The following is a 56,720-nucleotide window of genomic DNA, read 5'->3' on the forward strand; positions in this document are numbered from 1 at the left end:
TTACGGATATAGGTCAAATACTTGCCATCCGGTGAAAAACGCGGACTCACATTATAGCTACCCTCAAACGTGACACGGGAAGCCGAACCCCCTGAAGCTGGGACTTTGTAAATCTGCGGGCGACCACCACGGTCTGAGCTGAAATAAATATACTGGCCATCAGGTGAGAACGCTGGCTCGGTATCAATGGAGCTGCTTTTAGTCACTTGCTGCAAATTGGAACCGTCAGCAGAAATTGTATAAATCTGCGAGTTCGCACCGTAAGTCAGCACCACTGCAAGCTTGCTACCATCAGGCGACCAGGCAGGGGCACTGTTATTGCCTTTAAAATTGGCAACGACTTTGCGTTCCCCGGTGTATAGGGACTGCACAAAGACAATTGGTTTCTTTTTCTCAAACGAGACATAAGCCATTTTAGTGCCATCAGGCGACCAGGCAGGAGAAATAATAGGCTCATTAGAAGACACCAGCGTCTGGGAATTAAAGCCATCGTAGTCTGCAATCTGCAAGGTAAAGCGTTTGCCTACCTTGGTCACATAGGCAATACGGGTGGCAAACGCCCCTGGTTGACCGGTGAATTTTTCGTAGATCTGGTCAGCGATCAAATGCGCGACATGGCGATACTGGCTGGGCGAAACAGTATAGGTCAGCTGCAATAAAGCGGTCTGGCGCAACACATCCATGACTTGCACAGAGACTTTGAGGTTGCCGCCAACCTGCTGCACTTCACCAAGGCTCAAGCCTTGTGCTTTCAATGCCGTCCAGTCGGTGTATTTAATCTGCGAGGCATTGGTTGGCAAGGATGGCATGCCACTAGTATTGATGATACGGAACATGCCGCTACCGCGTAGATCGTTGCTGATAATTTCATGCAAGCGGCTTTTTTGTGAATTAGCCGGTTCAGCCATGGGCAGAATCGCGATTGGGATCTGGATAGCGCTACCGCCACTGATCTCGATTTCCAAAGCAGCGTTGGCAGAGCCTGCAAACATGCAGGCCATCAGGCCAGCCAAAAATATGCGCCATACAGCGTATGGCAAATGACCGTAGACAGTTTTCATGATCTCAGTTTTATTCATTAGTGTTATGTACAAGAATTATAACGAAAAGCCCAGGCAGGTCATAATTTAGCCTCTAGGCTTTAATTTCAAACGAATCTGCTCCAGCAATTTTCTGCGTTCTGCAGGATGATCTTCGCCCGGCAAATCAAACGGCTTGGCTGACAGCACAGCCCGCATGACTGCATCATCACACACGGCATCGCCGGACCCTTTAGCCAGTTTGGGCATCCCGGAAATATCCCCGGTCACTGTCAACTGCATGTCTACGGCTAATTCCGGGTTTGAAACCGGGCATAAACCAGGGTTCACATTACTGCGAATCTTGCGCTTCATGAGTTCAGCGTAATATCCCAATACAGAGGGATCCACCGCGGCGGCCGCAGCGGCTTGCTGCGCTTCCATATCCTGCTGCCGCATCGCTTCCTGAATTTTCTTAAGCTTATCTTCTTCCTCTTGTTTACGCAGGGCTTCCTGAATTTTCTTCAGTTTTTCTTCCTGTTTTTTCTGCTCCAGCTCTTTCTTTTTCTCTTCTTCTAGCTGCCTTTTTTTCTCATCTTCCTGCTTTTTGAGTGCAATTTGCGCTTCTTGTTCCGCTTGATTGACTTGAGGGTCAGGTTTAGGCTGCGGTGGAGGCGGCTCTGGCTCAGGGGGTTTAGGCTCTGGCTTGGGTTCCGGCTCAGGCGGTGGCGGCGTTGGTTCAACGGGTTTGGTGACCGGTTTGGCCGGTTGCTTACTGGGTAAACTGTCCCATAATGTGGCTTCCATGACACTGGGATTGACGTGCACTGCTTTCCAGTCAACCATGAAAATCATACCCAGGAACAACAATACATGCATCAGTACAGAAAGTACTGCCGCGCGTTTGCGTATTGCCTGATCTTGGGGGGACAAATCGATTTTCATCTGGATAGGGTCGCGTTAAAAGATTACCACGTAGTTTGAGTCATTGGCTGCTTACTTTTCGTTCTGGAATAGCAAGCCAACCTTATCGACCTGTGCCTGCTTGAGGATATCCATCACCGAGACCACCTCGCCATAAGGAGTGTTTTTGTCCGCCGAAACCACGACCGGCTTTTCGGCTTCGGACAGCCGTTGACGAATCAAGGCCAGCATATCATCGCGCTCCATCTCCTTGCCATCCATCATGACAGTGCCCTCTTTCTTGACAGTGACAACAATCGGATCACCGCTTTGCTTGAGCGCTTGACCGACTTTAGGTAGCTCCACCATGCCAGGATTGGTCATGGGTGCAGTGACCATGAAAATCACCAGCAACACCAGCGTCACGTCGATATAAGGAACGACGTTAATCTGGTTCATCATGCGCCGTTTACGCGTTCTGCTCATACGGACTCCAATCAGGCTCTACGTTGCAAAATATTGGTAAATTCTTCGATAAAGCTTTCGTAACGCACAGAGAGGCGATCAACGCCCGCAGCGAAACGGTTATAGGCAATCACGGCCGGAATCGCCGCAAACAAGCCAATGGCCGTTGCCACCAAGGCTTCTGCAATCCCTGGTGCAACCTGGCTCAGGGTCGCCTGTGCCACATTAGATAGACCACGGAAAGCATTCATAATGCCCCAGACAGTGCCAAACAAACCGATGTATGGACTGACAGAACCGACAGAGGCCAGGAATGGCAAATGGGAGTCCAGGTAGTCGAGCTCACGGTTATAGGCTGCACGCATGGCTCGACGCGTCGCTTCCATCACGTCACTCACTTCGGTATCTTTTTGCTGCTTGTAGCGGATAAATTCCTTCAACCCAGCCTGAAAAATACTGGCCATGCCTTGCGGTGTTTTCCTGCCGGCAGTGATGCGCTCATAGAGCTCGTTCAGGTCACCGCCAGACCAAAACTGGGCTTCAAACTGATCTACATTTTCATTTGCCACCTTCAAGGAAAACACTTTAATGAAGATATACCACCAGGAGACCAGCGAGGTCAGCAGCAGGATCAGCATCACCAGCTGTACTGGCAAACTGGCCCCGCTCACCAGGGTAAAAATCGACATATCGTTTGTTACATTCATGAAGACTCCAGTGCAATTTTGATACGGGCCGGAATACCCGTGGGTTTAAATGAATCTGCATCCACACAGGCCACCTTGACCTGCGCCTCAATTAAAACGGTGTCATCACGCATGATGTGTTGACGGCAACTGAAGCTGCCACGTCCCATTTCCATCAATTGTGAAAACACTTCTAACTCATCATCCAGCCGTGCTGGTTTTTTAAACTGTAGTTGCATGCTGTGCACCACGAACAATACCTGTTCCTGCTGCGTTAACGTGCTCTGCGTGAAGCCTGAAGCGCGCAACCACTCAGTCCGTGCGCGCTCCATAAAATTCAGGTAGCGGCTGTGATATACCACACCACCGGCATCGGTATCCTCGTAATAGACGCGAACCGGGAACACGAACATATTATTGCCCATCTTGCCACAATTCACCTGACACCATACTTGCAGGCGCCTTTAGACCGAAGTGCTGATAGGTTAACATGGTCGCCACACGTCCACGAGGCGTACGCATCAGGTAACCTTGCTGAATCAGGTAAGGCTCCAGAACATCTTCAATCGTATCGCGTTCTTCACCAATGGCCGCAGCCAGATTATCCAATCCCACCGGGCCACCGCCAAATTTTTCAACCACCGCCTGCAATAGTTTGCGGTCCATGACATCGAGGCCTTGCTGGTCGACATCCAGCATTTTCAAGGCAGCGTCAGCAATCACATCGGTCACAATGCCATCGGATTTGACCTGGGCATAGTCGCGCACACGGCGCAACAAACGGTTGGCAATGCGCGGCGTACCACGTGCACGGCGCGCAATCTCAAAAGCGCCCGCCTGCTGCATGTCAACTTCGAGCAAACTGGCTGAGCGGGTCACAATTTTGGCAAGTTCGTCATGGGAGTAAAACTCAAGGCGGGCCACAATGCCGAAACGGTCCCGCAAAGGATTGGTCAGCATGCCTGCACGTGTGGTCGCGCCCACCAGCGTAAACGGCGGCAGATCCAGACGCACGCTACGTGCAGCCGGGCCTTCACCGATCATGATATCCAGCCGGTAATCTTCCATAGCCGGATATAAAATCTCTTCCACCACCGGGCTTAAGCGGTGAATTTCATCAATAAACAACACATCATTGGGTTCAAGATTGGTCAGCAAGGCAGCGAGGTCGCCTGCTCGCTCCAATACAGGGCCAGAAGTCATGCGTAAATTGACACCCATCTCTTTAGCCACGATATGGGCCAAGGTGGTTTTGCCGAGACCAGGCGGGCCAAATAGCAATACATGGTCCAGCGCTTCCTGGCGACCACGGGCGGCATTGATAAAAATCTCGAGCTGTCCACGTGCCTTTTCCTGCCCGACATATTCGTCCAGCAGTTTTGGGCGCAGTGCACGCTCCAGCGCTTCTTCCTGAACGCTGGCAGTGGCAGGCGCTACAAGTCTATCGGTTTCTATCATGAGTGATCGGCGATGAAGTGCAATACAACACTAAACAATATAAGGCCTCATGCCGCGGTTAAAGAAAGTCATTTATTTTTCGTCATCATACCATGCAGCGTTTGACTATTACAGACCATGACAGTGAGTCCACGCTCACAAGCTGCGCCGAGCTACTTAGCCAGATATTTGAGGGCCTGACGGATACCGTCACTGACACTGACACCGGGCTCCAGCATCTTGATGGTCGCCTGCGCCTCCCGCTCGTGGTAACCCAAGGCCACCAATGCATTGAGGATGTCATCCGTCGCGGCTTTCGCTGATGGTTGCGCAGAGGTCGATCCGGTCACCACAAATTTATCCTTGAGCTCCAACAACAAACGCTCGGCGGTTTTTTTACCAATCCCAGGAATACGGGTCAACATGGAAACTTCTTGCTGACTGACCGCCAGCATCAGGTCATTCACACTGACGCCACTTAAAATCGACAGCGCAGATTTGGCGCCTATGCCATTGACTTTGAGCAGCTGCTTAAAGGTGTTTTTTTCCTGTTCACTGCCAAAGCCATAGAGCAATTGCGCGTCTTCACGCACCACCATGTGCGTTAATACCTGCACCGGTTGCCCCAGCTCAGGCAGGTTGTAAAAAGTGCTCATGGGGACTTCGACCTCGTAACCGACACCATTGCAATCGATGACAATCAACGGTGGGGATTTTTCCAGCAACCGGCCATTCAGACGTGCAATCATATCAATCTTCCATTTCTCACTCTGAATCCCGTGGTCGCCAGCGCGCCCAGGCCTTGTCCGCCATGTGCATGGCAGATAGCACACGCCAATGCATCGGCTGAATCGGGGCTAGGATTCGCGGGCAGTTTTAACAGGCGCTTCACCATTTCCTGCACCTGTTCTTTTTGGGCATGGCCATTGCCAACCACGGATTGCTTGACTTGCAAGGCGGTGTATTCGGCAACAGACAACTGGCGGATGACCGCCGCCGAAATGGCTGCCCCACGCGCCTGCCCTAATAAAAGCGTAGATTGAGGATTCACGTTAACGAACACCTTTTCAATCGCCACCTGGGTTGGCTGGTAAGTGTCAATGACTTCAAACAAGCCATCCAGGATCACTTTTAAGCGCTCGGGCAATGCTTCTTTTTCTGACTCGCCATCCTCGCTTTTTTTAGCTGCGGCGGTTTTTATCACGCCACTGGTGACATACGACAGCTTGCCATCTACAGCCTCAATGACACCAAAACCGGTAATCCTGAGCCCGGGATCTATCCCCAAGATGCGTTGCGAGGCCATTAAAAATGATTTACCCAGCCAGCGGCGAAAGTCACTGGTTACTCTTCGATCACGGCAGACGTGTAGACGTCCTGCACATCATCCAGGTCTTCCAGCATATCGAGGATTTTTTGCATTTTAACGGCATCATCACCGGTAAAAACTACCTCATTCAAAGGCTTCATGGTGACTTGCGCCATGACAGCCTTAAGGCCCGCAGCTTCAAGCGCTTCTTTGACAGTCACAAAATCACCGGGTGCAGTAATCACTTCAATGCTGCCATCTTCATCGGTAATCACATCCTCTGCACCTGCTTCGAGCGCCGCTTCCATGACGGCATCTTCAGAAACCCCTGGCTCAAATACCAGTTGGCCACAGTGTTTGAACATAAAAGCCACGCTGCCATCTGTGCCCAGGTTACCACCGTGCTTGGTCAAGGCATGACGTACATCCATCACGGCACGCTGGCGATTATCGGTCAGGCAATCAATAATAATGGCCGCACCATTAATGCCATAACCTTCATAACGGATTTCTTCGTAGTTCACGCCTTCCAATTCACCCGTGCCTTTTTTAATTGCACGCGTGATATTGTCCGAAGGCATGTTTTCTTCCTTGGCCGCTGCCACTGCCGCGCGCAAACGTGGGTTCATGGCCGTATCGCCCCCCCCCATACGGGCGGAAACCGTGATTTCTTTGATCAGCTTGGTGAAGATTTTGCCGCGTTTGGCATCCTGACGGCCTTTACGATGTTGAATATTGGCCCATTTACTATGTCCAGCCATAGTGCTTCCTTGTATTTTTTAGCAATGTTGTTGAGATCATTTAGCTCACCGATTTTACCACAGCCACCTGATCGCCAAGCGACCGTCTCGCACAACAAAAAAGCCTGACATGGTCAGGCCTTTTATGAAAGATTAGCGCTGCATTACTGACTCTTGCCGTAAGCAGGCTGCATCATGAGGAAGGAAATCAGGCTCAGTGAAAAGATTATCAAACCCATCCCCGTCATTTCCATACGATCTGGCACTTCATTTAACTGTATCCATGCCGCAATCACACCAATCACTGGTGCCAGCATGGATGCCATACTGGCGAGACCTGCCGGCAACCGCTGCAAGGCGAACAACCACAGTAACCAGGCCAATGCACCACACAACACCACATTAAACAAAACAGCACCGATCAAGTAGGGAGACCAATCAATCGCTGGGGCAGGCACCAGCCAGGCAATCAGCACCATGGGCAGCGACCCCAGCAACATCGGCCATGCGGTCAGATTAATCAAGTCCAGCGTGGGATGGCGCTGATGCAACTGTTTGGTCATGATGGCAGACAATGCCCAGGACACGCCAGACAATACTGCCAGCAACATGCTAAAACTGTCTGCACGGATATGCAGCGGATCAAAAATAAACAACATCCCCAGCACTGCCGCAATCACCGCCAGCCACTGCCACCCGTGCACACGCTCACCCAGCATCGGCCAGGCAAACAGCAAGGTCCAGAATGGCATGGTGTAGGTCAGCACAGCCGTTTTACCGGCACCGCCTGCTACCAGTGCCCACATCAGCACGCCAGTGAAGCCCACATTCTGCAAAATACCCAACAACAACATCGTAGGGAACTCTGTGAGTCCCATTGGACGGCGCATCACATACAACACTACAAACAGCACCAACGCTCCAAAAAACGTACGCATGGCAGCAAACTGGAACGGTCCTGCATATTGCAGTGCGCTCTTCATCACTACCCAGTTATAGCCCCAGATAATAGTGAGTATCAGCAGCGCAGTCATCGCTTGCGAACGTTGTTTGATCAATTGATCCATAAACCTTGTTCCATGTGAGATGTAAGGTATGTATTAATTCCAGATGTGCGTCACGGCTAACCACTGACCATCTGCCTGCTTTTGGAAAACAACTTGTACGTTGCCGCCAAACTGCTGTTTGACACCATCTTCGCCCACCATGGCTGCTGCCCAATCCCCGGTTTGAGTCGCCATCGTATCGCTCACCACAGCCTCTTTCATAGTGAGTGCATGTTCAATGACACCTGCCTGAATCAAACCACCAAAAAAGTCAGCCACAGCCTGGCGACCTTTCACCACCTGGCCAGCAGGTGCCGGCATCACGATCGCGTCATTGGCGTACAAGGCTGCAATTGCCTGTGTATTTTTGCTGTTAAACGCAGCGTCAAATTGCTGGTTCAATGCGGTTAACGTGTCTACAACTGTTGCCATGGTGAAACTCCTCCATTGAAAAATCGAATTTACTGATTAAAATCCCAAGCTGACATCCCGCGGTCTATCACCCCTAAAATCGCTTGTAAATCATTCCGTTGCTGCTCATTTAAGCCCTGCATGCACAATCGTAACCGCGTGTAGTAATCCGGCATCACGGTGTCCAGCTTGGCTTGGCCCGCAGAGGTGAGTTTTATTTTCACGCTACGCCTGTCTTGCGGCACGGATACCCGCTCTACCAGTCCGCCTTGCTCCAGTCCATCAAGCAAGCCTGTCATGGTCGCGCGAGTCACACCAAGCTTTTCAGCCAGCACCGATGGTGTAGACGTCAGGTCGGTTTCACGCATGAGTAAAATCAACACCCACCAGCGCCCTTGCAATAACTCATGCTTGCTGAGGCAGGCATCGAGCGCGACCGACAAATCAGTCGCCACGCGCAAAAGCATCAAGAAGCTGGCAATGGCGGTGACATCCGCTTCTGGATAGCGCTGGGCGAAGCGTTCAAGCACTTCTTGGGTGGGGAGATCTCTAAGTTGCAACATAATTAGCCTCATTATAGTTAGCCAGCTAACCATGTCAAGTGTAATTTTAGTTTTTCTTATGCAACTGTGATAGAAATGAATAAAGTCTGTTGAAAGTAAATAAGGTCTGTTAATGTATATTTCGCGTTAATTAATACGTAAGTGTTACCAGGCAGCGATTTAATTCATACGTAATTTTGAGGCCCCAGATTTACTGGGGCCTTTCTTTTATCAAAGCAGTTGAGCTAATCAATAGCTTTTCTCTGACTCCATACGCGTTTAAATACAACTTGGAATCTAGCTGAATTCAAGCCGCATACCAGTATTTACACGAAATTTATGACGGCCTCGCAGAATATATACAATTTTTTACGTCATTTAATTAAGAATGTGCCTCTCTAAAGAAATTAAATATGGTGAGGTGTATTCAATGCGTTGTTCAATTTCAAGGTTTCTTGTGGGCTGTGCCACATTCACCTCATGTGGCAGCCATGCTGATGAGATGCCGAGTCTGGCGACAGACAGGTACAAGATTTCCGGTTATCTTGAAGCCTATTACAGCAAGGATTTCAATCAACCAGCATCACAGACACGACCAGGCTTCATCTACAGCTATAACAAGCACGATAGCGCACAGATCAACCTGGCGCTGATCAAGGCCTCGCTGGATATGGACCGCGTCCGTGCCCGTGTAGGCATTGGTTCCGGCACGTACATGCGGGCCAACTATGCAGCAGAAAATGGCTATGTGCGCAATATCTATGAAGCAAATGTAGGCTTTAAACTCCTTGACCGGCATGATGTCTGGCTGGATGTCGGTGTCATGCCTTCGCATATCGGTTTTGAAAGCGCAATCGGTGCAGAAAACTGGACGCTGACCAGGAGCATGATGGCGGATAATTCGCCCTACTTTGAGACCGGGGCCAGGGTGTCCTATACCTCTCCCGATGGCAAATGGTATGTGAGCGGTGTCGCCGTCAATGGCTGGCAGCGTATCAACCGGCCGGGTGGCAATAGCACGCCTTCACTCGGTCACCAGGTGACCTATAAGCCTCACGATAAGCTGACGCTTAACAGCAGCTCATTCATCGGTAACGACAAATCTGACCAGGACCGGCAAATGCGCTATTTCCATAATTTCTACGCCCAACTGGCTCTGGACGACAACTGGGCGGTGACGACGGGGTTTGATATAGGTGCCGAGCAACGCCTGGATGACAGGGGCCGCTACAACGTCTGGTATACGCCAAACGTGATTGTCAGATACCGTTACTCCGATCGCCTCAGTGTGTCCGCCAGGGCCGAGTACTACCGTGATAAACAGGGTGTGATCATCAGCACCAGGACTCCCGACGGATTCAATATGCAGGGGTATTCGGTCAATATGGATTACAAGCTATATCCATCTATCCTGTTGCGCGCAGAGCTTAAACAATTCATCAGCAAAGAGCGGTTCTTTGACACCGATGACAATGACCTCTCCCGTCGCAGTCTGTTGGCAACCACCGCCCTGGCTATTACCTTCTAGGCAGGTTCGTCAACCTCAATATCTCGCATCCTGGCTGGCGTATTTACAGAATTTTTATACGCCGGCATTTGTTCATTACAACTTCTTTATTTCCGGCAGCGTAATCTTGACCATGGAGTCATAGATTGTTTTGACGTTTTTGAAATAGCAGAGGTACGACACATGATCTACATCATCGGCGGAGTCACGGCAGCGTTCCTGTTCGTGTATCTCCTCTACGCCCTTATTAATCCGGAGCGCTTCTAATATGTATACAGATGGATTCATACAAGTGGGTTTGTATATGCTCGTCCTGCTGTTGCTGACCAAGCCGGCAGGACACCTGATATACAAAGTCATGGAGACGCGATGCCTGCAGGATCACGCATGGCTGGGTGCGCCGGAACGATTGATCTATCGCTTGTCCGGTGTGGACCCGAAAAGCGAGATGGGCTGGAAAAGCTATGCAGTGGCCCTCCTGCTATTCAATGCGATAGGCGTGTTTTTCGTTTTTCTGCTGCAATTATGGCAGGCCTGGTTGCCACTCAATCCGGAACAACTGGCCAGCGTGACGTGGGACTCTGCTTTTAATACCGCAGTGAGTTTCGTCACCAACACCAACTGGCAGGGATATGGTGGCGAGACCACCATGAGCTATTTCACGCAGATGACAGGCCTGGCTGTGCAGAATTTCGTATCCGCAGCCACTGGCATTGCGGTCGTGATTGCCCTGATTCGCGGTTTTGCCCGCAGCAACACTGACCGGATTGGGAATTTCTGGGTCGACCTGACCCGCTGTACCTTGTATTTACTGGTGCCGATCTCACTGGTGCTGGCCACGATCTTCATGCAGCAGGGGGTGATCCAGAACTTCAGTCCGTATGTGGATGCACGCACTGTGGAATCCACGCAATATGAGGTGGCTGTGGAAGGCAGCGACACCCCTGAACAGGCCACCACGCAAACCCAGCACATTGCCATGGGGCCTGTGGCTTCTCAGGAAGCCATCAAAATGCTGGGCACCAACGGCGGCGGTTTTTTTAACGTGAACTCGGCACATCCGTTTGAAAACCCAACCCCGCTGACCAACTTCATCCAGATGCTGACCATCTTCCTGATCCCGGCTGGCTTGTGTTATGCCTTTGGCATGATGGTGGGTGACCGCAGACAAGGCTGGGCAATCTTCGCTGCCATGGCCATCCTGTTTGTGGTGATGGCAGGGGTCACCATACGCTCTGAATTAATCGGTAACCCATTGTTGGCCAGCGCTGGAGCGGAAACAACCTCCAGCCTGGAGCAGCCTGGGGGCAATATGGAAGGCAAAGAGACACGTTTCGGCGTCGTGACCTCGGCCTTGTTTGCCACCATTACGACCGCTGCATCGTGTGGTGCAGTGAATGCCATGCATGATTCCTTCACCCCTATCGGCGGCATGATCCCGATGTGGTTGATGCAACTGGGTGAAGTCGTGTTCGGCGGGGTCGGCTCAGGCTTATACACCATGCTGATCTATGCCGTGATCGCCGTGTTTGTGGCCGGGCTGATGATAGGCCGTACCCCGGAATACCAGGGCAAGAAAATTGAAGTGTTCGAGATGAAAATGTCGGCCCTGATCATCCTGGTCACGCCTTTATTGGTGCTATTGGGTACAGCGATCTCCCTGATCGTGCAGCCCGGCCTAGCCGGGATCGCAAACCCTGGCGCACATGGGCTAAGTGAGATTCTGTATGCCTACTCTTCGGCAGCCAACAACAACGGCAGCGCTTTTGCCGGCTTATCGGCCAACACCCCGTTTTATAACCTGATGCTGGCCACTGCCATGTGGTTCGGGCGTTTTGGCATCATCGTACCGGTACTTGCCATCGCGGGCTCGCTCGCCGCCAAGAAACGCATTGCACCAGGCCTGGGCACGTTACCCACCCATGGTCCCCTGTTTATCGGTTTGCTGATAGGCGCAGTGATCCTGGTAGGGGCGCTGACCTATATTCCGGCACTGGCATTGGGCCCAGGGATTGAGCATCTGATGCTGTTTTCACAACAACACTGATGCGAATTGAAGAAATTGAGAGAGTGAGTAGAGTGATGGCTACAAATACTGTTAGCAACTTACCAAAGATGGCGCAACTGAAAACAGCGTTCGCCCAGTCCATCGTCCGTTTGTCGCCACAAGTGCAATGGCGCAACCCGGTGATGTTCGTGGTGTACCTGGGCAGCCTGCTGACCACCGGCCTGTTTTTGAATGGCTTGTTCTCAGCATCAGGCGGACAGTCCGGTTTTGTCGGCCTGATCAGCCTGTGGCTATGGGTCACCGTGATTTTCGCCAATTTTTCCGAAGCCATTGCGGAGGGTAAAAGCAAGGCACAGGCCGCCAGCCTGCGCAGTTCGAAGAAGAATGTACCCGCCAAGAAACTGGCCAGTGCGAGCAAAACGGCCAAAGTCAGCCTGGTCGATAGCCTGTCGCTGCGCAAGGACGATATCGTGCTGGTGGAAGTGGGGGATACGATCCCGGCCGACGGTGAGGTCATTGAGGGCATTGCTTCTGTCAACGAAGCGGCGATCACAGGGGAATCCGCGCCAGTAATCCGTGAATCCGGTGGTGACTTCAGTGCGGTGACGGGCGGTACCCAGGTACTCTCTGACTGGATCATCGTGCGCGTCACCGTGAATCCGGGGGAAGCATTCCTGGACCGTATGATCGCCATGGTAGAGGGCGCCACCCGCCAGAAAACCCCCAATGAAATCGCATTGACCATTCTGCTGGTATCCCTGACCATCATCTTCCTGCTGGCGACCGTGACCCTGTTACCAATGTCGATTTTCAGCGTGCATGCGGCCGGCGCCGGTGAGCCGGTGTCTATTGTGGTCTTGGTGGCTTTGCTGGTCTGCCTGATCCCGACCACCATTGCCGGCCTGCTATCGGCGATTGGCGTGGCGGGGATGAGCCGCATGCTGCAGGCCAATGTGATTGCCGTGTCTGGCAAGGCCGTTGAAGCGGCGGGTGACGTGGATGTGCTGTTGCTGGACAAGACCGGCACCATCACTTTGGGTAACCGTCAGGCGTCGGCATTCTTCCCGATTGCAGGCATCAGCGAAGAGGCGCTGGCTGATGTGGCACAACTGTCATCACTTGCGGATGAAACCCCCGAAGGCCGCAGCATTGTGGTGCTGGCAAAGAACAGATTCTCCATCCGGGAACGCGATATGCAGTCTCTGGGAGCGGTGTTCGTGCCTTTTTCTGCCCATACCAAAATGAGTGGTATCAACCTGGGCAATCGCCAAATCCGCAAAGGGGCTGCGAGTGCCATTAAACAGCATGTCATTGGCCTGGGAGGGCCTTTTCCCGACGAGCTGGTGAAAATTGTGGATGATATTGCCAGGCGGGGCAGCACGCCACTGGTGGTCGCAGACGATGAAAAAGTACTCGGTGCGTTAGAACTGAAAGACATCGTCAAAGGGGGGATCAAGGAGCGTTTCGCCGAATTGCGTAACATGGGCATCAAGACCGTGATGATCACTGGCGACAACCGCCTGACGGCTGCATCAATTGCCGCCGAGGCTGGCGTGGATGATTTTCTGGCGGAAGCGACCCCCGAAGCCAAATTGCAGTTGATCCGGGACCATCAGGCCGAAAGCAAGCTGGTCGCCATGACGGGGGATGGCACCAATGATGCCCCGGCGCTTGCGCAGGCCGATGTGGCGGTGGCGATGAATACGGGTACCCAGGCGGCAAAAGAGGCCGGCAATATGGTGGATCTGGACTCCAATCCTACCAAGCTGATCGAGATTGTCGAAATCGGCAAACAGATGCTGATGACGCGTGGCTCACTCACCACCTTCAGTATTGCCAACGATATCGCCAAGTATTTTGCAATCATTCCGGCTGCCTTTGCCAGCACCTATCCTGCACTGGGTGCCTTGAACATCATGGGGCTGGGCTCGCCCAATTCTGCGATTTTATCTGCGGTTATTTTCAATGCCTTGATTATTGTGGTGCTGATCCCATTGGCCTTGAATGGCGTGGCCTACCGTGCCATCGGGGCGGCGGCGCTATTAAGACGCAATATGCTGATTTATGGCTTGGGCGGCATCATTGTCCCGTTTATCGGGATCAAGGCAATCGACGTCCTATTGGTTGCCATCGGTATCGTTTAATCAGAAGAAAAGGTGAATTTTATGAGTAATTTAATACGTACATCGCTGGTGATGTTTCTGGGTCTGACAATCGTCACCGGGGTCGCTTATCCCATCGTGGTCACCGGCATCGGCCAAACCCTGTTCCCTGAGCAGGTCAATGGTTCGCTGATCAAAAAAGACGGTAAGGTGATAGGTTCAGCATTGATCGGCCAGCATTTCAGTGATGCAAAATACTTCTGGGGCAGACCCTCTGCCACCAGCCCTTATCCCAACAATCCGGCGGCTTCATCCGGATCTAACCTGGGCCCACTCAACCCTGCCTTATCAGAAGCCGTGAATGCACGCGTAAAGGCTCAGCAAACTGCGGCCAACACCAGCGAACCGGTGCCTGTGGATCTGGTGACCACGTCTGGTAGTGGCCTGGATCCCGAGATCAGCCCGGCAGCTGCGCTTTATCAGGTGGAGAGGGTTGCAAAGGCCAGGCAGCTGGACAGTGAAGTGGTAAAAACACTGCTGATGAAGCATGTGATCGGTCGGCAATGGGGCATCCTGGGTGAGCGGCGTGTCAATGTGCTTGAGCTCAACCTGGCTTTGGATGAAATGAGCCACACATAGGAAAACGAGCTACAACTAGAGGAGTGTTGCATGTTTCGGTTTTTCAAAAAACAAGCGCTACAACCGGCGGTGAAAAAGCCTCAAACGTCCATAGCGCTCTACGCACAAAAAGACAGTGTAGAATTGGTGAAGAAAGTGGTTTTTTCAATTTGCGGTGAAAACACCCCTATTTTCACCATCGAGCATGGTCAAGTGAATGGGCTGACGCACATGATGTTTGATGTCCCAACCAGTCTGGCGGATAAAGTCACCGTCCATATTATTTTATCTTTACCGGGTAACCGCCTGCATGGCCTCAATCAACTACAGTGAGCCCCCTGCTCTTCCATGCCAATGATGATTTATGAATAAGTCCCCGGTACGCCCCAACCCAGACCAGTTGCTGAAGCAGCTGGATCTGGAAAACCAGAAAAGCCTGCGAGGCAAACTGAAGATATTTTTTGGTAGCTCGGCTGGCGTGGGGAAAACCTGCGCCATGCTCAATGCCGCACATACCCTGCACAAAGAACATGTCCATGTGTTGGTTGGCGTGATTGAGACCCATGGGCGCTCAGAAACCGCTTCGCGCGCGCAAGGGCTGCCAAGTTTGCCGCTAAAAGAGATTCTATATCGCGGTAAAAAACTCAAAGAGTTTGATATTGATGAGGCGCTACGCAGGCATCCCACGGTCATTCTGGTGGATGAATTAGCCCATTCCAATGTCGAGGGCTCAAGACACAAGAAGCGGTGGCAGGATGTTGAAGAATTGCTTTCTTCGGGCATTGATGTGTATACCACCGTCAATGTGCAACATATCGAAAGTTTGAACGACATCGTTGCCCAGATTACAGGCGTCAAAGTGCAGGAGACCATTCCGGATAGTGTATTTGATCTGGCCGATGAGGTTGTCCTGATTGATTTGCCACCTGAAGAATTACTGCAGCGGCTGGATGAAGGCCGGATTTATATTCCCGAGCAAGCGCAAAAGGCAAGCAAGCATTTTTTTCGCAAAGGCAATTTGATCGCCTTGCGTGAGTTGGCGTTAAGACGCACTGCTGATCGAGTCGATGCACAGATGCAGGAATATCGCCAGGATCAGGCGATCCAGCATGTCTGGCAAGCGAATGAGCGGATACTGGTGGGCATAGGACCCAGCAAAGCATTTGAGAGCTTGATCCGCACTGCGGCCAGACTGGCGCAAAATATGAAAGCCGACTGGCTGGTGGTCTACGTGGAAACACCCGCACTACAAAACATCAGCATGGCGTCACGCAAGCAGATCACCGAACTCTTGAGACTGGCGCAGTCATTGGGGGCAACGACTGCCAATGTAAGTGGGGATTCGGTCACCCATAAACTGGTGGAGTATGCGCAAAGCCATAATGTTTCCCGCATTGTCATCGGTAAGCCCACCCGCAGTATGCTCTCCCGGTTTTTCCATCCCAGTGTCAGTGATGAGCTGGCCAAGGTCGTCAGTGACATTGACGTGCATATTGTGATGCGGGGGCGCGAGAAGGCAGTCAAAGACAGCAAGGCCATGCCGGGGCTGGACATGCGCGCGCATTTCAGTGATGAGAAAAGACAGGGCTATGTCTGGGCACTGATCATCAGTGCCATCACCTCCTTGGTGGCAAGCGTGTTGCTGCCTTACTTCGAACTGGCAAACATCATCATGCTGTACCTGCTTGGTGTGATGCTGATTTCTATCCGTTATGGCAGAGGCCCGGGTATTGCTTCTTCCTTCCTCAGCGTGTCTATCTTTGACTTTTTCTTTGTACCTCCGCGCTTTTCGTTCACAGTCGCAGATACACAATACTTGCTCACCTTTGCCATTATGCTTTCAGTGGCATTGGTGATCAGCAACCTGACTTCCAGCCTGCGAAAGCAGGCCATCGTAGCGAATTATCGTGAGAGGCGTAGCCTGGCACTGTATGAGGTCGGTAAGGAGCTGGCCTCCGCGTTGACGACCGGCCATATCGTGGAAGTCAGTACGCATCATGTGGCCAAGATATTTAATTCCAAAGTGGCCATTCTGACGCCGGATGCAAACGAGCAATTAGAGGTTGCGCAAACCAACGAATCCGGCAATGCTGCCTTGCAGGAGACGACCCTGCTGGATGTCGATTTGGGGATTGCCCAATGGACCTATGATAGACAACAGCAGTCCGGACTGGGCACGGACACCTTGCCTTCCAGCAAAATCTTGTACATCCCGCTCAAAGCGCCCATGCGCACCAGAGGCGTGCTGGCGATCTCCCCGGAAAACAACCACGATATTTATCTGCCTGAGCACAGGCAGTTGCTGGATACCTTTGCTTCCCAAATCGGCTTGGCCCTGGAGCGCAAACACTATGTGGAAATTGCCAGGGATGCAGTGATCTCCATGGAAACCGAGCGGTTGAGAAACTCACTCCTGAGCGCAATCTCTCATGATCTTAGAACACCGCTGACAAGCATCATCGCCACCACCGAGCAGCTCAAAGAAACTATCAGTGCCAGGACAAATGCCTTCAAAATGCTCACAGGGCTGCACGACCAGGCGATCAGGATGCAGAACCTGGTCCTGAATCTGCTCGACATGGCCAGATTGCAATCGGGTACCGTCAAATTAAACAGTGACTGGCATCTTTTGGAAGAGATCGTCGGGTCGGCGATCAATGGCTTGCAGACAACGCTGCAGCAGCATCGTGTGGTTGTCACGCCGATGGAGGATATTCCGTTACTTTATGTAGATGCCATCCTTATCGAAAGAGTGTTGAGCAACCTGCTGGATAATGCTTGCAAATACAGTGATGCCGGTACCACCATCACTATTTCGGCAAAACAACAGGGCGGCCAGGTGTCAGTCACTTTTTCGGATGAAGGACAAGGGTTGCCACCCGGCATGGAGACGAGCATCTTTCAGAAATTCACCAGAGGCAAAAGTGAGTCTACTATTCCTGGCGTAGGCTTGGGGTTGTCCATTTGCAAGGCCATCATTGAGGCACACGGCGGCAAAATTTGGGCTGATAAAAATGAAAAAGTTGGCACCACATTTACGTTCACTTTGCCGGTGAAGACCCCGCCAACGGTCAGCGAAATGGAGATTTAAGTATGTCTGAGAGCCCAAGAGGCAATATCGTTGTTGTAGAAGATGAAGAGCAGATTCGCAGGCTGGTGACCATTATTCTGGAGGGTGAGCAATTTAATGTGTTTGCAGCAGAAAATGGCAAACGTGGTCTGGTAGAGATCGGCACGCGCAAACCTGAAATTGCCATTGTCGATTTAGGGCTGCCAGACATGAGTGGTGTGGAGCTGATTAAAGAAGTGCGCACCTGGAGCTCTATTCCGATTATTGTGCTATCTGCCAGATCTAACGAGCATGACAAAGTCAGTGCGCTGGATGCAGGCGCTGATGATTACATCACTAAACCATTCGGATCAGAAGAGTTGTTGGCCAGAATTCGGGCCCACTTAAGAAGACATAATTCGGTCCAGCAAAATAACAATCAGTCGAGTATCACTTTTGGCAACATTACCGTGGACTTTGTTAAGCGTCAGGTCTATCGCGACGGGCAACCGGTATCCCTCACCCCCATTGAATACAGGCTGATGACTGTATTGCTTCGCTCCGCCGGATGCGTGCTCACACAACGGCATTTGCTGAAAGAGGTCTGGGGGCCATCCTATATCGAACATACCCATTATCTTCGTATTTATATGGGACATTTGCGTAACAAGCTGGAAGAAGATCCAGCCCAACCCAAGCACTTTTTAACAGAAATCGCAGTGGGTTACCGCCTGGTGCTGTAACCCACTTACTTAGGCGGCAGCTTGAGCCAAGGTTGTTTCTAATTGATGAAGTGTTTGAATAAGCTGCTCGCTTAAGCAAGGGGTGGCCGCAGTCAGTGGCAGCCGTAATTCATTGCTGATCAATCCCTGGTAAGCAAGCAAAGCTTTTACTGGCGCGGGATTCGGTTCCTGGAATAGCAAGCGAATCAACGTCTCCAGCTTGGAAAACTGCTCACTGGCTTCATGATGCCGCTTGTGCTTGGCCAGCGCGTAGAGCTTGAGAAACATGTCCGTATGAATGTGTGCAGACGCAGAAATCGCACCAGTGGCACCATGTAATAACCCGTCCACAATCAGACTGTCATCTCCACACATCACAGACAGATTTGATTCTTTGATGGTACGGTGCAACGTTTCCACATCACCGCTGGATTCTTTGATGCCAATAAAAGTTGGATTTTCTGCCAGCCGCTGTAGCGTTTCAAGTGCGAGTGCCACGCCAGCACGGCCGGGAATGTTATACAGCACAATGTTCGAGGAGACGGCATCTGCCAGTGCGGTGAAGTGAGCGAACAGCCCTGCTTGAGATGGCCGGATAAACGGCGGCGGTGCAATGAGGAACCCAAACGGGTTCAAAGTATCCAGTAATTTTGCTTGATGCACCATCGCTCTGGTGTCTGTGCCAAGCAGGCCGATTAGCATGGGTGTTTTTTGATGTGTGAATTGCTGCACCGTTTGAATGACTTGTAGCTGTTCATCCAGGCGCAGGCTACCCATCTCGCCGGTCGTACTGCAGACCACCAGACCATGCACGCCGTGGTTGACCATGCGTTGTGTCAGGTTTTGTAATGCCTCAAGATCCAGCTCGCCATGTTTAAATGGTGTCCCCAAAAGTACCCAGATGCCTTCCAGTACTGGTTTATCCTTTATGTTTTCAAATGCCACTGAGTGACTGACTTTTATCTTTTCAGAGGCATGCGATACCAAACAAGCAGAGTCATCATCCATGATTCAAACTTCCTTCCTGAAATGGCCGAATTCGGCAGATTCAAAAAATTGCATCACCACTGACATGATCTTCTGCTCACAGCCAGCCACAGCTTTGATGGATATTTTGACGCGTTTTGAACGGTCAACGGTTTTGACCGTATAAGAAGGCACCAGGTTTTTGAACTCTGTGGCTAATATGAACCTGAATTGAGACATCAGATGTACATCAATCGTGACCGTCATTCCAATATATTCCAGATGCTGAAATGTATGTCTGTGTATTCGAGAAGAGCGTTTGGAAGGCGTATACGGGATATTTAAAAACGCTTTGGTAAGCGAGTGCTGCCATGGTGTATCAGACGTTAAATAAAACATACCTCACTCTTTCATGTTGTTACGAGGTATTCAGTCTATTAAATCAGGTATTAAAAACCTGTATATTGGAAAAAGCCAAAAATAAAAATTGTATAAATATCAGTAGTGGCTACAGAGCCATGGATAATCTAAATAACGTTAACGGTTAACGACAGACTATGTCACAAAAGTACTTAGAATATAATAGCCGTATCTGGACTCCGACAGCTTGTAGCATCCTTTTTCAAAGAATTATATATTTGTTGAATTAATAAGTTATCGTGATTTAAATCGACAAACTTTATTCACCATCATCAAACATCGGTGTATATTGATTGATCCGTGCCCTATGAAAGGAGGAAGTCATGAAGACGCTTCAACAAGTACTCTCTCATAAAACCCATCAAGGCATTATCAGTATTACGCCTAATCGACCGGTCTATGACGCACTGGTCATTCTGGCGGAATACAAGATCGGCGCCTTAGCCGTGATTAAGGATGGCGAACTGGTGGGCATTTTCTCTGAGCGCGACTATGCGCGCGAAGTGATTCTCAAAGGTCGTTCGTCCAAAACGACGCCTATCAGCGATGTCATGACTGAGAAAGTCATCACCGGCAAGCCTTCAGATCTGGTCGAATCGGCCATGAGTACCATGCTGGAAAAACGTATCCGCCATTTGCCAGTGGTCGAAAATGGCAAGATGCTGGGGATGTTGTCTATCGGTGATATCCTGAAAGAAACCATCAGTTACCAGCAGGAGCTGATTAAACAGCTAGAAAGCTATATACATAGCTAGCGCCTTCCCGTCGCTTAGGATAAAAATAAAGGGGAGCTTAGCTCCCCTTTATTTTAGACACCCTGAAATCAGATAACTATAAATACCTGGCCACCATGGCGTTATTCAGTGCCTCCGCCGTAATCGGCAGCTTCACAAAATGACCACTGCCAGCAGCTTGCTGTACCGGCTCTCCACGCTTATCGAACAACTGCTCCACCACAATATCGCGGTTTCCGCTCGGATGGATCAATTGCAGCTTATCCCCCACTGCAAATTTGTTACGCGCCTGTATCGAAGCTAAGCCGCGCTCAGCATCGTAATCCACCACATCTCCCACATATAAACTGCGGTTAGCACTGGAATGTCCTTGTACGTAATTCTGGTGTTCAGCCGTGTGATGACGCTGGTAAAAGCCATCGGTGTAGCCGCGGTTGGCCAGATTCTCCAACTCACCCAACAAGCGCCAGTCAAACGGGCGCCCAGCCACAGCATCATCAATCGCCTGCCGGTAATTCTGACTGGTACGGGCCACGTAGTAACGTGATTTAGTGCGGCCTTCAATTTTGAGTGAATCCACGCCAATGGCAATCAATTTCTCCACGTGCTCAATCGCGCGCAGGTCCTTGCTATTCATGATATAGGTACCGTGCTCGTCCTCCATGATCGGCAGCAGTTCGCCGGGGCGGCCTTTTTCCTCTATCAGGTAGACGTTATCTGCTGCCGGATGGCGTGGCAACGAACCGCATGAAGACAAATTGGATTTTTCCATTTCCGCCTGAAAATCGAATTCTTTCAGCCGGATCACCCCGGCTGCATCGGGTTGCGCATCGTGCACCTTGTAATCCCAACGGCAGCTGTTAGTACAGGTGCCCTGGTTGGGGTCCCGCGAGTTGAAATAGCCAGATAGCAGGCAGCGCCCTGAGTAGGCAATGCATAACGCGCCGTGGATAAAGACTTCTAGTTCCATCTCCGGGCATTCCTGACGGATTTCTGCAATTTCATCCAGCGACAATTCGCGCGACAGAATCACACGCGTTAAACCCATGCGTTGCCAGAATTTGACGGAAGCATAATTAACCGCATTGGCTTGCACAGACAAATGGATAGGCATATCAGGCCATTGCTCACGCACCATCATAATCAGACCAGGATCGGCCATAATCAAGGCATCTGGCTGCATATCAATCACCGGTGCCATATCACGCATATAGGTTTTCACCTTGGCGTTATGTGGGGAAATATTGCTGGCAACAAAGAATTTTTTGCCGCGCGCATGCGCCTCCTGGATACCGATGGCCAGATTCTGCATGGAAAAATCATTTTCACGCACGCGCAGGCTGTATCTAGGCTGTCCGGCATAGACGGCATCTGCTCCATAATCAAATGCGGTGCGCATGCGATCCAGGTCACCGGCAGGCGCTAATAATTCAGGAGACTTCATACTTATTTTATTCACCAATAATTTTCACCAGCACACGCTTGTTGCGGCGGCCATCAAATTCGCCATAAAAAATTTGTTCCCAAGGGCCAAAATCCAGTTGGCCGTCGGTAATCGCCACCACCACTTCACGGCCCATGATCTGGCGCTTGATATGCGCATCCGCATTGTCCTCGCCGGTATCGTTATGCCGGTAACCGCTCACAGGTTCATGTGGTGCCAGTTTTTCCAGCCAGACTTTGTAGTCATGGTGCAGGCCGCGTTCGTCATCGTTAATAAATACACTGGCAGAAATATGCATGGCATTGATGAGCACCAAGCCTTCTTTCACGCCGCTTTCGCGTACGCAAGCGATGACATCATGGGTAATGTTCTTGAAATCCATACGCGCTGGAATGTTGAACCACAATTCTTTACGAAAACTTTTCATCTGATCCCCTTTCCGAAAGCGGATATTTTAGCACCGTGCCTGAATACAGCATTGCCCTAAAATAAAAAAGGCCTCCAAAGAGGCCTTGTGTAGAACACTCATTAACTATTGACATCCAGACTTTGCGTAAAGGTTTTTCCTTCATTATCGGTTGCCACTACTTCCAGCTTGCCAGGCGCATCCGGAATAAAACTGAATTTCATATAGGGATCTTCACTGGTGCCTACGCCCACATCCACCGTCATGACTTCTTTGCCGTTATAGGTAAAAGTCGCTTTATTGATGTAAAAAGCAGGCACATAGCCTTGGGAAACCAGGTCACGCTGCAAACCGGTGCGCATCACATGTTTGATATTAAACGTGGCTGTCGCCGGTTCACCAAACTTGGGCGCGTCCACATTCATTTTAATTTTACCTGCAGCCGCACGCACTTCAGACTCGTTATTGTCCACCGTGCCCCCACAGCCACCGGCAGCGCGAATCTCGCGCTTGCCCATATACAGCTTGCCATCGGCCGTTTCACCAATCAGGCGCACAAAAGAATCCGTTTCCTGGCGGATACGTGTAGACATCTGGAAACCATTCATCATCTCGGTCAAATGATAGGTCGAGGCTAACTGAATCGGATTGGCATCGACAATCACGTATAACTTTTTCAATTCAACACCATTGGCGGCAGCTTTGTCATAGATCAACGTGACGGGCACTTGCGCACCGCTCTCCGCACGCCGCGGCCCTTCCACCTTGAGAAAATCCACTTCCTGAATATCGCGTTTCGGGAAAAAGGCTTCCTTCACCACTGCCCATAACTTAGGATCAGCTTCTGCATGTGCCAAGGTACTCATGCCCAACGCCATCATCCCCAACATCATCACCCATATTTTTTTCATGATCTTCCCCATCATTTAATTTTAATCTGCGTGAAACAATTGTCTAACGAACACTCTCTGCGATATGTGATACGTATCACACATGGCATTAAGCCAGCTTACTGGGATCCCCCGAAGGCCGCATTTCATAATGGGGATCAGCATACTCGGCAAAATTGAGCTCCACGCCATTGCCTGCCGGATCGCGCATATTAATTTGACGGATACCATTGGCGAGGATACGCGTGGTATAAGCGATGCCGAGTGTTTGCAGGTGCGCTTCCATCCCAGGCATGTCATTGCAGTTAAACGACACATGGTCATAGGTGCCATGTACATGTAATTGTGGGGGCTCGGCTGTTTTGTATTCAGCCAAATGCACAACGGCCTGTTGACCAATATATAACCAGTAGCCATAAGTGGTGCTGGCTACGCGCTTGCCCACGGTTAATCCCAGTACATCGCAATAAAAATCGCGTAACTGATGCATGGTTTCGCGGTCAGTGCGAAAGTTAACGTGGTCAATTCCTGTCAATGGCATGATCTTCCAATCTAATAAGTGCCGTATTAAACGTGTGCGCAAAACATCTGCGCAATATAGTACAAAAACTAATGCCCCTCAAATTGACACAGGGCAAATGTTTGGACGCCAACGCTTTGCAAATGTTGCATCCCACCCAGGTCGGGCAGGTCAATCACAAATGCGGCATGCGCTACCACGCCGCCAAGTTGGCGGATCAGACTCACAGCAGCCAGCGCCGTGCCTCCCGTTGCAATCAGGTCATCAACCAGCAACACCTGGTCGCCAGCGCTAATGGCGTCCGCATGCAACTCAAGTGCGTCTTCACCATATTCCAGTGCATACGCTTGTGTAATCGTTTTTGCCGGTAACTTACCCGGTTTGCGCACCGGCACAAACCCCACGCTCAATTTGCTTGCAAGTGCCGCACCAATAATAAAACCGCGTGATTCTATGCCCACAATCGCATCCAAAGGCATGTCGGCATAATGCAGCGCCAGTTTATCAATGGCTGCATTAAAGGCAGCCGCATCTTTGAGCAAGGTAGTGATATCACGAAACTGGATACCTGCTTTAGGGTAATCAGCAATCGTTCTAATATAAGCGCGAATATCCATCATGCACACTCTCTCCTCAATCCCAATAAAAAACGCGCCCACCCAGGGTAGACGCGTTTCAATGCTTTGCACTGGCCTGTCACACAAGCCTGAACAGCTTAGTTGCCCGCCGCGTTTTGCTGACGTACGCGGATATGCAATTCGCGCAGCTGTTTCTCGTCGACTTCGTTTGGCGCATTAGTCATCAGGCATTGCGCACGCTGGGTTTTCGGGAAAGCGATCACGTCACGGATAGATTCTGCACCAGCCATCAACGTCACCAGGCGGTCGAGGCCAAACGCCAGGCCACCGTGCGGAGGTGCACCGTATTGCAATGCATCCAGCAAGAAGCCGAATTTCTCCTGCGCTTCTTCCTTGCTGATCTTCAATGCATCAAACACTTTGGATTGCACATCCTGTTTGTGGATACGCACGGAACCGCCACCGACTTCCCAGCCGTTGAGCACCATGTCGTAAGCTTTGGATAAACAGGCTCCTGGATTGCTGACCAGCAGGTCTTCGTGACCATCTTTGGGGGAAGTGAAGGGATGATGCAGAGCAACCCAGCGGTCATTTTCCTCATCATGCTCAAACATGGGGAAATCCACTACCCACAATGGCGCCCACTGACGGCCGTCGACATGGCCTTTTTCGTGGCCGACCTTGGTACGCAAGGCACCCAGGGCTTCATTCACAATTTTGGCTTTATCGGCACCGAAGAAGACGATATCGCCATTTTGCGCACCCGTGCGCTCAATAATCGCTTGCAATGCATTGACGTGAATGTTTTTCACAATCGGACTTTGCAGGCCCTCTTCGTTCAGCTTGGTAATGTCATTGACCTTGATATAAGCCAGACCTTTGGCGCCGTAGATTTTGACGAACTCGGTGTAGGCGTCAATTTCCGAACGGCTAATGGCCGCGCCATTAGGTACGCGAATGGCAGCCACGCGGCCACCGGCCATATTGGCAGCGCCAGAGAACACTTTAAAATCCACATCTTTCATCACGTCGCTGAGCTCAGTGATTTCGAGCGTGACGCGCATGTCTGGCTTGTCGGAGCCGTAACGGTTCATCGCTTCAGAGAACGGCATGCGTGGGAACTTGGCTGGCAGCTCGACGTTTTGCACTTTCTTCAGCATCTGGCGGATCATCTCTTCGACGATGTCCATGATGTCATTTTCTTCGAGGAAAGACGTTTCAATGTCGACCTGGGTAAATTCTGGCTGACGGTCCGCGCGCAAATCTTCGTCACGGAAGCACTTGGTAATCTGGAAGTAACGGTCAAAACCGGACACCATCAGCAACTGTTTGAACAACTGTGGCGACTGTGGCAAAGCGAAGAACATGCCATGATGGACACGTGACGGCACCAGGTAGTCACGCGCGCCTTCAGGCGTTGACCGCGTCAACATCGGTGTTTCCACCTCAATAAAGCCATTTTCATCCAGATAGTCACGCAGGTTTTTCGCGACCTTGTAGCGCAACATGAGATTTTTCTGCATAGCTGGGCGACGCAAGTCAATATAGCGGTGCTCCAGACGCACTGTTTCGGTCAGGTTGTCATCATCCAGCATAAAAGGTGGCGTCAGCGAAGCGTTCAATACTTCAATTTCGGTCGCCAGCATCTCGACTTCACCGGTCGGCAAGTTAGGGTTGACCGTGCCTTCAGGACGCGCACGCACTTTACAGACCACGCGCAACACAAACTCGTTACGTACAGTCTCGGCAATGGCAAAAGCGTCTTTGGTATCCGGGTCTATCACAATTTGCGCCAGGCCTTCGCGATCACGCAAATCAATAAAAATCACGCCCCCGTGGTCGCGACGACGGTGGGCCCAGCCACACAGTGTCACGGTTTGTCCGATATGTTCGCGGTTCAGGTGACCGCAATAATGTGTACGCATCATAATAATTTTATAAAGTTAAAGTGGTGTTGCGGTTAATGGTGTTTAGGCAAGGGCGCCACTGTACCCATGCTGATGATGTATTTCAAGGCCTGATCCACACTCATATCGAGTGCAATGACGTCAGATTTTGGCAGCATAAGAAAAAAGCCCGAGGTCGGGTTAGGTGTGGTGGGAACATACACGCTAACATACTCACCCTGCAAATGGTTGGTCACATCGCCCCCCGGCGTGCCGGTCAAAAAGGCGATGGTCCATACGCCCTCACGGGGATACTGGATCAGCAGCGCCTGGCGGAAAGCATTGCCAGAGTCCGAAAACAAGGTATCTGAGACTTGCTTGACGCTGGAATAAATGGATTTCACTACCGGCACACGGATCAGCAAGCTTTCCCACAACTCAATCAGTTGCTGGCCAAAAATATTGGTTGCCACCAAGCCTGTAGCCAGCACAATACCCACGGTCAGAATCACGCCAAAGCCGGGAATATCTACTCCCAGCCACGCTTCGGGGCGCCAGGCCGCAGGCAGCAACAACAGGCTCTGGTCCAGCGTTTGCACTAAAGTTTTAAGCACCCACACCGTAATGAATAATGGGACCAGTACCAGCAAGCCTGTAATGAAATATTTTTTCATGGGGATCGTTTATTAGTGGCAGGCGCAACCGGGATTGCACTTGGCAGACTCACCTGCACTGGCGGATTCAGCAGGTTTACTGCCGGCAGCTGACTGATTGTTTTTGAAATCGGTGGCATACCAGCCGCTACCGCTTAATTGAAAGTTGGGGGCTGACACTTGCTTGCTAAACGTCTGCTGCTGGCACTTAGGGCAAGCCTCGACTGAAGGCGCAGAAACCTTGCGCATCAGCTCTTGCTGGTAACCACACGCAGTACATTGGAAATCGTAGATAGGCATTTGTTAACACAACCCGAAGAACAACTTACTGAAAATTTTTTAGTAAGCGCAAATTATACCTGATTCGCGTTACAAATCATCAAAACGGCTGCGATGTAATTGAATTAAAAAGACTTTAAGGAGTACACCATGCACCAACTCTCGCTCAGAATCTCTTTCATGCTGACTGCACTGTTTTTTCTGGGATTCGCCAGCCGCGACCTGGATATACATCACACACCCCTGTCACTTGATAAACAGAGCCAAACAGGCAAGGCTGTTCCAGCGCAGCTTGCGGATCTCCTTTATGCAGAACCGACACTCAAAATCAAAAAAGTGAAATAGCCTGCACGCTTTATCCGGCACTGCCAACCTCACTCAAAGCTGGGCGTCATAAGCAGCCTGATCCAGCAATGCGTCTGCGCCACTAGCATCGGCCGCCAGTTTAAATATCCAGGTGTTGTAGGGATGATCATTAATCTTTTCGGGCGAAGTCAGCGCTTCTTCATTAATGGCTTGCACCACCCCTGACAGCGGTGCGTAAATGTCAGAACCCGTCTTCACCGACTCAATCAAGCCGCAAACTGTGAATTGCGCGACCGATTGACCCACCTTGGGTGGATCCACAAACACCACATCACCAAGCATATTCTGCGCGTAATCAGTGATGCCCACCATCCATAATCCATCATCGGACAGTGCCGCCCAGGTATGGTCCTTGGAAAAGAAGTATTTCAAGCCTGCTGACATATGATTTAAAAATCAAAAGTTTAGTGGATAATTATTGTGCCACAGTCTGTGAAACGCACCAAAACTTATTGCGCTGTGCCGCTAAATAAGGTTTAATTTTTTACACTAAAAAATTGCGATAAGTGATTGACTCTGAATAATAACTGGGCAATAATGAAACGGGTTTTTGGAAGGTGAATTATGAGTTTTTACAAGCATTGTCTTAAAGTGTTGCTAATGTGTTCCATCGCTTTTGCACCTGCGGGCCAAGCCATCGCTAAGTCACCTGCTAAGAAGCACACCGTTTCCACAAGCAAACAAAAACGGGTTTCCTCACAATACCGCGTCAACCCAGCCAAAACCAAATCGATGCGTCCGGTCAAACTGCATTCTCATGCCAGAAAATCTGCCAGACCCGCCATAGATGCAGAAATGTTTGATTCGCTTGAGGGCAAGTCGGGCAGCCACGGTAATCTTGCCATCGCTTCCACCAAAGCGCTGGTCATGAACCAGAATACGCACGAGATCATTTACTCCAAAAATCTGGATATGCCGACACCGATTGCCTCGGTTACCAAACTGATGACTGCCATGGTAGTCCTGGATGCCAAGCTCAACCTGAATGAGCAGGTGTCTATTACCGAAATGGATGTGGATTACCTTAAAGGCACGTCTTCACGCCTGCCAGTCGGCACAACCATGACACGTGAGGACATGCTGAACCTGGCATTGATTGCCTCAGAAAACCGTGCCGCCTCTGCACTGGCCACTAATTACCCCGGTGGCAAGGCCCGCTTCATTCAGGACATGAATGCCAAGGCTGCCAGCCTGGGCATGATGAATACCCATTTTGAGGATTCCACCGGCCTGACCAGCAACAATGTCTCTACGGCGGCAGACCTGGCCAAAATGGTCCATGCTGCATACCAATATCCGCTGATTCGCCAGATTACAACCACCTCTGATTATGATTTGAGCGTGGGCAACAGGCGCCAACCACTGCACTTCCATAATACCAATGCTTTAGTACGTGAGAGTGCCAATAGCAGCTGGGAAATCGGATTATCGAAAACCGGCTACATCAGCGAGGCCGGGCGCTGCCTGGTGATGCAGGCCACCATTGCCGGCGAACCCCTGATCCTGGTACTGCTGGATTCAGTTGGCAAACTTACCCGTATTGGTGATGCAAGACGCATCAAAAAATGGATGGAGCGCAACTACAATACACTATCGTCGAACGGTGGCGCTGATGGCGAAATTGTCTTGACTGGATTATCCATGAGCAAATCACTTAGCGAAGACTCAAACTAGAGCAGTTTATTTGGTTAAAACAAAACCCGCGTTCCCGCGGGTTTTGTTTTTTAATTCTCTGTTACATCTCCAGCATCTCTAATGCTCGGCACCATCAAATTCAGGATCATAGCCTTCTGTAATAGCGGATTTCTGTTTGCGCTCTTTCCATTGCTTGCGCAGCATTTCTTTTTTTTCTGGACTCAAACTCTGGAACTGTTGATAACGCTTGCGTGCATTTTCACGCTCATAAGGCGTCATACGGCTCCACTTCACCAATTGATGCTGGATACGCTGCTGCTTTTGCGCATCCATTTTTGGATACTCCTTGGCAATGTCCAGCATCTTTTCACGCTGCCACGGACGTAAGGCATCCCACTCACCTGCCAAGGGCGATAACACCGACCGCTGCTGATCTGTCAGTTGCGCCCACGTGACATTGGCCGCCGGATCTGTCGGAGACAGATCGCTTTTAATAGCTCCAATATCTGCCATCGCAACCCAGCGCTGCCCCGCGGCATCATCCAAGGTTCCCGCAAGGGATGACGCGCCGCTACCCGCCAAAACCGACAAAATGACCCACCCTAATAATGAATGATTTTGCATCATTTCTCATTGTTCCAAAGACTGACTCTTCTGTTAATCACTGTTGCCACTGAACACCCATCAAATATTTTCGGAATATTGCCAGGGCTCAAATCCGTTATCGACAAACGCCTCTACAGGCAAATCATCACTCAGTAACATGGCATCGTCATTGTGACTGGCGGTCAGGACAAACAGCCCAACGGCAAAAAATACTGACAATACTGCCATGCCTGCCGTAAAAGGATGACCAAAAGATGCCCAGGACAGGATATCTGTCCAGGCATGCCCTGCTTTCGAAGACGCTGCAAACTGCTTCAACGCTGCCTGCCGCCCCTCTGCCAGGCGGGACTCAATCTCAGCAGGCAATGATCTATCATCTTGCTTCAGCCACTCAACACCTTCGCGCAGAGAGGCAGGCAAGTCGTCTATGTGATGACGTTGTTTCCTCATAGCTCTACTCCTTTTTTGGTAACCGACGGGCGCCAATCCCGGCCTGTTCTAATAATAGGGATAACGCACTGACCGCTCTCGAGCAGTGCGTTTTGACACTTCCTTCAGAACATCCCATGACCGATGCCGTTTCTGCAACATCCAATTCCTCCCAATAACGCAGCACAAATGCTTCGCGTTGACGAGCAGGTAACTTTGTCAGTGCTTTTTCGATCAATGCCATGATTTGGGAGCGTTCCAGCTGGTCGGCAGGATCACCATCGGCGTTGTCTACCTCTATGGTTTCCAGCGGGTCATAGTCCTCGTCTTCCTGCGTGCCAAAAGCGGAAAACAGCGTGGTCCAGAGGTTACGTACCTTCTGCCGACGCCAGAAATCTCGCATGGTATTCTGCAAAATACGCTGGAACAGCATGGGATATTCTTCTATCGGTTTGCTGGCATATTTATCTGCCAGTTTCAGCATCGCATCCTGCACAATATCCAGCGCAACATGGTCGTCACGCACTGCATAAGCAGTTTGCCTGAACGCCCGTTTTTCAACCTGACGTAAAAAATCTGATATTTCTTGCGCACTCGCCACTACTTCATTCCCATCCACGAGACGATCAATGCTTTAAACTGATGCTCGTGCCATTTCCTCGACACTTTTTTGAAGTTGATGTGCCTTCAAAGAAATATGCATTGTTTTTATCTCCCTGTTGCCTGCGAGTATATCTCAGTTTTAATTTTATTTACTGTTAGAATAAGTCCCAGAGCAGTGAAAGCACGGCCAACCATTATGACGATTAAAATAACACACATCATCCTAATTCATCAGCCACCGTTAACTCTCCCCCGGGCAAACGCCAGCGTGTGCATGGGGCTATTTTAATGACGGCCATGGTCTCCACGAGAGAAAGAGTACCGGACAGTCAGCATCTGCGTCTTTATAGCCTGTTTCGCCTTGGAGCTTCAGGCATGCTGTTTGGCAGCCAGCTCTGGCCATATTTCAGGAACGCCCCTACCGAACCTTCAGTATCATTCTGGCTATTGCTGATATTCTTTTTGTACGCAATCGCGGTCAGCGTCAGTTTTGAATCCCTGCAGGCTGAACGCGGCCTGGTATTAAAAGCGCAAACCAGCCTGGATATTGTATTTTTAGTGCTGATGATGCATTTTCTGCCAGGTAACCAGAGTGGGATTGGCTTACTACTGATCATTAATATTATTTTTGCCGGCCTCATCAGCGATGGCCGTTTTGCCCTGTTCTATGCCGCCATTGCCACCATAGGCATTCTGCTCGAAAACACTTTCCAGGTCATACACCGCAACCTGCCTATTAATGATTACAGCAATGCCGTGTTGCTGTCCTTGAGCTGTTTTGCCACCGCCTGGCTAGCACAAACACTGACTGCACGCATGCAAAGCAGCGAAAATCTGGCTACCCAGCGCGGCCAAGACATTGAGCACCTGGCCAAAACGAATGCCCTGATTACAAGGGAAATGCCTAATGGCGTGCTTGTCATAGACCAGTATCAACAACTGAAACACTACAACCAGCAGGCCTGCAAATTGCTGGGGCTTGAAGAGACGATGCTACAAGCAGCTGTACAATTGCACACCCCACTGGAACGCCTGATGCCTGCCATCATGCAGCTATTACAGACCGCACCGGCAAGTAACGCCACGTCAGACGCAGTGAAGCTCACCATCAACAACCGGGATTTAGGCATACGTTTTCACGCTATTTCTGAAAATATTGAGAATGGGGTGGTGATTTTTATTGAGGATTGGTCGCAAATTCAAACCCAGGCACATCAGGTCAAACTGGCGGCATTGGGTAGGTTGACGGCCAATATTGCACATGAAATCCGCAATCCTCTGAGCGCAATTAGCCATGCCACCCAGCTGTTGCAGGAAGATGAATTGCAACCAGGCACAGGGCGTATGCTGCAAATCATCTCGGACAATGTGCAACGACTGGACCAGATCATCAAGGACGTGCTGGAACTGAACCGGCGTGATCGCACCAATCAGGATCAGTTCAATATCAATACGTTTGTGCAGGAGTTTTACCAGCAATTTTGCGCGGTTGAGAAAATTGACCTGGCGAACTTTACACTGGACCTGCCAACCAAAGAGAGTACCATTGTTTTCGACCGCAGGCATATCAATCAGATTTTGTGGAATTTATGCAAGAATGGTTGGCGACATAGCCAGCAGCAAGTCCAGAGCCTGCAGCTCAAAGTGGTCAGTGACAAAAGTGGCCAATTCATCCACATCACAATCAAGGATGATGGTGGTGGTATAGATCCTCACATCCAGCCGCACTTGTTCGAACCATTTATGACCACGGAAAAAACCGGCACCGGCCTGGGATTATTTATTGCACGAGAGCTTGCCGAAGCCAATGGCGCAAAATTAAACTATACCAGTAGCTCGAATGGCACCCAATTTTCACTGACAGTTAAGAAGGCAATCGTTTAAAAATGGCAAACTCATATCGTTGTCTGGTGGTTGATGACGAAACCGATATTCGCGAACTGGTAGTACTGACACTGGAGCGCATGGGCATACAAGCAGAGAGTGCCAGTTCGGTCACCGATGCAAAACACATGCTGAATTCGTTCAGCTACGACTTGTGCCTTACTGATATGCGCCTGCCGGATGGGCTGGGGCTGGAGCTGGTACAACATATTAACGCGCAATTTCCCGGATTACCGGTGGCGGTCATCACCGCTTATGGCAGTGCCGAGAATGCAGTGTCAGCACTTAAGGCTGGCGCTTATGACTACATTACCAAGCCAATTTCACTCAAACAATTGCGGCCCCTGGTAGAGTCCGCACTCAAACTGTCGTCGCAAAAAGAAACGCAAGGGGCCAATACAGTCGATCTGATTGGTGCGTCACCGGTCATGAGCTATGTGCGCACCATGATTGCAAAACTGGCGCGCAGCCAGGCACCCGTGTATATCAGCGGTGAATCTGGCAGTGGCAAGGAATTGGCGGCCAGACTCATCCACCTCAACAGCTCACGCAAAGAACAGTCTTTTATTGCCGTGAACTGCGGCGCCATCCCGGAAAACTTGATGGAAAGCGAGTTCTTTGGCTATAAGAAAGGGGCATTTACTGGCGCCATCCAGGATACCCTCGGCCTATTCCAGGCAGCCAATGGCGGCACCTTGTTTCTGGATGAAGTCGCGGATCTCCCGCTGGCCATGCAAGTTAAGCTGCTGCGTGCCATCCAGGAGAAAAAAGTACGCGTGGTCGGCAGTACCAGTGAAGAAGCCGTGGATGTGCGTATTATTTCTGCCACGCACAAGAACCTCAATGCCATGATGGAAAAAGGCGAGTTCCGGCAAGATTTGTATTACCGTCTGAATGTGATTCAACTCAAAATGCCGTCTTTGCGTGAACGGCCTGAAGACATTCCCGAACTGACTGAACGCCTGCTCGCCAAACTGTGCCAGGCACAGGGCATTGCTATGCCCGCTATCTCCGATGAAGCCAAGGTCTATATCCAGCAGCTACCTTTCCACGGCAATGTGCGTGAACTGGAAAATATGCTGGAACGTGCCCTAGCCTTGTGTGACGGCGTCAGCATTACGGTTGAAGACCTGTCGCTCGATGAAATACGTATAAATTTAGCTGACAAGCCGGTATTGCCATGGAATGCACCTGTCACCGAGCCATCGGTCATGACCAGCACCATTAGCGAACCTGGCCTGCCAGCACCAACCACAACCAGCCCATCTCACGGTAGCACCATGTTGCCCATGGATATCAGCCTGTCTGACTATCTGGAAGATATTGAAAAGCGCACGATTTTGCAGGCGCTGGAAAAAACCAATAATAACAAGACCGCTGCGGCAAAACTGTTAGGGATTAGCTTCCGTACTTTGCGCTACCGTTTGTCTAAGTTGGGCTTATCCAAAGAGCAGGACCCTGATCTCGAAGAGAGTGATGGAGATGAAGAATAAAAAAGGGCGACATCGTCGCCCTTTTTTATAGTTGCCAATATCAACTCAACACAATCGCCAGATAACTCAAGTAGAACACACCGTTCACCAGCAAATGCCAGACGAGCAAGCCGCCTTTGGCAATACGATAGCGTACCCAGATCGCCGCCAGTAAGGTGATCAATATGCCCAAAGCCACTTCCTGCCTGGGCGACCAGTCCGTCAACATGATACCGATGGCTGGCAGGAGTGTGCCCTGGAATACCATGGCACCGGTAATATTGCCAAACGCCAGCGTATCCTTGCCTTTGCGTATCCACAAAATACTGTTCACTTTTTCGGGCAACTCTGTCGCAATCGGAATAATCAGCAAAGATAGCAACAAAGCCGACACGCCTAAAATGGCCGCTGCGGTCTCCACCTCGTTGATAAAGCCTTTGGCGCCTGCAATCAGCAAACCCAGGCCAATCAGCAATTGCAGCAGGATGGTGACCATATTGGTTGGCAAGCCTAAGCGGGACAGCATCATGACATCTTCGGCCTCGGTGGCATGCCCTTCTTCCACCAGACCTTTGGAGGCTTTAATCGTCATCAGCACATACACGAAATAGATCAGGATCATGAGGATGCTGATGCCATAACGCACGAGCGCCTGGCTGTGCGGGATAAACATGGCGATAGTGGCAAACACAAAAGCCAGGATAAAAAAGTTAAGGTCACGGATCAGGCCAGTACGCTCAGGACGAATGTGGCCTTTTGCACCGCGTCGCTTCAGTACGGATAGTGCCATTAAGCTAATGGACAAGGTTGCCAGCATCAGTGGCGCACCTAAAATAGCACCTACACCAATATCATGCCCAGCATGACTATCGCCAGTGGATGACGTATAGGAAAAAATCGCCAGCAACGGCACCAGCGTCTCTGGTAATGCGGTCCCTACCGCTGCAAAAATAGAGCCGGTCACACCTTCGGAAATACCTAGCCGCTCACCCAGATGCTCAAGCGCATTGGTAAAAACCTCAGCCGCCACCAAAATCAGCAGCAACATTAGCAATAATTGTAAAAAAACCATGACTGTTCCTGTCTGGCGGCAATCAATCCTGTATGTGCCCACCGCCTGGCACACATGTGCATGACAAAAGTGTACATGCGGGCGGAATCATAACGCAATTCGCGCAAATTCACCTACAATGTTGATATGTCTTTTGCCACTGTTCCAACCATTGAAATTGATCCTTCCGGCTACGCCAATACGGCCCAGCTGATACTGTCACCGAACCAGGACGCGCGGCCACCCGCTACCGAGGTGGATATGATTGTCATCCATAATATCAGCCTGCCGCCTCATCACTACGGTGGCCAGGGCATCATGCAATTATTCACCAACCAGCTGGATCCGCAAGAGCATCCCTATTATGCAGAGATTGCCCAGCTCAAAGTCTCTTCCCATTTCCTGATTCGCCGCACTGGCGAGCTCATACAATTTGTCAGCTGCGAGCAACGTGCCTGGCATGCCGGGTTGTCACAATGGCAAGGACGCGAACGCTGTAATGACTTCTCAATCGGCATAGAGCTGGAAGGCAGCGATATCGAAGCATTCGAAGCAGAGCAATATAGTATCTTGCAAATGTTGATCAAGGCACTACAAAAACGCTATCCAATCAGGCATATTGTCGGTCATTCGGACATTGCACCAGGCCGCAAGACTGATCCTGGTCCTTTTTTTGATTGGCAAAAAATCTCATGATAACAATCGACTGGCTAAGTGCCATCCACTGGCGCAGCATCGCGCAAAGCGGCCTCTATGGCATGATACTGGCACTCACGGCGTGTCAGGAATCGCGGACAGAAGCGCAAGAGCGGAAAAAACCATTGCCTGTGGTGACTGTTCATCAAGCCCAGGCAAAGACTGTTTCATTGACACAGGAAAGCGTAGGAACCCTGGAGGTCATTATTGACCCGACCATTGCCGCCGAAATTGCTGGCCGGGTCATGCAAGTGTTGGTCCATCCGGGACAGAGAGTTAAACAAGGACAAGTCATTGCTATCCTGGACGCCACCGATGTGCGCTTGCAATTACAAGAGGCCGACACCGAAGTCGCCCGCATTGAAGCGCTGATCCGCAACCAGCAAAAAATGGTGGAACGCAATCAGGCGCTGGTGGATAAAAACTTTATTTCCAAAAATGCGCTGGATGATACGACTACCCAGCTTGACGCCCTCAAACAGCAGCTATCAGGGGCAAAGTCACGCGTGGCCGCCATCACCCATAATGGTAGCAAGCACAGAGTGCTCGCACCGTCAGATGGTGTGATTGAAACACAGATTGTTTCAAATGGAGACTTTGTCAAAATTGGTGACCCGGTGGTGAAACTCATTAACAATTCGCGTTTACGGGCACATTTACCTTTCCCTGAAAGCATTGCGAAAACGCTTAAACCCGGTCTGCCATTAATCTTGACCACGCCAACGGCCAGCAATACGGTCAAAACAGTGATTCGTGACATTCAGCCGCAAATAGATATCAACAGCCGCGCCGTGGATGTCACGGCCGATATTGTCGGTCAACCCGACTGGCAGCCCGGAGCCAGTGTCACCGGCAAAGTCATCACCGGTGAGCGTGATCGTACTGTGCTCGTGCCGGAACAAAGCGTGGTCCTGCGCCCTGCCGGGGAGGTAGTTTACACACTCACGCAAGCCAAAGGTGAGGCCCGTACAAGACAGCGAGTCGTGAAAACCGGGGTATCCAGTGAGGGGCAAATCGAGATTCTGCAAGGCCTGCAAGCAGGCGAATGGGTGGTTGTCGATGGTGCTGGATTCCTCACTGACGACACGCAAGTGCAGATACAAGAGTCACAAACAAACACCAAGACTGAACACACACCGTCATGACCCTGCCAGAACTTTCCGTCAAACGTCACGTGTTGGCCTGGATGCTGTCCGGCGTCATGGTTCTGTTCGGCCTAATTGCTTACCAACGCATTGCGCTGGACCGTTTTCCGGCGATTGAATTTCCTGTCATCTCCATCACGACCACCCTGAAAGGGGCCAATCCGGATGTGGTGGATACCAGCATCACCAGCATCCTGGAGTCCGCAGTCAACACCATGCCCGGTCTGGAGCACGTTCAATCAGCCTCGTCACCAGGTGTTTCGGTCATCACGCTTACTTTCAAGCTGGAAAAAAACATAGATCAGGCCTACACCGAAGTACAGTCCAAGGTAAACCAGGCCGTACGCCGTCTGCCCCAAGAAACCGATCCGCCCGTATTGCGCAAGGCAGAAACCAACGATTCCCCCATTTACTGGTTGGCCTTGCATGGCGACCGCACGGTACAACAACTGAACTTGTATGCGCTCAACGTGCTAAAAAAGAAACTTGAAACCATAGACGGTGTGGGTGAGGTCTTGCTGGGTGGCCGCAGGGACCGCACGATCAGAGTTGAATTCAATACTGAACGGATGGCGGCCTATGGCTTGACCGTCAACGATCTGTTGCAAGCCTTTTCGCGCGAGCATGTACAAGTGCCGGGCGGTTTTCTGGTTCAGGCACAATCAGAAAAAATGCTCAAACTGGACATGGAATTTCACCGTGTCAATGAGCTGGAAAGCCTGATTGTCGCCAATCGCAAAGGCGCACTAATCAAACTGCGCGATGTAGCCGCCATTAAAGATGACTTGTCCGACTTCAGGCAAATTGCCCGCTATAACGGCAAACCGGCAGTCGGGCTCGGCATGATTAAAGTGCCGAATGCCAATACCGTAGAAATCGTGCATGAAATTGAACGGCGTTTGGCAGCTGACATCCGGCCTAACCTGCCACCAGGCATGTATTTAAGCGAGTCATACAATGAGGCGCCTTTTATTGAGAAAATGGTCGCCGCTCTCAAGGAGCATTTACTTGAAGGGACCCTGTTAGCCGCATTGATCGTCTTTCTGTTTATGCGCTCTGTGAGCTCTACCCTCATGATTTGCCTGGAAATACCGGTCTCTCTGTTGGGCGCGATTGCCGCGATGTATTTTGCCGGATACAGCTTTAACAGCATGACGCTGCTGGCATTGTTACTATTGATAGGCGTGGTGGTGGACGATGCGATTGTCATGCGCGAAAGCATTTTGCGCCATCTTGAGCAAATCCGTGAGCAAGGTAGCCTGCACTTGCAACAATTTATAGAGCTACGCAACCGGGCCACCCTGGAAGGTAGCCGTGAGGTGACCTTTGCCGTGATTGCCGCCTCATTCTCACTGGTATGTATTTTTGCCCCGGTGATTTTCATGGATGGCGTCATAGGCAAGTTTTTTAAAGCATTTGGCCTGGTGATGACAGTGGGTGTGCTGGCCTCGCTGTTTGTTTCACTCACATTAACGCCCATGTTAAGTGCTCGCTACCTCAAATCCGAGAATCACCGTGGCCGTTTTTACGATGCATTGGATAAGGTATTCTCCACAATGGACCGCCAGTATCGAAGCCTGATTACATGGAGCCTTCATCATCGATGGACAGTCATGCTGGTCACTGTGCTGACCGTACTCTCCAGTGTTTACTTTATCCAGGCGGTAGATAAAGAGTTTGCGCCCGAAGCGGATGAAAGCCGCTTTACCATCAGCTTCAAAACACCACTGGGGTCCAGTTTGCCTTACACCCTGACCAGGCTGGATGCGATTGAACAAATACTGGCCAAGCATTCTGAGGATATTGCCAGCTACTTCAGTGTCATCGGCAGCGGACAGCGCGGACAAGTCAACGAAGGTCGCATCAGCATCCGCATGTATGACAGGCAGCAGCGTCCTCACAGCCAGCAATTTGTAGTCAATGCGCTTAAAAAAGAGCTTGCCTCCCTCCCTGGCGTGCGGGCATTTCCGGTCCCTTCGTCTATGATACGCGGCCAGCGTTCGGAAAAACTCCAATTCCTCATTAGCGGACCTAACATTCAAAACGTGGGGCTGTATGCCAAACAAATCCAGCAACAACTGACGGACATTGATGGATTTGGCAAGATTGACATGGATTTGCAGCTGGACTTACCTCAATTGGAAATGCATGTGGACCGTGACCGTGCAGCGCAATTGGGCATCAGTGCCAATGACATCGCCAGTGCAGTGAATACATACGTAGGCGGTATGGATATTGCCAGCTATAACGACGTTGATGGCGATGGGCAACGGTATGATATCCGCCTGAAGGCAAATGAAAACGATATTCGCAGCCCCGATCACCTGCAAAGAATCTTCCTGCGCAGTGCGCAAGGCCAACTGGTCAGGCTGGATACGCTGGCCAAATTTAGCGCCAAGCTCGGCCCTGCTGTGATCGGGCGCTATGACCTGCAATACGCGGCCAACTTATATGCCAGTCCCAGCATGCCGCTGGCCGAAGCCATCTCTCATGTGGAGAAAGTGACACGGGCCATCCTCCCTGCAGATTACCAATTCAAGTTATCCGGGCAGGCAGAAGAATTTTCCAAAACGTTTAAGAATGTCGGTTTTATTTTTGGCCTGGCGATGATTCTGCTGTATATGGTATTAGCCAGCCAGTTCAATTCCTTTCTGCAACCTGTACTGGTCATGGTGGCGCAACCCCTGGCCATGGTCGGCGGCCTGTTTGCGCTATGGCTTACCGGCCAAACACTCAATATCTATTCCATGATAGGGCTGGTGCTGTTAATCGGCCTGGTCGCCAAAAATTCTATCCTGTTGATAGACCTTACCAACCAGTATCGTGAACAAGGCATGAGTACCAATGAGGCATTGCTTGCTGCCTGCCCCGTCAGGTTACGTCCGGTACTCATGACCTCACTCACGATTATTCTGGCTTTGCTGCCAGCCGCTTTGGGGCTCAGTGCAGGCGATGAAACGAATAAACCATTATCCATCGCCGTCATCGGCGGCATGATCTCGTCAACTTTATTGACACTGGTGGTGGTGCCAGCTTTTTACTCACTGGTCTTTTCCAGAAAAGCAGCTGCCACTTAAACATCAGCCTCAGTCACCTTTGATGGTGTGGTGGCATCCATACTGACCGCGACCACCCCCATCATCACCAGCACCGTTCCGGCACCCTGTATCCAGGATAGCTGTTCACCTAAAAAGAGATAAGCAAGTAAGATCGTTGATACAGGACCAATCGCGCTGATGAGGGATGCCTTGCGGCTACCCAGTTGATGTATCCCTATATTCATCAATATCGCCGGCAAGACAGTCGCTACAATCGCCATCAGCATGGCCAATGCATACACCTGATGGGGCAAAGCCATGATTTCTTTGGTAGAACCACTGATCCCGAACTGACATGCACTCGCAAAGGCAGCTATACTCATCGTCAAAGCCGTAAAGCGGGTAGCTCCCAACTTTGGAATGAACTGTCCACAACCCAGCAGATATCCCGCATACACCACCGCACTTAACAATACCAGCCCCGCCCCATACATCGTCTCGCTGGAATGCAGGCCGGACAGCTCAATATCATGCCACACCACCAACACCACGCCTGCATAGCTCACCGTCATGGCAAACCATTCGCGGCGGGTGATACGGTGCTTGAGAAAGATCGCACTCATGACGACAACCAGGCTGGGGTAAAGAAATAAAATGACTCTCTCCAGCCCAGCCGACACAAAACGTAACCCTTCAAAATTGAGCCACATAGACCCATAGCCACCAATCACGGCCAATAGCACCAGCCATGACCAGTCCTGGATGGTTAGCGTCGCAGGGGAACCCTGACGTGCTGCCCACCAACCTAAAGCCACAAAAAATGGCAACGCAAATGCCATACGTAATGCAATCAAATTCGCTGCGTCCACGTGGTAGACGTAAGCGAGTTTCACCATAATTGCCTTGGACGAAAAGACAATGGATGACAACAGCACCAGCGTGGCACCATAATACGGGTGGGTAGATTCTTTCATATGAGCCCTGAATCAGTGGGGCTCGCCGGGAAGGGACAACAGATCAACCGCGGAGAGCCCGCGGTTGCAAAAGATTTACGACAAGCAGCAACCGCAGCAAGAGGTGGGGACCAGCCACAATGACTTTCGGTTCATCATCACAACAGTAGGTTGATTGAATTGCTTGTGCATAAGCGTTCGAATGTACGCGGGTTTTGCAGAACGGTCAAGTTGCAAAAGGCGAGGATAAGCTTTTTTGCAATGTGATGAGTTGCATATTTTCTACTTGCGGCTGCCACATATCAGGCTGGTGCGGAAAAGGCAGTGTCTCCCCCGTAGGCTGGTAGCCTAACCGCCGATAAAATGCGATAAGCTCCTCGCGCAAACTGATCACCATCATTTGCGCCCTTTGCGCGGCCCATTGGGATACCGCCAACTTTTCGGCGGCGAGTATCATGGCCTTGCCGTAACCACGGTTCTGCAACAGCGGTGAAACGGCAATCATGCCTAATTTGACGGTGCCAGTCTCCTCAGGATGCTGCTCAAGGCAAACACTAGCAGCCATCACACCACTGGCATCTTCGCCGATGAGAATACAGGCATCATCACGTGCCAATAAAGCTTGTATCGTCCGTTCACTGGTTCGCACTCCGGTCAACAAATCCGCTTCCGTGGTCCATCCGGCGCGACTGGTCTCTCCCCGGTAAGCCGCATTGACCAGGGCACATAACACGGGGACATCTGATGCTTGGGCAAGACGTTGTATTAGCATAACGATCACACTTACACGCGGGGACGGACAGCTGTCATATGCTGCACCACCAGACTACCCACCATGTCTCCCTCAACATTAACAGTGGTGCGTAAAGTATCCAGCAACCGGTCTATAGGCAACAAAATGGCAATGGCCTCCGCGGGCAGCCCCACACTTTGCAGCACCATCACCATGGTGACCATGCCCGCGCTGGGGATACCAGGTGCCCCCATGCCAGCAATCATCGCGGTAAAACAAACCACCAGTTGCTGGACGAGATTCAAATCCACCCCCGCCAGTTGCGCAATAAACAAGGCCGCCGCTGCTTCATAGAGCGCTGTACCATCCATATTAATGGTCGCCCCCAGCGGGATCACAAATCCTGCAATTTCCGGCTTCACATGCAAATGCTGCGTCACACAACGCAAGGTCACCGGTAATGTGGCACTGCTGGAGCTGGTGGCAAATGCCGTGACCAGCGCCTCGCGCGCGCCGCGCCAAAGCCACAAGGGCGAGTGACGGGTAAACAGCCACAACACCAACGGCAACACTAGCAGACCATGCAACAAAGTCGAACCTACCACCACTGCTGCAAACCGCGCCAACACCTGCAATATCGCCACATCCTGTTGCGCCACCAGTTTAAACAACAACGCCCCTACGCCCAGAGGCGCCAGCTGCATGATCCAACCCACCAGCCGCATAGACAAAGCCAAGCCCTGCTCAAACAAACTGCGCAAACCATCAAATTGCGCACCGCCCATCACCAGCGCAATGCCGCTTAGTAACGCAAACATCACCACCGCCAGAATTTGGCCCTCGGCCAGCGCCTTAAAAGGGTTCATGAACAGGCCATGCAAAAAACTGGCAAAAAAATCCGGCAGTGACATAGACTTTGCCTCAAACTGTTGAATCGCCCCCTCAAACATGGCCAAATGCAAGCCTGCCCCCGGCTTAAACAGATTGCTTGCCGCCAGGCCAATCACAATTGCCACTAGCATACTGCTGATAAAAAACAGTAATGTATAACGCCATACCCTGTGCATCTGCTGATGCTGGCGCAAATTGGCAATGCCCACCACAATGCTGCAAAACACTAGCGGCACCAGCACCATTTTAAGTAAATCGATAAATAGCGTGCCTACGAGACTGGCGCCATACAACGCAGTTTCATGTTCCCCGCCATGCGCAAACCATCCAAACAAAATACCCACGATGGCAGCGATTAAAATTTGGGTGTTCAGGCTGGGAAGTTTCATCATGTGGATTTTCAGAGTGAAAAGGGTTAAGGAAATGATACTTTACCTTGTATGAATAAAGGCAGGTAATGTAAGAGTAGTCAGTCAATAATGGGCATTTACATTTAAAAAATTTAAAAATAGATCACTCCTGACACGCAGATTGGCTAGTCTAATTTTAGAGATTAAATCGAGAGCGAGATGCTGCAAACGGTGAAAAATAGAAGCAAAAACAACCCAGTATGAATTAGCCTAATCTGTGAAAAGCATTCAAACTGAAACTATGATTATTGCCAGGAACGGCAGACCTACAGCCAAACTTATGATCTTCACAAATTCAAAAACTTTCATGCTCTGGTTGACTACTTTATTGCCCCAATGGTTTTCAGACTATTAACCTAGATTCTACGAAACTTATTTTTCTCTGGATCATTCATTACAAGGTAATTTTGTGTTAACTTCTGATCCCGCATTTTTAATCTAAACAATAATCAGGGAGTTTTATGAAGAAGAATCAAGTGAGTTTACTATCCCCCATCGCATGTGTACTCATGGTGACTGGTTGTGCTACTGTTACCCAAGGCACGCAGCAAGCTATTTCGTTCAAACTTGAGCCACCATCCACCTTGTGTGAAATTACTCGTATCGGCGATGGGAAACTTGGCCGGGTAAGCGCAAGCTCAAATACGATTTATGTTGGTAAAGATAAAGATGACATTATCGTGACATGTAATGCACCTGGATACGAACAATCTACAACAAAAGTAGTAAGTGGTGCGACCGGTGCAGGGGTAACAGGCGTTTTAATTGATTTTGGAATTACAGACATGATCACTGGAGCAATGTACCGCTACCCAGAGGAGGTCACAATTTCTCTAGCCCCCGTCAAATCAGAAACGGCGCATTGAGTGTTGTAGGTTAGACCGTTGGCCAGGTGGAATCTTCTAATATGCATTATACGGATGAAGATTTTAAGTGTTAGGGATCAAGATGCACTTAAATCTAGATCCCTTTTGGCAACTGCACTTCGAGCGATCACCCAAACAAAACCGACAGGTCCCGAGTAGAGCAAACTCGTTTAAAGTCCGCAGTATGATGCCCTCGAACATTCATCACCTGGTTGTGTTCAGCCACTCGGTTGGGTACATACGGGAAACCCTACAAACGGTGCCACCAACCAACAAAAAACCCGACTCTCGGTCGGGTTTCTGTCATTTCAGCCTAAGCTAAAATTATTTGTTCATCACGTACATAGTGACTTCAAAGCCAAAACGCATTTCGGTAGCAGCTGGTTTAGTCCACATGGTGTTTCTCCTTCAAGGGTTAACAATCGATCAAACGTGTGCACAGTATGCGCTTGGCCTTTATTTCTGTTGAGTGCTGTTTTACTTGAATGATGCTCATGATTTTCCGCAGTTGCTGATAAGCATTCAGGTATTAAACCGCTTTTTCAAACACCGCAGCAAAAAAGCCATCCGTACCATGCAGATGTGGCAACAACTTTAGATACTCGCCGGTATCCAGCACAATGTTTTGCTGAGCGAGCACTTCATTTGCAGGAACCAGTTTAAAGTCTGGATGCGCTTGTAGAAATGCTTCGGCAATCGCCTCATTTTCGTCGCGTAACAAACTGCAAGTCGCATAGACCACACGGCCGCCCGCTTTACATAGCTTGGCTGCACGGGCGAGGATATTGGTTTGTTTAACATTCAGTTCGGCCACATCCTGCTCGGTTTGACGCCATTTCAAATCGGGATTTCTTCTTAACGTCCCCAGGCCGCTACACGGAGCATCCACCAGCACGCGGTCAAACTTGCCGTTGAGACGTTTAAGTTTGAGGTCGTTTTCGTTGTTGATGAGTTGTGCTTGCAGGTTGGATAATCCGCTACGCTTGAGGCGTTGACCTAGGTTATTCAGGCGTTTTTCCGAGACATCAAACGCATATAAGCGGCCAGTGTTTTTCATGAGTGCACCCAATGCCAGCGTTTTACCACCAGCGCCAGCACACAGGTCTGCGACCATCTGGCCACGCTTGGGGGCAACCAGGTAACTGAGTAACTGGCTGCCTTCATCCTGCACTTCAATTTTGCCTTCGGTAAACAAGATGTGTTTGCCTATATTCAACCGGGCACCCATACGGATACCAACAGGTGAGTAAGGCGTTGGCGTGATAACGTTATCTTTCACCGTGTTTTCTGCCAGCATGCGTGACAATACTTCTTCGCGGTTGGCCTTGATGGTGTTGACGCGCAAATCCAGGCTGGCCTGTTCGAACATGCTGCGGCAGATGGTCATTGCCTCGGCTTCGCCATACTGGGCGACCAGCTTTTCCCAGAACCAGTCACGTACATCGGCCAATACGGCGGGGGCAAAGCCTTCACTGTTTTTAGCTTTGATGGTGACCGCCCATTCCTTCTGGCGCTCATCGAGCAGGTCCTCAAGGTCGCGTATGCTTTTACCTTCTACCTTGAGCAGCCAGGCAATGATTAATTTGCGCGTATCTTCGTGGTCATCTGGTCCCTCCAGCGTCAGCGTGCTCAGGTAGCGGTATCGGCGGAGTACTCCGTAAGCAGTTTCAGCCACCCAGGCACGATCTTTGGTACCCAACTCGCGGTGCTGGCGGAAAAATTCGCCTAGCCTGGCATCCGCCGGGCTTTCAAATTTGAGCAGGTCATTTAACAGCATCGCCGTCTGGCGCATCAGGGTTTGGTTCATCAGGTTCTTTCAATACTTGCATTATTCGGCGATCAACCGCGTGGCAACTTGTTCAATCACCATGCCGTTTTTCTCCAGTTTTTTGATTTTGACTGGCACAAAGCGGTAATCGCTGGCCAGCCATAAGTCTACTTTTTCATCAGTGTCGCCACGCGTATGGGCAATATGCACGGTCTGGATGGTCTGGTCGGCAATGACCAGGGGTTCTTCACCTTCAAACATATATTCGTACTCTCCCAGCCGGCGGCCGTTTGTCAGCGTGACATGCATTTCCTGCAACGGCGGCACAAACATAAACTGGTACATAAAACTCAGCAAGTCTTGCGTATTGACACGCAAGTCCAACCGCTGCTCGCCCTTACTCGTTTTCAGGGTAATGATATTGGTTTCCCAGTCAAACGTGGCCTCATACGTTTTACTGGCGCGGCTGCCAAACGCATAGCGATAAAAATGCGGCTTTAATCCGCGCGGGCTGATTTCACCCTGACTTTGCTGCTCCAGCGAAGGATACAGCAATTTTAGTAGCCCTTTGCCTTCTACCAGCCAGCGCAGCTTGTAACTGCCTGACTCTTCTCGCACATACTCAATGTTTGCAGTACCTGCTGGACGCTCATCTCCATTGACGAATACGGAAAAGTCAGTACTTACATGCTGGTAAGGCGCAGGTTTAGCGTCTTCCGCCTCGTTCTCGGGATGATCCATTTCATGCCAAGCGGTGATTTCTGCCAACCTTGCCTGCTTTTCTTCTTCACTGATAGCAGATTGCGGCTCAGTGACTTCTGTGTCAGGGACCTGCTCATCCACTGCTGACGCTTCAACCGGCGACGCAGGGCTGGAGGGAGGTGGCTCTGGCGTCTGCACCGGCTCTGGCTTGGCTGCCCTCTGCCTGGCTGGTTTTGGCGTAACCGTTGGGATTGCTAACGATGCAACCGGCGATGACAGTGGCAGTAAACGTGCCTGTAATACCGCTGGCGCCGGCTTCTCATTTACAAACCAGCTACGCCAATCCACCTCGCTAAAGAAGAACACATGTACCAATAACGAAAGGCATAACGCCAGCGCCAATGGCCAGGAAACATGCTGTTGAATCCAGTGTCGCAGGCCGGATGATTGCATCACGCGCTTCCCGATGGGCAAACCCCGTTATTGACCGGTGATACTGGTGATCACCTGCTCCATATGTTTACCATCATCCTTCACTACCAGCTTGACTGGCAGATATCCTTTATCCTTTGCCAGATAGAGGGTCTTCTCACCTTCAGCATCGGTCAATTTAACAACTTTAAATGTACCAGCTTCAGTTTCCAGGGGGGTGCTTTCCTCAGTGACAACAAACGCATGCGGAGAAAGTTTTTTACCGTTTGCAACGGCTAGATTAACCCCTTTTCCCTTCGGCGGTTGCCACATCCAGCAATACATGACACTTAATAAATCCTGGCTACCTTTGGCCAATTTTTCGGTTTCCTGGGCATCTTTAATCTGCATCTTGAGCACTTTTTTGGCCCAGTCAAACTCGCTGATCAAGGTTTTATTGGGATGCTTGGACTGTCGCGACTCAAAACGATCAGGACGCAAAGCATTACTGATAATAAGGCCCTGGCTTGAAAGTGTGCGCTCACCCATGAGCTTGTAAATGCCTTTTCCCTCTGCCAGGGAGTCGATCTGGTAACGGTTGCCCGTGACACTGAGCTGGTCTTCAACGGTAGCGATGCTGACGCCTTGTTGCAGCAAGTCATATTTGAGCGTTAGCTGCTTGGGTGCCGCCGATAACAATGGCGACACCAGCAGCACAATAATCGCCAATCCACTGGCGATGTAATGACGATAGCCCTGCCGACGAAAAAGCAGCATTACACCACCACAGTAGGCGCTTCACCCGCCTGCTGCGCACGAATGTGGCCAATGCGGTAAACCGTTTCCCCTGCCTCGGCCAATACCGACTGAGCCTGCTCAGCATGCTCGGCCGCAACAATCACCGCCATCCCGATACCGCAGTTAAAGGTACGGTACATTTCCAGCGGCTCGATATTGCCTTGTGCCTGCAACCACTGGAACAGTGGTGGCAAGGTCCAGCTAGATTTCTGCACTTCTGCCGTCAGGCCTTGGGGCAATACACGAGGAATATTCTCGGTAATGCCGCCGCCGGTAATATGCGCCATGCCCTTCACAGGCAAGGTTTCCAGCAACTTGAGGATAGACTTTACATATAATTTGGTTGGTGCCATGACCACATCTTTGAATGTGCGACCATGAAAATCAGATTCCATATCAATGCCTGATTTTTCAATCAGTTTACGGATCAGGGAGTAGCCGTTGGAGTGTGCGCCGCTGGACGCCAGGCCTAATACGACGTCCCCTGCCTTGATCGTAGAGCCATCAATAATGTTTGCTTTGTCGACACAACCGACAGCAAAGCCAGCCAAATCATATTCACCGGCTGGGTACATGCCAGGCATTTCGGCAGTTTCACCGCCCACCAGCGCACAGCCAGACTCTTCACAGCCTTGCGCAATGCCCTTGATCACCGCTGCCGCAGTACCCACTTCGAGTTTGCCACAGGCAAAATAATCGAGGAAAAACAGCGGTTCGGCACCTTGCACCAGGATATCGTTGACACTCATGGCGACCAGGTCTATACCCACGGTATCGTGTTTGTTCAACTGGAAAGCCAGTTTGAGTTTGGTACCCACGCCATCAGTCCCGGAAACCAGCACAGGCTCCTTGAATTTTTTGGGCATGGCAAACAGCGAACCAAAACCGCCGATACCGCCCATGACTTCAGGACGTAGCGTGCGTTTGGCAAACGGTTTGATTTGCTCGACCAAGGCATCACCCGCCTCGATATCGACACCGGCATCACGGTAGGTGATAGAAGTTTTATCAGAAGAAGTCGTCAAAGTACTCTCGTTTCTTTCAATGCGATTAATCAGGTGAACGGCTGTAAACAGCGCCGATGTTTGCAACAAAGCGCGATACAGCGTTGAAATTCAGTATAATTTTAAAATAATCATTATTTTAACGCATCTTGCCACTTCGACCTATGCCGGATTGCGGATGTGTGTGACAGGTGCCCATGTCTGACCAAGATCATCAGAAGTCTATTGCAACGCAGTTTGTCAGTGACCATCGCTGGTGGATCGTGACCGCTGTCGTCATCTACCTGTTTTACTTACTTGAACCTATCCTGACCCCTTTTCTGGCGGCGGCTGTCATTGCCTACATGCTGGACCCATTGGTCGACAAATTAAGCGAAGTGGGCTACGGCAACCGGCAAGTCGGTCGCACTTTGGCAACCTTGCTGGTCATGACTGGCGTGATCCTGGTCGTCACTGGCTTGCTGCTGATCATCATCCCCCTGCTGCAACAACAATCCACCCTGATTGCCCAACGCCTGCCACTGTTATTGGATCACTTTCACCAGCAAGTCGAGCCCTGGCTGTTGCAACAATTTGGTATCCGCCTAAATATTGACCGCACCGACATACAGAAACTGATTAGCGAGCACTGGCAAACTGCTGGCGGCATGATAGGCAACGTGCTGCTGAGTGCCGGGCAAAAAGGATTGAGCCTGATCGGCATGCTTGCCAACATATTGTTGCTACCTGTAGTCCTGTTTTACTTCCTGCGCGACTGGGATGCCATGATGGCCGAAATCGGTGACCTGATTCCGCGTAACTGGATAGGCCGAGTAAAGACGCTCTGCCGGGACATCGACAGTGTGGTGGCTGAATTTTTACGCGGGCAGTTATCAGTCATGCTCTCGTTATGCGTGTTTTACAGTATTGGCTTGTGGCTGGTGGGCCTGGACATGGCCCTTTCCATTGGCATGATTGCCGGGCTACTCAGTTTTGTGCCCTACCTCGGTTTTGCGCTGGCTTTTATCATGGCTGTATTGCTGGCTTTGCTGCAATTCGCCTCCTTACCTGAAGTGATTCCAGTGTTGCTGGTATTCGGAGTGGGGCAATTCGTTGAAAGTTTTTTCCTGACACCTATCCTGGTCGGTGACCGTATCGGTTTACATCCTGTGTTGGTCATTCTGGCTTTAATGGCTGGCGGGCAACTGTTTGGGTTTGCCGGCGTATTGCTGGCACTACCGGTCAGCGCGGCCATTGCTGTGGGTGTTCGCCACACCAAACAAAGCTATTTGCGTAGCGAGGCATATTTAAGCAGCCAACCTCAAATCATCCAAACGCTGGATGAATGACTGCCTGAAGACTAGAAATTAACGCTGTGAAACAACTGTTACTGAATATCCAACCGCCTGCTGCGCCAGGCTTCGATAACTTTATACCCGGCCAGAACCAGGAGGCGCTAGCAAGCTTGCAAGACGTGCTATCCGGCGTTGCCACCACACACTTTATTTATCTGTGGGGCGAGCCTGGCAGTGGCAAAAGTCACCTGCTGCTTGCCGCACAGGCCATGGGGGCGCATATTGCAGATGATGTGCATACACTGGATGAAGAATCACAAATCATCCTGTTTGATACCTACAACCAGATCAAGGCCGAAGGCGGCATGTTGGTCACGGCTGGCAGCCACGCGCCCACTCAAATGGACTTGCGTGACGACCTGGCCACCCGGCTGGCCTGGGGGCTGGTTTACCAATTACATCCCTTGAGTGATGACGAAAAAGCCGATGCACTGCGTGCCCATGCCCGCGAGCGCGGCATGAAGTTACCAGACGAAGTGATTGCTTACTGCCTGCGCTATTTGCGCCGCGATTTGCCCACCTTGATGGCAGTGCTGGAGGCGCTCGATGAATGGTCGCTGACAACCAAGAAAGCCATCACACTGCAATCACTGAGGAAAATGCTGCAGGACTCCCTATAAAACTTTTCGTTTACTCACTGCCAAAACTGTAACGGTTCTTACCATTCTTTTTCGATTCATACATGGCTTTATCTGCTACATGCAACAGCTGTTTGACGTTCTTTCCATGATGCGGGTATTCGGCAATGCCAATGCTGACACCGATTTCCAGCGGAATACCATTGACTATCACCGGCTGCGCAAATAACTGTATGAGGCGATGCGCCAACTGCGTCAACTCCAGCCGATGCAAATAGCTGCTGACGACCAACACAAATTCGTCTCCCCCCTGGCGCGCCAGAAAGTCAGATTGCCTGAGTATTTTTTTAAACATATTTGCCACCTCTATCAGCAAGGCATCGCCCAGCTCATGGCCATAGGCATCATTCACTTGCTTGAACCCATCCAGGTCCATAAAAAAGACCGCGAACTGTTTGGAGCCTATCCTGGCTAATTCGTAAGTATTTTCCAGATAAACATTCACACTACGGCGATTGGGCAAACCAGTCAGCAAATCATGATCAGCCTGATGACTAAGCTGTTTCGCCACGGCCTGATTTTCGATGACTTGCCCCAGCAAGTTGGTGGTGTTGAGATAAGAAAACACCAAGACGCTGATAATCACAATACCCAATATAATTGCTACAGTGACCGACACCACAATACGATTGCGAATCGCTTGCTCAAACCCTTGACGCTGCATAATCAACTGCTCATCGATCTGCGCCAGATGCCCATCAATCAGCTTCATTAACTCACGTCCGCGATCCCTACTCAATGATAGATGCGGAGCATATTCGCCTGCATGGATCTGCACCTGCACACTTTTATCCATCATATTAAATTTCTGCTGTACCAGGTGCTTGATTTTTGTCAGCAATGATCTCGTGGCCGAGTCAATCGCCCAACCATTTTCGAGCTGGGCAATGGCTTGCGAAGCCTCATCACGTCCTCGTTCAAGTGTGTCCAGAAATAAGACATGTCCCGTCAGCAAATATCCACGCTGCCCATTCTCAGCGTTTGTGATGGCCTTGCTTAGCGCCACCAACTGATAGCGCTGCCTATCGACCAGATCCTTTTTCTCTGAATAATCCACCAGCTGATACATGGCAACAAAAAGCCCCATCATTGAGACGCACAATAATGCGGAAGCAATGATTAACGGGATAAGTATTCGTCGCTTGTAGTTAAACATACGAGTTTATATCGTCATTTTTTTGCGTAGATTCAATCAAAGCAGAATAAATCCATGATACGACCAGTCTGAATATAATAAAATACAGTTTTGATAGATAACCACTATCCAACATGCTCAGAATAACTGAAATCAAACTGCCGATCGAGCTTGCCGACACGCTCAAACATCAAGACGAGCAGATCAAAGCTGCGATCCTCAAACGCCTGGAAATTCCTGAAACGGATTTACTCCGCTTTGAGATTTTCAAGCGCGGCGTGGATGCACGTAAATCCCATGCGATTCTTTATGTATACAACCTTGACGTAGAGGTCAAAAACGAAGCCAAGCTATTGGCACGCTTTAAAAAAGACCCTCACATCAAACCAGCACCTGATACCCGCTATCATTTTGTCGCGCGCCAACCAGCAATCAAATCCCGCAGACCCGTCGTGATCGGCTTTGGACCGGCCGGTATTTTTGCCGCGCTAATTCTTGCTCAGGCCGGATTCAATCCCATTGTGCTTGAACGTGGCAAAGAAGTACGCAAACGTACCAAAGACACCTGGGGGCTCTGGCGCAAACGCACGCTAAACCCTGAATCCAATGTGCAATTTGGCGAAGGCGGTGCAGGCACTTTCTCGGATGGCAAACTCTACAGTCAGATCAAAGATCCCAAGCATTACGGCCGTAAGGTTTTACAGGAATTCGTCAAGGCGGGAGCGCCAGAAGAAATTCTTTACGTCAGCCATCCACATATTGGTACATTCCGTTTGGTCGGCATGGTTGAAGAAATGCGTAACACCATTATCAGCCTGGGCGGTGAGATTCGCTTTGAAAGCCGGGTGACGGACATTGCCATCGAAAACAACCAGGTGCAGGGCGTCACGCTACATAGCGGTGAGTTTATCCCGACCAATCATGTGGTACTTGCGGTAGGCCACAGCGCGCGCGACACCTTTGAAATGGTGCATGAAAAAGGCATTTATGTCGAAGCCAAACCGTTCTCAATCGGCTTCCGTATCGAGCACCCACAAAGCCTGATAGACCGTGCCCGCTATGGTAAAAGTTATAGCGATGACATTCTTAAAAAACTCGGAGCAGCGGATTACAGGCTGGTGCATCACGCACGAAATGGCCGTAGCGTGTATAGTTTTTGCATGTGCCCGGGCGGTACCGTGGTTGCCGCCACTTCTGAGCCAAACCGAGTGGTGACCAACGGCATGAGCCAATATAGCCGCAACGAGCGGAATGCGAATGCCGGGATTGTGGTCGGCATTACGCCTGAAGTTGACTACCCGGGTCATCCTCTCGCCGGCGTCGAATTCCAGCGCCAGCTGGAAAGCCAGGCCTATGTGCTGGGGGGTAGCAACTATTCCGCCCCCGGCCAATTGATTGGCGACTTTCTAGCCAACCGGCCATCCACGCAATTCGGCGAAGTACAACCTTCCTATACGCCAGGCGTCCATTTGACCAATCTGGATACCGCACTGCCAGAATTCGCCATTACCGCCATGCGCGAAGCGATTCCAGCCTTTGCCAAACAGGTGCCAGGATTTGACCTCGCAGATGGCGTATTGACCGGCGTAGAAACCCGCACCTCCAGCCCGATCCGCATCAAACGCGACGACGCCACACTGCAAAGTATCAACACCAAAGGACTGTTTCCCTGCGGTGAGGGCGCTGGCTATGCCGGGGGCATTCTGTCAGCCGCGGTGGATGGCATTAAAGTGGCAGAAGCTGTTTCGCTATCACTCACTTCCTGACTAGGGCTCCGAAATAGTCCCCATAAAAAAACCTGCCTAAGCAGGTTTTTTTATGGGGATGCCATCTATTGACGAATCAGGTAATCAAAAGCTCCCAGTGCTGCATTTGACCCTTCCCCCATCGCAATGATGATCTGTTTGTAGGGAATCGTCGTCACATCCCCTGCCGCAAATACGCCCGGTAACGAGGTGGCATTGTGGTGGTTAATTTCAATTTCACCATATTTGCTCAGGTCTAAGGTGCCTTTCAACCAGTCACTGTTGGGTACCAGGCCAATCTGGATAAACACGCCTTCCAGTGCCACATGCTTGCTTTCACCAGAGACACGGTCCGTATAAGTCAAGCCATTCACACGTGTGCCGTCACCAGTAATTTCGGTCGTTTGGGCGCTGGTCAAAATCGTCACGTTTTCCAGTGAGCGCAATTTGCGTTGCAACACCGCATCAGCTTTCAGTTCAGTATCAAACTGCAGCAAGGTGACATGCCCAACCACACCAGCGAGGTCAATTGCGGCTTCCACACCGGAGTTACCACCACCAATCACTGCGACATGCTTGCCTTTAAACAACGGACCATCGCAGTGCGGGCAGTAAGCCACACCTTTGTTTTTATACTCGCTCTCACCAGGCACGTTAAGGTTTTTCCAACGTGCACCAGTGGCCAGAATCACTGACTTGCTGCGCAGGGTCGCACCGCTTTCAAGTTTCACCTCGATCAACCCGGCATGTTTGTTGTCAGCTTTAGCGGGTTCGGCCAGACCCACCGCGCGTTGCAAAGGCATGATATCCACATCATAGGTTTTGACGTGCTCTTCCAAAGCAGCCACCAGTTTTGGCCCGTCAGTTTCTTTGACAGAAATAAAGTTTTCAATCGCCAGGGTATCGTTGACCTGACCACCAAAACGTTCCGCCACAATCCCGGTACGTATGCCTTTACGCGCTGCGTAAATTGCAGCAGAAGCACCTGCAGGACCGCCACCCACCACGAGCACATCAAATGGCTCCCTGGCATTGAGTTTTTCGGCCTCTTTTGCCACTGCCCCAGTATCCACTTTGGCCAGAATTTCTTCCACCAGCATACGGCCAGACGCGAACGTCTCGCCATTGAGGAAAGTCGCTGGTACCGCCATGATATTGCGCTCATTGACTTCGTCCTGAAACAGCGCGCCGTCAATCACTGTCGTATTGATACGTGGGTTAAACACAGTCATCAATGTCGTTGCCTGCACCACATCCGGGCAGTTGTGGCAAGACAAGCTCATATAGACTTCAAAATTCAAATCGCTATCCAGCGCCTTGATCTGGTCAAGCACATCCTGCTCCACTTTTGGTGGATGGCCGCCGGTCCACAACAAGGCCAGTACCAATGAAGTGAACTCATGGCCTAGCGGAATCGCCGCGAAACGCACACCATGGGTTTCGCCTTCTTTGGCAATCACGAATGAAGGTTTGCGTGCATCATCGCCAGTCTCGTCCAGGCTGACCTTGTCAGACAAGGCGGCAATTTCTTGCAACAGTTCACGCATTTCAGCGGCGCGTTCGCTACCATCAAGCGAAGCAATCAAACGGATAGGTTGGCGCAGCATGCCTAGGTAGGTTTGCAACTGGGCCTTTAAGGTGTCATCTAACATATTCATTCTCCAAAATCACGGCTGGTGCATTTCTTCAGGCAACAACACGCCGTGGCCATCATGCATGGCAATCAAAAAAGGTTGGGGGAAACTCGCTCAGGGAAAACCACAGTGACAACACATCCACTATGTGACTTTTCCTGAGCGCCCTGCTGGCGCAGGGCGTTGCTCATACCAATCTCAACGAGATTAGATCTTGCCTACCAAGTCCAAAGATGGAGTCAAGGTTTTTGCACCTTCGTTCCACTTGGCTGGGCACACCTGGCCTGGGTTAGCAGCGGTGTATTGCGCAGCCTTCAATTTGCGCAAGGTTTCTTTTACATCACGGGCGATTTCGTTGCTGTGTACTTCAACAGTCTTGATCACGCCGTCTGGGTTGATCACGAAGGTACCGCGTAATGCCAAACCTTCTTCATCAATATGCACGTCAAAAGCACGTGTCAATTGGTGAGTTGGATCGCCAACCAGTGGGAATTTTGCCTTGCCTACTGCAGGTGAAGTCTCGTGCCAAACCTTGTGGGAGAAGTGGGTATCGGTGGTCACGATGTACACTTCAGCACCAGCCTTCTGGAATTCTGCGTAGTTATCAGCCGCATCTTCAACTTCTGTTGGGCAGTTGAAAGTGAACGCTGCCGGCATGAAAATCAACACTGACCATTTGCCTTTCAAAGACTCGTCAGTGACTTCGATAAATTTACCGTTGTGGAATGCTTGCGCCTTGAATGGTTGTACTTGTGTGTTAATCAATGACATGTAGTTCTCCTTTATGATTCATAAAACACGGGTTAATTAAAGATTTGCTGTGTTTCCACAGCGAATGGATGCATTTTAAGCATACACATATTATATGTAAAATTGATTATTTTAATTTTATTGATAAATATTATTAATCAATAAAGCCATCCGTTAAAATCAGGCCGAGACCGTCACCTGTCCATGGCCTTCATAGCCCAGATTATCCTGCCAGTTTACCGCAATCACATCACCAGCCTTGGCGTCTTTGAGGTAAAAGGTGAAATAAGGGTTACGCGAAATACCGGTGCCGGTTTGTGCATCAACAACCACCTGCCCGTTGAGTACCACCTGCATGAGCTGCATAAAATGCGCAGGCATCAGCTGACCATCATCGTTTTTACTACGGCCAGTACGCATGGGATGCAGAATAATGATCTTTAGTTCAGTGATGTTTTTGCCCAAGGAGCCGTCTTCCAATATGCGTGCCCGCATTTTCATACTGGTGGCAAAGGGTTCTTCACGTTCGCTACCGGCGCAGCCATCTTCCAGCACAATCACCTGCCTGCGCTGTTGCTGAAGCTGGCCATTTACCTGCTGCAGCAAGGCAATCACTTCGCCTGATTGCGCCAGTTTGACACGTGTCACCACTTTAGGTAGCACCTGCTTACCCAACTCAAAAC

59 protein-coding genes (2 of these 59 only partly in view) are annotated in these 56,720 nt (G+C 50.6%); 20 read left to right on the plus strand and 39 right to left on the minus strand.

Annotated elements, in window-relative coordinates; genetic code table 11:
- The 12 genes from tolB to ACJ67_RS13045 form a co-directional block, all read right to left on the minus strand.
- A protein-coding gene (gene tolB, locus ACJ67_RS12990) for a Tol-Pal system beta propeller repeat protein TolB (RefSeq protein WP_369799085.1) crosses the window boundary here: on the minus strand, positions 1-1,061 show its 5' portion. The gene continues 253 nt to the left of window position 1, outside the view; 1,061 of the gene's 1,314 nt are visible here — the first part of the coding sequence; it begins with the start codon at positions 1,059-1,061; its stop codon lies beyond the left edge, outside the window.
- Between the two features lie 66 nt (positions 1,062-1,127).
- Positions 1,128-1,952: a cell envelope integrity protein TolA gene (tolA, locus tag ACJ67_RS12995; RefSeq protein WP_231587185.1), complete on the minus strand. Its 825-nt coding sequence runs from the start codon at positions 1,950-1,952 to the stop codon at positions 1,128-1,130.
- 63 nt (positions 1,953-2,015) lie between these two features.
- Entirely contained in the window at positions 2,016-2,408 is a 393-nt protein-coding gene (locus ACJ67_RS13000; protein ID WP_049639433.1) for a biopolymer transporter ExbD, read from the minus strand.
- Between the two features lie 11 nt (positions 2,409-2,419).
- The gene (gene tolQ / locus ACJ67_RS13005; RefSeq protein ID WP_049639434.1) at positions 2,420-3,094 is read right to left on the minus strand and encodes a protein TolQ; all 675 of its coding nucleotides are present in this window, start codon (positions 3,092-3,094) and stop codon (positions 2,420-2,422) included.
- Positions 3,091-3,498 carry a tol-pal system-associated acyl-CoA thioesterase gene (gene ybgC / locus ACJ67_RS13010; protein WP_231587186.1) on the minus strand — a complete coding sequence of 136 codons (408 nt, stop codon included), beginning with the start codon at positions 3,496-3,498 and terminating at the stop codon, positions 3,091-3,093. The genes tolQ and ybgC overlap by 4 nt, the downstream gene beginning before the upstream one ends.
- Positions 3,488-4,531 (minus strand): Holliday junction branch migration DNA helicase RuvB, encoded by a 1,044-nt coding sequence (gene ruvB / locus ACJ67_RS13015; RefSeq protein ID WP_049639435.1) that lies wholly within the window; start codon positions 4,529-4,531, stop codon positions 3,488-3,490. Before ruvB ends, ybgC begins: the two co-directional genes overlap by 11 nt.
- A 152-nt stretch (positions 4,532-4,683) precedes the next feature.
- Complete coding sequence (gene ruvA, locus ACJ67_RS13020; protein WP_049639436.1) at positions 4,684-5,259, minus strand: Holliday junction branch migration protein RuvA; 576 nt, start codon at positions 5,257-5,259, stop codon at positions 4,684-4,686.
- Positions 5,256-5,816, minus strand: a complete 561-nt coding sequence (ruvC, locus tag ACJ67_RS13025) for a crossover junction endodeoxyribonuclease RuvC (RefSeq protein WP_049639437.1) — start codon at positions 5,814-5,816, stop codon at positions 5,256-5,258. Before ruvC ends, ruvA begins: the two co-directional genes overlap by 4 nt.
- A 38-nt stretch (positions 5,817-5,854) precedes the next feature.
- Entirely contained in the window at positions 5,855-6,580 is a 726-nt protein-coding gene (locus ACJ67_RS13030) for a YebC/PmpR family DNA-binding transcriptional regulator (RefSeq protein WP_018987491.1), read from the minus strand.
- A 143-nt stretch (positions 6,581-6,723) separates the two neighbouring features.
- Positions 6,724-7,626, minus strand: coding sequence for a DMT family transporter (locus ACJ67_RS13035; protein WP_049639438.1), 903 nt, complete (start codon positions 7,624-7,626; stop codon positions 6,724-6,726).
- Between the two features lie 33 nt (positions 7,627-7,659).
- The gene (locus ACJ67_RS13040; RefSeq protein WP_049639439.1) at positions 7,660-8,037 is read right to left on the minus strand and encodes a DUF4440 domain-containing protein; all 378 of its coding nucleotides are present in this window, start codon (positions 8,035-8,037) and stop codon (positions 7,660-7,662) included.
- A 29-nt stretch (positions 8,038-8,066) separates the two neighbouring features.
- Positions 8,067-8,579, minus strand: a complete 513-nt coding sequence (locus tag ACJ67_RS13045; RefSeq protein WP_049639440.1) for a MarR family winged helix-turn-helix transcriptional regulator — start codon at positions 8,577-8,579, stop codon at positions 8,067-8,069.
- Between the two features lie 409 nt (positions 8,580-8,988).
- Here ACJ67_RS13045 and ACJ67_RS13050 point away from each other — a divergent pair, with 409 nt between their 5' ends.
- From ACJ67_RS13050 to kdpE, 8 genes are all read left to right on the plus strand, one after another.
- Positions 8,989-10,086, plus strand: coding sequence for a porin (locus ACJ67_RS13050; protein WP_156171690.1), 1,098 nt, complete (start codon positions 8,989-8,991; stop codon positions 10,084-10,086).
- A gap of 162 nt (positions 10,087-10,248) precedes the next feature.
- On the plus strand, positions 10,249-10,332 hold the full coding sequence (kdpF, locus tag ACJ67_RS15220) for a K(+)-transporting ATPase subunit F (RefSeq protein ID WP_082164051.1): 84 nt from the start codon (positions 10,249-10,251) through the stop codon (positions 10,330-10,332).
- A 1-nt stretch (position 10,333) separates the two neighbouring features.
- Entirely contained in the window at positions 10,334-12,112 is a 1,779-nt protein-coding gene (kdpA, locus tag ACJ67_RS13055) for a potassium-transporting ATPase subunit KdpA (protein ID WP_049639441.1), read from the plus strand.
- Positions 12,113-12,180: 68 nt separating this feature from the next.
- On the plus strand, positions 12,181-14,217 hold the full coding sequence (kdpB, locus tag ACJ67_RS13060) for a potassium-transporting ATPase subunit KdpB (protein WP_231587295.1): 2,037 nt from the start codon (positions 12,181-12,183) through the stop codon (positions 14,215-14,217).
- 21 nt (positions 14,218-14,238) lie between these two features.
- Positions 14,239-14,814, plus strand: a complete 576-nt coding sequence (gene kdpC / locus ACJ67_RS13065; RefSeq protein WP_049639443.1) for a potassium-transporting ATPase subunit KdpC — start codon at positions 14,239-14,241, stop codon at positions 14,812-14,814.
- Between the two features lie 30 nt (positions 14,815-14,844).
- Positions 14,845-15,126, plus strand: coding sequence for a hypothetical protein (locus ACJ67_RS13070; protein WP_049639444.1), 282 nt, complete (start codon positions 14,845-14,847; stop codon positions 15,124-15,126).
- A gap of 31 nt (positions 15,127-15,157) precedes the next feature.
- Complete coding sequence (locus tag ACJ67_RS13075; RefSeq protein WP_049639445.1) at positions 15,158-17,884, plus strand: sensor histidine kinase KdpD; 2,727 nt, start codon at positions 15,158-15,160, stop codon at positions 17,882-17,884.
- A gap of 2 nt (positions 17,885-17,886) precedes the next feature.
- The gene (gene kdpE / locus ACJ67_RS13080) at positions 17,887-18,585 is read left to right on the plus strand and encodes a two-component system response regulator KdpE (RefSeq protein WP_049639446.1); all 699 of its coding nucleotides are present in this window, start codon (positions 17,887-17,889) and stop codon (positions 18,583-18,585) included.
- Between the two features lie 9 nt (positions 18,586-18,594).
- On the opposite strand, the gene dapA is transcribed toward kdpE, so the two are convergent.
- Together dapA and ACJ67_RS14880 are read right to left on the minus strand one after the other, a co-directional pair.
- Positions 18,595-19,572, minus strand: coding sequence for a 4-hydroxy-tetrahydrodipicolinate synthase (gene dapA, locus ACJ67_RS13085; protein ID WP_049639447.1), 978 nt, complete (start codon positions 19,570-19,572; stop codon positions 18,595-18,597).
- 3 nt (positions 19,573-19,575) lie between these two features.
- Positions 19,576-19,929: a hypothetical protein gene (locus tag ACJ67_RS14880; RefSeq protein ID WP_156171691.1), complete on the minus strand. Its 354-nt coding sequence runs from the start codon at positions 19,927-19,929 to the stop codon at positions 19,576-19,578.
- A gap of 344 nt (positions 19,930-20,273) precedes the next feature.
- Here ACJ67_RS14880 and ACJ67_RS13095 point away from each other — a divergent pair, with 344 nt between their 5' ends.
- Positions 20,274-20,705 carry a CBS domain-containing protein gene (locus ACJ67_RS13095; protein ID WP_049639449.1) on the plus strand — a complete coding sequence of 144 codons (432 nt, stop codon included), beginning with the start codon at positions 20,274-20,276 and terminating at the stop codon, positions 20,703-20,705.
- Positions 20,706-20,781: 76 nt separating this feature from the next.
- Here ACJ67_RS13095 and yegQ read toward each other — a convergent pair whose 3' ends face one another.
- From yegQ to ACJ67_RS13135, 8 genes are all read right to left on the minus strand, one after another.
- Positions 20,782-22,128: a tRNA 5-hydroxyuridine modification protein YegQ gene (gene yegQ / locus ACJ67_RS13100; protein ID WP_049639450.1), complete on the minus strand. Its 1,347-nt coding sequence runs from the start codon at positions 22,126-22,128 to the stop codon at positions 20,782-20,784.
- Between the two features lie 7 nt (positions 22,129-22,135).
- Positions 22,136-22,555 (minus strand): secondary thiamine-phosphate synthase enzyme YjbQ, encoded by a 420-nt coding sequence (locus ACJ67_RS13105; RefSeq protein ID WP_049639451.1) that lies wholly within the window; start codon positions 22,553-22,555, stop codon positions 22,136-22,138.
- A gap of 101 nt (positions 22,556-22,656) precedes the next feature.
- Positions 22,657-23,445, minus strand: a complete 789-nt coding sequence (locus ACJ67_RS13110) for a quinoprotein dehydrogenase-associated SoxYZ-like carrier (RefSeq protein WP_049639452.1) — start codon at positions 23,443-23,445, stop codon at positions 22,657-22,659.
- Positions 23,446-23,533: 88 nt separating this feature from the next.
- The gene (locus ACJ67_RS13115) at positions 23,534-23,965 is read right to left on the minus strand and encodes a VOC family protein (protein WP_049639453.1); all 432 of its coding nucleotides are present in this window, start codon (positions 23,963-23,965) and stop codon (positions 23,534-23,536) included.
- Positions 23,966-24,033: 68 nt separating this feature from the next.
- Positions 24,034-24,561 (minus strand): adenine phosphoribosyltransferase, encoded by a 528-nt coding sequence (locus ACJ67_RS13120; protein WP_049639951.1) that lies wholly within the window; start codon positions 24,559-24,561, stop codon positions 24,034-24,036.
- Between the two features lie 98 nt (positions 24,562-24,659).
- Positions 24,660-26,450 carry an aspartate--tRNA ligase gene (gene aspS / locus ACJ67_RS13125; protein WP_049639454.1) on the minus strand — a complete coding sequence of 597 codons (1,791 nt, stop codon included), beginning with the start codon at positions 26,448-26,450 and terminating at the stop codon, positions 24,660-24,662.
- A gap of 32 nt (positions 26,451-26,482) precedes the next feature.
- Complete coding sequence (locus ACJ67_RS13130) at positions 26,483-27,082, minus strand: DUF502 domain-containing protein (RefSeq protein ID WP_049639455.1); 600 nt, start codon at positions 27,080-27,082, stop codon at positions 26,483-26,485.
- Between the two features lie 12 nt (positions 27,083-27,094).
- The gene (locus ACJ67_RS13135; RefSeq protein ID WP_049639456.1) at positions 27,095-27,361 is read right to left on the minus strand and encodes an FmdB family zinc ribbon protein; all 267 of its coding nucleotides are present in this window, start codon (positions 27,359-27,361) and stop codon (positions 27,095-27,097) included.
- Positions 27,362-27,490: 129 nt separating this feature from the next.
- Between ACJ67_RS13135 and ACJ67_RS13140 the strand changes: the two genes are divergently transcribed.
- Positions 27,491-27,685, plus strand: a complete 195-nt coding sequence (locus ACJ67_RS13140) for a hypothetical protein (RefSeq protein WP_049639457.1) — start codon at positions 27,491-27,493, stop codon at positions 27,683-27,685.
- A gap of 33 nt (positions 27,686-27,718) precedes the next feature.
- On the opposite strand, the gene ACJ67_RS13145 is transcribed toward ACJ67_RS13140, so the two are convergent.
- On the minus strand, positions 27,719-28,090 hold the full coding sequence (locus ACJ67_RS13145) for a glycine cleavage system protein H (protein WP_049639458.1): 372 nt from the start codon (positions 28,088-28,090) through the stop codon (positions 27,719-27,721).
- 216 nt (positions 28,091-28,306) lie between these two features.
- On the opposite strand from ACJ67_RS13145, the gene pbpG reads away from it, so the two are divergent.
- The gene (gene pbpG / locus ACJ67_RS13150) at positions 28,307-29,380 is read left to right on the plus strand and encodes a D-alanyl-D-alanine endopeptidase (protein ID WP_049639459.1); all 1,074 of its coding nucleotides are present in this window, start codon (positions 28,307-28,309) and stop codon (positions 29,378-29,380) included.
- A gap of 78 nt (positions 29,381-29,458) precedes the next feature.
- Here the strand turns inward: pbpG and ACJ67_RS13155 are convergent, their stop codons facing one another.
- The 3 genes from ACJ67_RS13155 to ACJ67_RS13165 are packed head-to-tail and all read right to left on the minus strand — an operon-like array spanning position 29,459 to position 30,977.
- Positions 29,459-29,965 carry a DUF3106 domain-containing protein gene (locus ACJ67_RS13155; protein ID WP_197080721.1) on the minus strand — a complete coding sequence of 169 codons (507 nt, stop codon included), beginning with the start codon at positions 29,963-29,965 and terminating at the stop codon, positions 29,459-29,461.
- Between the two features lie 60 nt (positions 29,966-30,025).
- Entirely contained in the window at positions 30,026-30,397 is a 372-nt protein-coding gene (locus tag ACJ67_RS13160) for a DUF3619 family protein (protein WP_049639460.1), read from the minus strand.
- A gap of 4 nt (positions 30,398-30,401) precedes the next feature.
- Positions 30,402-30,977, minus strand: a complete 576-nt coding sequence (locus ACJ67_RS13165; protein ID WP_049639953.1) for an RNA polymerase sigma factor — start codon at positions 30,975-30,977, stop codon at positions 30,402-30,404.
- Between the two features lie 290 nt (positions 30,978-31,267).
- Between ACJ67_RS13165 and ACJ67_RS13170 the strand changes: the two genes are divergently transcribed.
- Both ACJ67_RS13170 and ACJ67_RS13175 read left to right on the plus strand, forming a co-directional pair.
- Entirely contained in the window at positions 31,268-32,863 is a 1,596-nt protein-coding gene (locus tag ACJ67_RS13170) for a nitrogen regulation protein NR(II) (protein ID WP_049639461.1), read from the plus strand.
- A gap of 2 nt (positions 32,864-32,865) precedes the next feature.
- Positions 32,866-34,356: a sigma-54 dependent transcriptional regulator gene (locus tag ACJ67_RS13175; RefSeq protein ID WP_049639462.1), complete on the plus strand. Its 1,491-nt coding sequence runs from the start codon at positions 32,866-32,868 to the stop codon at positions 34,354-34,356.
- A gap of 40 nt (positions 34,357-34,396) precedes the next feature.
- Here the strand turns inward: ACJ67_RS13175 and ACJ67_RS13180 are convergent, their stop codons facing one another.
- Positions 34,397-35,407 (minus strand): sodium:calcium antiporter, encoded by a 1,011-nt coding sequence (locus tag ACJ67_RS13180; protein ID WP_049639463.1) that lies wholly within the window; start codon positions 35,405-35,407, stop codon positions 34,397-34,399.
- A 126-nt stretch (positions 35,408-35,533) separates the two neighbouring features.
- On the opposite strand from ACJ67_RS13180, the gene ampD reads away from it, so the two are divergent.
- The 3 genes from ampD to ACJ67_RS13195 are packed head-to-tail and all read left to right on the plus strand — an operon-like array spanning position 35,534 to position 40,304.
- Entirely contained in the window at positions 35,534-36,082 is a 549-nt protein-coding gene (ampD, locus tag ACJ67_RS13185; protein WP_049639464.1) for a 1,6-anhydro-N-acetylmuramyl-L-alanine amidase AmpD, read from the plus strand.
- The gene (locus ACJ67_RS13190) at positions 36,079-37,227 is read left to right on the plus strand and encodes an efflux RND transporter periplasmic adaptor subunit (protein WP_049639465.1); all 1,149 of its coding nucleotides are present in this window, start codon (positions 36,079-36,081) and stop codon (positions 37,225-37,227) included. Before ampD ends, ACJ67_RS13190 begins: the two co-directional genes overlap by 4 nt.
- Positions 37,224-40,304: an efflux RND transporter permease subunit gene (locus tag ACJ67_RS13195; RefSeq protein WP_049639466.1), complete on the plus strand. Its 3,081-nt coding sequence runs from the start codon at positions 37,224-37,226 to the stop codon at positions 40,302-40,304. Before ACJ67_RS13190 ends, ACJ67_RS13195 begins: the two co-directional genes overlap by 4 nt.
- Here the strand turns inward: ACJ67_RS13195 and ACJ67_RS13200 are convergent.
- The 3 genes from ACJ67_RS13200 to ACJ67_RS13210 form a co-directional block, all read right to left on the minus strand.
- Positions 40,301-41,239: a DMT family transporter gene (locus tag ACJ67_RS13200; protein ID WP_049639467.1), complete on the minus strand. Its 939-nt coding sequence runs from the start codon at positions 41,237-41,239 to the stop codon at positions 40,301-40,303. The two genes, ACJ67_RS13195 and ACJ67_RS13200, sit on opposite strands and share 4 nt — an antisense overlap.
- A gap of 205 nt (positions 41,240-41,444) precedes the next feature.
- On the minus strand, positions 41,445-41,990 hold the full coding sequence (locus ACJ67_RS13205) for a GNAT family N-acetyltransferase (protein ID WP_049639468.1): 546 nt from the start codon (positions 41,988-41,990) through the stop codon (positions 41,445-41,447).
- Between the two features lie 11 nt (positions 41,991-42,001).
- Positions 42,002-43,231, minus strand: coding sequence for a dicarboxylate/amino acid:cation symporter (locus ACJ67_RS13210; protein WP_049639954.1), 1,230 nt, complete (start codon positions 43,229-43,231; stop codon positions 42,002-42,004).
- A gap of 482 nt (positions 43,232-43,713) precedes the next feature.
- Between ACJ67_RS13210 and ACJ67_RS13215 the strand changes: the two genes are divergently transcribed.
- The gene (locus ACJ67_RS13215; RefSeq protein WP_049639469.1) at positions 43,714-44,118 is read left to right on the plus strand and encodes a hypothetical protein; all 405 of its coding nucleotides are present in this window, start codon (positions 43,714-43,716) and stop codon (positions 44,116-44,118) included.
- 324 nt (positions 44,119-44,442) lie between these two features.
- On the opposite strand, the gene pqqA is transcribed toward ACJ67_RS13215, so the two are convergent.
- The 5 genes from pqqA to purM form a co-directional block, all read right to left on the minus strand.
- Entirely contained in the window at positions 44,443-44,514 is a 72-nt protein-coding gene (gene pqqA, locus ACJ67_RS15140; RefSeq protein WP_081624291.1) for a pyrroloquinoline quinone precursor peptide PqqA, read from the minus strand.
- A 133-nt stretch (positions 44,515-44,647) separates the two neighbouring features.
- On the minus strand, positions 44,648-45,925 hold the full coding sequence (locus ACJ67_RS13220) for an RsmB/NOP family class I SAM-dependent RNA methyltransferase (protein ID WP_049639470.1): 1,278 nt from the start codon (positions 45,923-45,925) through the stop codon (positions 44,648-44,650).
- Between the two features lie 21 nt (positions 45,926-45,946).
- Positions 45,947-47,041, minus strand: coding sequence for a DUF3108 domain-containing protein (locus tag ACJ67_RS13225; RefSeq protein WP_049639471.1), 1,095 nt, complete (start codon positions 47,039-47,041; stop codon positions 45,947-45,949).
- Positions 47,042-47,068: 27 nt separating this feature from the next.
- Entirely contained in the window at positions 47,069-47,776 is a 708-nt protein-coding gene (locus tag ACJ67_RS13230) for a DUF3108 domain-containing protein (RefSeq protein ID WP_049639472.1), read from the minus strand.
- Complete coding sequence (gene purM / locus ACJ67_RS13235; RefSeq protein WP_049639955.1) at positions 47,776-48,822, minus strand: phosphoribosylformylglycinamidine cyclo-ligase; 1,047 nt, start codon at positions 48,820-48,822, stop codon at positions 47,776-47,778. The genes ACJ67_RS13230 and purM overlap by 1 nt, the downstream gene beginning before the upstream one ends.
- 176 nt (positions 48,823-48,998) lie before the next feature.
- On the opposite strand from purM, the gene ACJ67_RS13240 reads away from it, so the two are divergent.
- On the plus strand, positions 48,999-50,129 hold the full coding sequence (locus ACJ67_RS13240; protein WP_049639473.1) for an AI-2E family transporter: 1,131 nt from the start codon (positions 48,999-49,001) through the stop codon (positions 50,127-50,129).
- Between the two features lie 26 nt (positions 50,130-50,155).
- Positions 50,156-50,755 carry a DnaA ATPase domain-containing protein gene (locus tag ACJ67_RS13245; RefSeq protein ID WP_049639474.1) on the plus strand — a complete coding sequence of 200 codons (600 nt, stop codon included), beginning with the start codon at positions 50,156-50,158 and terminating at the stop codon, positions 50,753-50,755.
- 10 nt (positions 50,756-50,765) lie between these two features.
- Here ACJ67_RS13245 and ACJ67_RS13250 read toward each other — a convergent pair whose 3' ends face one another.
- Positions 50,766-51,863 (minus strand): diguanylate cyclase domain-containing protein, encoded by a 1,098-nt coding sequence (locus tag ACJ67_RS13250; protein WP_049639475.1) that lies wholly within the window; start codon positions 51,861-51,863, stop codon positions 50,766-50,768.
- A 179-nt stretch (positions 51,864-52,042) separates the two neighbouring features.
- On the opposite strand from ACJ67_RS13250, the gene ACJ67_RS13255 reads away from it, so the two are divergent.
- Positions 52,043-53,674, plus strand: a complete 1,632-nt coding sequence (locus ACJ67_RS13255; protein WP_049639476.1) for an NAD(P)/FAD-dependent oxidoreductase — start codon at positions 52,043-52,045, stop codon at positions 53,672-53,674.
- Positions 53,675-53,739: 65 nt separating this feature from the next.
- On the opposite strand, the gene ahpF is transcribed toward ACJ67_RS13255, so the two are convergent.
- From ahpF to soxZ, 3 genes are all read right to left on the minus strand, one after another.
- The gene (gene ahpF, locus ACJ67_RS13260; RefSeq protein ID WP_049639477.1) at positions 53,740-55,305 is read right to left on the minus strand and encodes an alkyl hydroperoxide reductase subunit F; all 1,566 of its coding nucleotides are present in this window, start codon (positions 55,303-55,305) and stop codon (positions 53,740-53,742) included.
- A 189-nt stretch (positions 55,306-55,494) separates the two neighbouring features.
- Positions 55,495-56,058 (minus strand): alkyl hydroperoxide reductase subunit C, encoded by a 564-nt coding sequence (gene ahpC / locus ACJ67_RS13265; RefSeq protein ID WP_018987528.1) that lies wholly within the window; start codon positions 56,056-56,058, stop codon positions 55,495-55,497.
- Between the two features lie 159 nt (positions 56,059-56,217).
- On the minus strand, positions 56,218-56,720 hold the 3' portion of the coding sequence (soxZ, locus tag ACJ67_RS13270) for a thiosulfate oxidation carrier complex protein SoxZ (RefSeq protein WP_231587187.1). 337 nt of this gene lie beyond the right edge of the window; the window shows 503 of its 840 coding nt (coding positions 338-840); the start codon falls outside the window, past its right edge; the stop codon is at positions 56,218-56,220.

The organism is Methylophilus sp. TWE2, assembly GCF_001183865.1.
In the GTDB taxonomy this organism is placed as follows: Bacteria; Pseudomonadota; Gammaproteobacteria; order Burkholderiales; family Methylophilaceae; genus Methylophilus.

Bases quoted from the DNA above. Each gene is read 5' to 3' on its own strand.
- ACJ67_RS13240 (WP_049639473.1), top strand. From the start codon at position 48,999: ATGTCTGACCAAGATCATCAGAAGTCTATTGCAACGCAGTTTGTCAGT.
- ACJ67_RS13190 (WP_049639465.1), top strand. From the start codon at position 36,079: ATGATAACAATCGACTGGCTAAGTGCCATCCACTGGCGCAGCATCGCG.
- ACJ67_RS13070 (WP_049639444.1), top strand. From the start codon at position 14,845: ATGTTTCGGTTTTTCAAAAAACAAGCGCTACAACCGGCGGTGAAAAAG.
- ruvB (WP_049639435.1), bottom strand. From the start codon at position 4,531: ATGATAGAAACCGATAGACTTGTAGCGCCTGCCACTGCCAGCGTTCAG.
- ACJ67_RS13170 (WP_049639461.1), top strand. From the start codon at position 31,268: ATGACGGCCATGGTCTCCACGAGAGAAAGAGTACCGGACAGTCAGCAT.
- ACJ67_RS13135 (WP_049639456.1), bottom strand. From the start codon at position 27,361: ATGCCTATCTACGATTTCCAATGTACTGCGTGTGGTTACCAGCAAGAG.
- ACJ67_RS13180 (WP_049639463.1), bottom strand. From the start codon at position 35,407: ATGGTTTTTTTACAATTATTGCTAATGTTGCTGCTGATTTTGGTGGCG.
- ACJ67_RS13155 (WP_197080721.1), bottom strand. From the start codon at position 29,965: ATGCAAAATCATTCATTATTAGGGTGGGTCATTTTGTCGGTTTTGGCG.
- ACJ67_RS13000 (WP_049639433.1), bottom strand. From the start codon at position 2,408: ATGAGCAGAACGCGTAAACGGCGCATGATGAACCAGATTAACGTCGTT.
- kdpF (WP_082164051.1), top strand. From the start codon at position 10,249: ATGATCTACATCATCGGCGGAGTCACGGCAGCGTTCCTGTTCGTGTAT.
- ACJ67_RS13200 (WP_049639467.1), bottom strand. From the start codon at position 41,239: ATGAAAGAATCTACCCACCCGTATTATGGTGCCACGCTGGTGCTGTTG.
- tolQ (WP_049639434.1), bottom strand. From the start codon at position 3,094: ATGAATGTAACAAACGATATGTCGATTTTTACCCTGGTGAGCGGGGCC.
- pbpG (WP_049639459.1), top strand. From the start codon at position 28,307: ATGTGTTCCATCGCTTTTGCACCTGCGGGCCAAGCCATCGCTAAGTCA.
- ACJ67_RS13205 (WP_049639468.1), bottom strand. From the start codon at position 41,990: ATGCTAATACAACGTCTTGCCCAAGCATCAGATGTCCCCGTGTTATGT.
- ahpC (WP_018987528.1), bottom strand. From the start codon at position 56,058: ATGTCATTGATTAACACACAAGTACAACCATTCAAGGCGCAAGCATTC.
- ACJ67_RS13160 (WP_049639460.1), bottom strand. From the start codon at position 30,397: ATGAGGAAACAACGTCATCACATAGACGACTTGCCTGCCTCTCTGCGC.
- ACJ67_RS13210 (WP_049639954.1), bottom strand. From the start codon at position 43,231: ATGAAACTTCCCAGCCTGAACACCCAAATTTTAATCGCTGCCATCGTG.
- kdpA (WP_049639441.1), top strand. From the start codon at position 10,334: ATGTATACAGATGGATTCATACAAGTGGGTTTGTATATGCTCGTCCTG.
- ACJ67_RS13030 (WP_018987491.1), bottom strand. From the start codon at position 6,580: ATGGCTGGACATAGTAAATGGGCCAATATTCAACATCGTAAAGGCCGT.
- ACJ67_RS13110 (WP_049639452.1), bottom strand. From the start codon at position 23,445: ATGAAAAAAATATGGGTGATGATGTTGGGGATGATGGCGTTGGGCATG.
- yegQ (WP_049639450.1), bottom strand. From the start codon at position 22,128: ATGAAGTCTCCTGAATTATTAGCGCCTGCCGGTGACCTGGATCGCATG.
- ahpF (WP_049639477.1), bottom strand. From the start codon at position 55,305: ATGTTAGATGACACCTTAAAGGCCCAGTTGCAAACCTACCTAGGCATG.
- kdpC (WP_049639443.1), top strand. From the start codon at position 14,239: ATGAGTAATTTAATACGTACATCGCTGGTGATGTTTCTGGGTCTGACA.
- ACJ67_RS13130 (WP_049639455.1), bottom strand. From the start codon at position 27,082: ATGAAAAAATATTTCATTACAGGCTTGCTGGTACTGGTCCCATTATTC.
- kdpE (WP_049639446.1), top strand. From the start codon at position 17,887: ATGTCTGAGAGCCCAAGAGGCAATATCGTTGTTGTAGAAGATGAAGAG.
- ACJ67_RS13215 (WP_049639469.1), top strand. From the start codon at position 43,714: ATGAAGAAGAATCAAGTGAGTTTACTATCCCCCATCGCATGTGTACTC.
- ACJ67_RS13120 (WP_049639951.1), bottom strand. From the start codon at position 24,561: ATGGATATTCGCGCTTATATTAGAACGATTGCTGATTACCCTAAAGCA.
- ACJ67_RS13140 (WP_049639457.1), top strand. From the start codon at position 27,491: ATGCACCAACTCTCGCTCAGAATCTCTTTCATGCTGACTGCACTGTTT.
- ACJ67_RS13075 (WP_049639445.1), top strand. From the start codon at position 15,158: ATGAATAAGTCCCCGGTACGCCCCAACCCAGACCAGTTGCTGAAGCAG.
- dapA (WP_049639447.1), bottom strand. From the start codon at position 19,572: ATGGATGATGACTCTGCTTGTTTGGTATCGCATGCCTCTGAAAAGATA.
- ACJ67_RS13175 (WP_049639462.1), top strand. From the start codon at position 32,866: ATGGCAAACTCATATCGTTGTCTGGTGGTTGATGACGAAACCGATATT.
- ACJ67_RS13040 (WP_049639439.1), bottom strand. From the start codon at position 8,037: ATGGCAACAGTTGTAGACACGTTAACCGCATTGAACCAGCAATTTGAC.
- ybgC (WP_231587186.1), bottom strand. From the start codon at position 3,498: ATGGGCAATAATATGTTCGTGTTCCCGGTTCGCGTCTATTACGAGGAT.
- ACJ67_RS13255 (WP_049639476.1), top strand. From the start codon at position 52,043: ATGCTCAGAATAACTGAAATCAAACTGCCGATCGAGCTTGCCGACACG.
- ACJ67_RS13045 (WP_049639440.1), bottom strand. From the start codon at position 8,579: ATGTTGCAACTTAGAGATCTCCCCACCCAAGAAGTGCTTGAACGCTTC.
- ACJ67_RS13145 (WP_049639458.1), bottom strand. From the start codon at position 28,090: ATGTCAGCAGGCTTGAAATACTTCTTTTCCAAGGACCATACCTGGGCG.
- ACJ67_RS13225 (WP_049639471.1), bottom strand. From the start codon at position 47,041: ATGCAATCATCCGGCCTGCGACACTGGATTCAACAGCATGTTTCCTGG.
- ACJ67_RS14880 (WP_156171691.1), bottom strand. From the start codon at position 19,929: ATGTTTTATTTAACGTCTGATACACCATGGCAGCACTCGCTTACCAAA.
- kdpB (WP_231587295.1), top strand. From the start codon at position 12,181: ATGGCGCAACTGAAAACAGCGTTCGCCCAGTCCATCGTCCGTTTGTCG.
- ruvA (WP_049639436.1), bottom strand. From the start codon at position 5,259: ATGATTGCACGTCTGAATGGCCGGTTGCTGGAAAAATCCCCACCGTTG.
- ACJ67_RS13050 (WP_156171690.1), top strand. From the start codon at position 8,989: ATGCGTTGTTCAATTTCAAGGTTTCTTGTGGGCTGTGCCACATTCACC.
- ACJ67_RS13095 (WP_049639449.1), top strand. From the start codon at position 20,274: ATGAAGACGCTTCAACAAGTACTCTCTCATAAAACCCATCAAGGCATT.
- ACJ67_RS13035 (WP_049639438.1), bottom strand. From the start codon at position 7,626: ATGGATCAATTGATCAAACAACGTTCGCAAGCGATGACTGCGCTGCTG.
- ACJ67_RS13195 (WP_049639466.1), top strand. From the start codon at position 37,224: ATGACCCTGCCAGAACTTTCCGTCAAACGTCACGTGTTGGCCTGGATG.
- ACJ67_RS13250 (WP_049639475.1), bottom strand. From the start codon at position 51,863: ATGATGGGGCTTTTTGTTGCCATGTATCAGCTGGTGGATTATTCAGAG.
- ACJ67_RS13115 (WP_049639453.1), bottom strand. From the start codon at position 23,965: ATGCCATTGACAGGAATTGACCACGTTAACTTTCGCACTGACCGCGAA.
- ACJ67_RS13230 (WP_049639472.1), bottom strand. From the start codon at position 47,776: ATGCTGCTTTTTCGTCGGCAGGGCTATCGTCATTACATCGCCAGTGGA.
- ACJ67_RS13105 (WP_049639451.1), bottom strand. From the start codon at position 22,555: ATGAAAAGTTTTCGTAAAGAATTGTGGTTCAACATTCCAGCGCGTATG.
- ampD (WP_049639464.1), top strand. From the start codon at position 35,534: ATGTCTTTTGCCACTGTTCCAACCATTGAAATTGATCCTTCCGGCTAC.
- aspS (WP_049639454.1), bottom strand. From the start codon at position 26,450: ATGATGCGTACACATTATTGCGGTCACCTGAACCGCGAACATATCGGA.
- ACJ67_RS13220 (WP_049639470.1), bottom strand. From the start codon at position 45,925: ATGAACCAAACCCTGATGCGCCAGACGGCGATGCTGTTAAATGACCTG.
- ruvC (WP_049639437.1), bottom strand. From the start codon at position 5,816: ATGGCCTCGCAACGCATCTTGGGGATAGATCCCGGGCTCAGGATTACC.